This window comes from Dickeya zeae NCPPB 2538 (assembly GCF_000406165.1).
GTDB lineage: Bacteria > Pseudomonadota > Gammaproteobacteria > Enterobacterales > Enterobacteriaceae > Dickeya > Dickeya zeae.
In genome coordinates this window covers 173,015-230,685 of the sequence record NZ_CM001977.1, presented here as the reverse complement: position 1 = coordinate 230,685, position 57,671 = coordinate 173,015, and the positions used below count along the sequence as shown (strand labels likewise).

56 protein-coding genes (2 of these 56 running past the window's edge) are annotated in these 57,671 nt (G+C 56.0%); 29 read left to right on the top strand and 27 right to left on the bottom strand.

All coding sequences use genetic code 11. From position 1 onward, the window contains the following. From ubiB to argC, 7 genes are all read right to left on the bottom strand, one after another. On the bottom strand, nt 1–701 hold the start of the coding sequence (gene ubiB, locus DZE2538_RS01060; RefSeq protein WP_038912869.1) for a ubiquinone biosynthesis regulatory protein kinase UbiB. It extends 937 nt beyond the left edge of the window; the window shows 701 of its 1,638 coding nt (coding positions 1–701); it begins with the start codon at nt 699–701; the stop codon falls past the left edge of the window. Then, nucleotides 698–1,306, bottom strand: a complete 609-nt coding sequence (ubiJ, locus tag DZE2538_RS01055; RefSeq protein WP_038915374.1) for a ubiquinone biosynthesis protein UbiJ — start codon at nt 1,304–1,306, stop codon at nt 698–700. Before ubiJ ends, ubiB begins: the two co-directional genes overlap by 4 nt. A gap of 13 nt (nt 1,307–1,319) precedes the next feature. Then, complete coding sequence (gene ubiE, locus DZE2538_RS01050) at nt 1,320–2,075, bottom strand: bifunctional demethylmenaquinone methyltransferase/2-methoxy-6-polyprenyl-1,4-benzoquinol methylase UbiE (protein WP_026357851.1); 756 nt, start codon at nt 2,073–2,075, stop codon at nt 1,320–1,322. Between the two features lie 134 nt (nt 2,076–2,209). Further along, on the bottom strand, nt 2,210–3,751 hold the full coding sequence (gene rmuC / locus DZE2538_RS01045; protein WP_038915373.1) for a DNA recombination protein RmuC: 1,542 nt from the start codon (nt 3,749–3,751) through the stop codon (nt 2,210–2,212). Between the two features lie 224 nt (nt 3,752–3,975). Continuing rightward, nucleotides 3,976–5,349, bottom strand: a complete 1,374-nt coding sequence (gene argH, locus DZE2538_RS01040) for an argininosuccinate lyase (RefSeq protein WP_038915372.1) — start codon at nt 5,347–5,349, stop codon at nt 3,976–3,978. A 116-nt stretch (nt 5,350–5,465) separates the two neighbouring features. Then, on the bottom strand, nt 5,466–6,239 hold the full coding sequence (gene argB / locus DZE2538_RS01035) for an acetylglutamate kinase (RefSeq protein WP_019844088.1): 774 nt from the start codon (nt 6,237–6,239) through the stop codon (nt 5,466–5,468). Between the two features lie 24 nt (nt 6,240–6,263). Then, nucleotides 6,264–7,268 (bottom strand): N-acetyl-gamma-glutamyl-phosphate reductase, encoded by a 1,005-nt coding sequence (gene argC, locus DZE2538_RS01030; protein ID WP_016943435.1) that lies wholly within the window; start codon nt 7,266–7,268, stop codon nt 6,264–6,266. Between the two features lie 214 nt (nt 7,269–7,482). Here argC and argE point away from each other — a divergent pair, with 214 nt between their 5' ends. Both argE and ppc read left to right on the top strand, forming a co-directional pair. Further along, nucleotides 7,483–8,634 (top strand): acetylornithine deacetylase, encoded by a 1,152-nt coding sequence (argE, locus tag DZE2538_RS01025; RefSeq protein WP_019844089.1) that lies wholly within the window; start codon nt 7,483–7,485, stop codon nt 8,632–8,634. A 390-nt stretch (nt 8,635–9,024) separates the two neighbouring features. Further along, nucleotides 9,025–11,664 carry a phosphoenolpyruvate carboxylase gene (gene ppc, locus DZE2538_RS01020; protein WP_038915371.1) on the top strand — a complete coding sequence of 880 codons (2,640 nt, stop codon included), beginning with the start codon at nt 9,025–9,027 and terminating at the stop codon, nt 11,662–11,664. A gap of 63 nt (nt 11,665–11,727) precedes the next feature. On the opposite strand, the gene DZE2538_RS01015 is transcribed toward ppc, so the two are convergent. After that, nucleotides 11,728–12,510 carry a tyrosine-protein phosphatase gene (locus DZE2538_RS01015; RefSeq protein WP_038915370.1) on the bottom strand — a complete coding sequence of 261 codons (783 nt, stop codon included), beginning with the start codon at nt 12,508–12,510 and terminating at the stop codon, nt 11,728–11,730. Nucleotides 12,511–12,771: 261 nt separating this feature from the next. Beyond that, nucleotides 12,772–13,533, bottom strand: a complete 762-nt coding sequence (udp, locus tag DZE2538_RS01010; RefSeq protein WP_038915369.1) for a uridine phosphorylase — start codon at nt 13,531–13,533, stop codon at nt 12,772–12,774. A 300-nt stretch (nt 13,534–13,833) separates the two neighbouring features. On the opposite strand from udp, the gene DZE2538_RS01005 reads away from it, so the two are divergent. Further along, complete coding sequence (locus tag DZE2538_RS01005; protein ID WP_016943442.1) at nt 13,834–14,661, top strand: dienelactone hydrolase family protein; 828 nt, start codon at nt 13,834–13,836, stop codon at nt 14,659–14,661. 215 nt (nt 14,662–14,876) lie between these two features. Beyond that, entirely contained in the window at nt 14,877–15,680 is an 804-nt protein-coding gene (locus DZE2538_RS01000; protein ID WP_152486110.1) for a hypothetical protein, read from the top strand. Nucleotides 15,681–15,828: 148 nt separating this feature from the next. Here DZE2538_RS01000 and metE read toward each other — a convergent pair whose 3' ends face one another. Next, the gene (metE, locus tag DZE2538_RS00995; protein WP_038915367.1) at nt 15,829–18,096 is read right to left on the bottom strand and encodes a 5-methyltetrahydropteroyltriglutamate--homocysteine S-methyltransferase; all 2,268 of its coding nucleotides are present in this window, start codon (nt 18,094–18,096) and stop codon (nt 15,829–15,831) included. Nucleotides 18,097–18,200: 104 nt separating this feature from the next. Between metE and metR the strand changes: the two genes are divergently transcribed. Further along, a complete protein-coding gene (metR, locus tag DZE2538_RS00990; protein ID WP_019844095.1) occupies nt 18,201–19,139 on the top strand; it encodes an HTH-type transcriptional regulator MetR in 939 nt (312 codons plus the stop codon). Here the strand turns inward: metR and DZE2538_RS00985 are convergent. The 6 genes from DZE2538_RS00985 to DZE2538_RS00960 all read right to left on the bottom strand — a co-directional run bounded on the left by DZE2538_RS00985 (nt 19,042) and on the right by DZE2538_RS00960 (nt 23,926). Then, nucleotides 19,042–19,941 (bottom strand): carboxylate/amino acid/amine transporter, encoded by a 900-nt coding sequence (locus DZE2538_RS00985; protein WP_023638654.1) that lies wholly within the window; start codon nt 19,939–19,941, stop codon nt 19,042–19,044. The two genes, metR and DZE2538_RS00985, sit on opposite strands and share 98 nt — an antisense overlap. A 110-nt stretch (nt 19,942–20,051) precedes the next feature. Then, nucleotides 20,052–20,693: a lipid IV(A) palmitoyltransferase PagP gene (gene pagP / locus DZE2538_RS00980; protein ID WP_080638932.1), complete on the bottom strand. Its 642-nt coding sequence runs from the start codon at nt 20,691–20,693 to the stop codon at nt 20,052–20,054. 258 nt (nt 20,694–20,951) lie between these two features. Next, complete coding sequence (gene cysE / locus DZE2538_RS00975; RefSeq protein WP_012882922.1) at nt 20,952–21,773, bottom strand: serine O-acetyltransferase; 822 nt, start codon at nt 21,771–21,773, stop codon at nt 20,952–20,954. A gap of 130 nt (nt 21,774–21,903) precedes the next feature. After that, complete coding sequence (gpsA, locus tag DZE2538_RS00970) at nt 21,904–22,923, bottom strand: NAD(P)H-dependent glycerol-3-phosphate dehydrogenase (protein ID WP_038915366.1); 1,020 nt, start codon at nt 22,921–22,923, stop codon at nt 21,904–21,906. Beyond that, entirely contained in the window at nt 22,923–23,396 is a 474-nt protein-coding gene (gene secB, locus DZE2538_RS00965) for a protein-export chaperone SecB (RefSeq protein ID WP_019844099.1), read from the bottom strand. The genes gpsA and secB overlap by 1 nt, the downstream gene beginning before the upstream one ends. Nucleotides 23,397–23,494: 98 nt before the next feature. Beyond that, nucleotides 23,495–23,926: a rhodanese-like domain-containing protein gene (locus DZE2538_RS00960; protein ID WP_012882919.1), complete on the bottom strand. Its 432-nt coding sequence runs from the start codon at nt 23,924–23,926 to the stop codon at nt 23,495–23,497. A 237-nt stretch (nt 23,927–24,163) separates the two neighbouring features. On the opposite strand from DZE2538_RS00960, the gene envC reads away from it, so the two are divergent. After that, nucleotides 24,164–25,438: a murein hydrolase activator EnvC gene (gene envC, locus DZE2538_RS00955; RefSeq protein ID WP_023638651.1), complete on the top strand. Its 1,275-nt coding sequence runs from the start codon at nt 24,164–24,166 to the stop codon at nt 25,436–25,438. A 2-nt stretch (nt 25,439–25,440) separates the two neighbouring features. Beyond that, entirely contained in the window at nt 25,441–26,370 is a 930-nt protein-coding gene (locus tag DZE2538_RS00950) for a divergent polysaccharide deacetylase family protein (protein WP_038912853.1), read from the top strand. Between the two features lie 37 nt (nt 26,371–26,407). On the opposite strand, the gene tdh is transcribed toward DZE2538_RS00950, so the two are convergent. Beyond that, nucleotides 26,408–27,436, bottom strand: a complete 1,029-nt coding sequence (gene tdh, locus DZE2538_RS00945; protein ID WP_038915365.1) for an L-threonine 3-dehydrogenase — start codon at nt 27,434–27,436, stop codon at nt 26,408–26,410. Nucleotides 27,437–27,446: 10 nt separating this feature from the next. After that, nucleotides 27,447–28,643 (bottom strand): glycine C-acetyltransferase, encoded by a 1,197-nt coding sequence (locus DZE2538_RS00940; RefSeq protein WP_038915363.1) that lies wholly within the window; start codon nt 28,641–28,643, stop codon nt 27,447–27,449. 288 nt (nt 28,644–28,931) lie between these two features. Here DZE2538_RS00940 and rfaD point away from each other — a divergent pair, with 288 nt between their 5' ends. The 5 genes from rfaD to DZE2538_RS00915 are packed head-to-tail and all read left to right on the top strand — an operon-like array spanning nt 28,932 to nt 34,128. Beyond that, nucleotides 28,932–29,864 carry an ADP-glyceromanno-heptose 6-epimerase gene (gene rfaD, locus DZE2538_RS00935; RefSeq protein ID WP_019844104.1) on the top strand — a complete coding sequence of 311 codons (933 nt, stop codon included), beginning with the start codon at nt 28,932–28,934 and terminating at the stop codon, nt 29,862–29,864. A gap of 30 nt (nt 29,865–29,894) precedes the next feature. Beyond that, entirely contained in the window at nt 29,895–30,947 is a 1,053-nt protein-coding gene (rfaF, locus tag DZE2538_RS00930; RefSeq protein WP_038915361.1) for an ADP-heptose--LPS heptosyltransferase RfaF, read from the top strand. Beyond that, nucleotides 30,944–31,915 (top strand): lipopolysaccharide heptosyltransferase RfaC, encoded by a 972-nt coding sequence (gene rfaC, locus DZE2538_RS00925; protein ID WP_023638646.1) that lies wholly within the window; start codon nt 30,944–30,946, stop codon nt 31,913–31,915. Before rfaF ends, rfaC begins: the two co-directional genes overlap by 4 nt. A gap of 12 nt (nt 31,916–31,927) precedes the next feature. Next, entirely contained in the window at nt 31,928–33,013 is a 1,086-nt protein-coding gene (rfaQ, locus tag DZE2538_RS00920; RefSeq protein ID WP_019844107.1) for a putative lipopolysaccharide heptosyltransferase III, read from the top strand. Continuing rightward, nucleotides 33,010–34,128 carry a glycosyltransferase family 4 protein gene (locus DZE2538_RS00915; RefSeq protein WP_038915360.1) on the top strand — a complete coding sequence of 373 codons (1,119 nt, stop codon included), beginning with the start codon at nt 33,010–33,012 and terminating at the stop codon, nt 34,126–34,128. The genes rfaQ and DZE2538_RS00915 overlap by 4 nt, the downstream gene beginning before the upstream one ends. Before the next feature lie 45 nt (nt 34,129–34,173). Here DZE2538_RS00915 and DZE2538_RS00910 read toward each other — a convergent pair whose 3' ends face one another. Genes DZE2538_RS00910 through DZE2538_RS00900 form a run of 3 tightly spaced genes read right to left on the bottom strand, consistent with a single transcriptional unit; the run spans nt 34,174 to nt 37,612 of the window. Further along, on the bottom strand, nt 34,174–35,385 hold the full coding sequence (locus DZE2538_RS00910) for an O-antigen ligase family protein (protein ID WP_038915359.1): 1,212 nt from the start codon (nt 35,383–35,385) through the stop codon (nt 34,174–34,176). Next, nucleotides 35,382–36,491 carry a glycosyltransferase family 9 protein gene (locus DZE2538_RS00905; protein WP_038915358.1) on the bottom strand — a complete coding sequence of 370 codons (1,110 nt, stop codon included), beginning with the start codon at nt 36,489–36,491 and terminating at the stop codon, nt 35,382–35,384. The genes DZE2538_RS00910 and DZE2538_RS00905 overlap by 4 nt, the downstream gene beginning before the upstream one ends. Then, nucleotides 36,488–37,612, bottom strand: coding sequence for a glycosyltransferase family 4 protein (locus tag DZE2538_RS00900; protein WP_038912845.1), 1,125 nt, complete (start codon nt 37,610–37,612; stop codon nt 36,488–36,490). Before DZE2538_RS00900 ends, DZE2538_RS00905 begins: the two co-directional genes overlap by 4 nt. A gap of 545 nt (nt 37,613–38,157) precedes the next feature. Between DZE2538_RS00900 and waaA the strand changes: the two genes are divergently transcribed. The 3 genes from waaA to coaD are packed head-to-tail and all read left to right on the top strand — an operon-like array spanning nt 38,158 to nt 40,695. Then, on the top strand, nt 38,158–39,435 hold the full coding sequence (gene waaA / locus DZE2538_RS00895) for a lipid IV(A) 3-deoxy-D-manno-octulosonic acid transferase (protein ID WP_023638641.1): 1,278 nt from the start codon (nt 38,158–38,160) through the stop codon (nt 39,433–39,435). Beyond that, entirely contained in the window at nt 39,435–40,226 is a 792-nt protein-coding gene (locus tag DZE2538_RS00890) for a glycosyltransferase family 2 protein (protein ID WP_023638640.1), read from the top strand. Before waaA ends, DZE2538_RS00890 begins: the two co-directional genes overlap by 1 nt. Beyond that, nucleotides 40,216–40,695 carry a pantetheine-phosphate adenylyltransferase gene (gene coaD, locus DZE2538_RS00885; protein WP_019844114.1) on the top strand — a complete coding sequence of 160 codons (480 nt, stop codon included), beginning with the start codon at nt 40,216–40,218 and terminating at the stop codon, nt 40,693–40,695. Before DZE2538_RS00890 ends, coaD begins: the two co-directional genes overlap by 11 nt. A 57-nt stretch (nt 40,696–40,752) precedes the next feature. Here the strand turns inward: coaD and mutM are convergent, their stop codons facing one another. The 4 genes from mutM to radC form a co-directional block, all read right to left on the bottom strand. Beyond that, nucleotides 40,753–41,562, bottom strand: a complete 810-nt coding sequence (gene mutM, locus DZE2538_RS00880) for a bifunctional DNA-formamidopyrimidine glycosylase/DNA-(apurinic or apyrimidinic site) lyase (RefSeq protein ID WP_012882903.1) — start codon at nt 41,560–41,562, stop codon at nt 40,753–40,755. A gap of 139 nt (nt 41,563–41,701) precedes the next feature. Further along, on the bottom strand, nt 41,702–41,869 hold the full coding sequence (gene rpmG / locus DZE2538_RS00875; protein WP_012882902.1) for a 50S ribosomal protein L33: 168 nt from the start codon (nt 41,867–41,869) through the stop codon (nt 41,702–41,704). 11 nt (nt 41,870–41,880) lie between these two features. Continuing rightward, on the bottom strand, nt 41,881–42,117 hold the full coding sequence (gene rpmB, locus DZE2538_RS00870) for a 50S ribosomal protein L28 (protein WP_012763801.1): 237 nt from the start codon (nt 42,115–42,117) through the stop codon (nt 41,881–41,883). A gap of 238 nt (nt 42,118–42,355) precedes the next feature. Next, nucleotides 42,356–43,021 (bottom strand): RadC family protein, encoded by a 666-nt coding sequence (radC, locus tag DZE2538_RS00865; protein WP_023638639.1) that lies wholly within the window; start codon nt 43,019–43,021, stop codon nt 42,356–42,358. 210 nt (nt 43,022–43,231) lie between these two features. Here radC and DZE2538_RS00860 point away from each other — a divergent pair, with 210 nt between their 5' ends. From DZE2538_RS00860 to slmA, 4 genes are all read left to right on the top strand, one after another. Then, a complete protein-coding gene (locus DZE2538_RS00860; protein ID WP_019844116.1) occupies nt 43,232–43,717 on the top strand; it encodes a ferritin-like domain-containing protein in 486 nt (161 codons plus the stop codon). Nucleotides 43,718–43,870: 153 nt separating this feature from the next. Beyond that, nucleotides 43,871–45,127 (top strand): bifunctional phosphopantothenoylcysteine decarboxylase/phosphopantothenate--cysteine ligase CoaBC, encoded by a 1,257-nt coding sequence (gene coaBC, locus DZE2538_RS00855; RefSeq protein ID WP_050568647.1) that lies wholly within the window; start codon nt 43,871–43,873, stop codon nt 45,125–45,127. Next, complete coding sequence (dut, locus tag DZE2538_RS00850) at nt 45,096–45,554, top strand: dUTP diphosphatase (protein WP_012882898.1); 459 nt, start codon at nt 45,096–45,098, stop codon at nt 45,552–45,554. Before coaBC ends, dut begins: the two co-directional genes overlap by 32 nt. 108 nt (nt 45,555–45,662) lie before the next feature. Then, complete coding sequence (slmA, locus tag DZE2538_RS00845) at nt 45,663–46,259, top strand: nucleoid occlusion factor SlmA (RefSeq protein WP_012882897.1); 597 nt, start codon at nt 45,663–45,665, stop codon at nt 46,257–46,259. A gap of 48 nt (nt 46,260–46,307) precedes the next feature. Here slmA and pyrE read toward each other — a convergent pair whose 3' ends face one another. Together pyrE and rph are read right to left on the bottom strand one after the other, a co-directional pair. Further along, a complete protein-coding gene (gene pyrE / locus DZE2538_RS00840; RefSeq protein ID WP_038902976.1) occupies nt 46,308–46,949 on the bottom strand; it encodes an orotate phosphoribosyltransferase in 642 nt (213 codons plus the stop codon). A 99-nt stretch (nt 46,950–47,048) separates the two neighbouring features. Continuing rightward, nucleotides 47,049–47,765 carry a ribonuclease PH gene (rph, locus tag DZE2538_RS00835; RefSeq protein WP_019844119.1) on the bottom strand — a complete coding sequence of 239 codons (717 nt, stop codon included), beginning with the start codon at nt 47,763–47,765 and terminating at the stop codon, nt 47,049–47,051. 178 nt (nt 47,766–47,943) lie between these two features. On the opposite strand from rph, the gene DZE2538_RS00830 reads away from it, so the two are divergent. The 10 genes from DZE2538_RS00830 to DZE2538_RS00785 form a co-directional block, all read left to right on the top strand. Continuing rightward, nucleotides 47,944–48,345 (top strand): YidH family protein, encoded by a 402-nt coding sequence (locus DZE2538_RS00830; RefSeq protein WP_019844120.1) that lies wholly within the window; start codon nt 47,944–47,946, stop codon nt 48,343–48,345. A 5-nt stretch (nt 48,346–48,350) separates the two neighbouring features. Beyond that, nucleotides 48,351–48,683 (top strand): DUF202 domain-containing protein, encoded by a 333-nt coding sequence (locus DZE2538_RS00825; RefSeq protein WP_038915357.1) that lies wholly within the window; start codon nt 48,351–48,353, stop codon nt 48,681–48,683. A 251-nt stretch (nt 48,684–48,934) separates the two neighbouring features. Continuing rightward, a complete protein-coding gene (gene dgcN / locus DZE2538_RS00820; RefSeq protein WP_038915356.1) occupies nt 48,935–49,942 on the top strand; it encodes an N-acetyltransferase DgcN in 1,008 nt (335 codons plus the stop codon). A 4-nt stretch (nt 49,943–49,946) separates the two neighbouring features. Continuing rightward, the gene (gene dgcA / locus DZE2538_RS00815) at nt 49,947–50,912 is read left to right on the top strand and encodes an N-acetyl-D-Glu racemase DgcA (RefSeq protein WP_038912841.1); all 966 of its coding nucleotides are present in this window, start codon (nt 49,947–49,949) and stop codon (nt 50,910–50,912) included. Between the two features lie 20 nt (nt 50,913–50,932). Further along, nucleotides 50,933–52,825 carry an ABC transporter ATP-binding protein gene (locus DZE2538_RS00810; RefSeq protein ID WP_019844123.1) on the top strand — a complete coding sequence of 631 codons (1,893 nt, stop codon included), beginning with the start codon at nt 50,933–50,935 and terminating at the stop codon, nt 52,823–52,825. 215 nt (nt 52,826–53,040) lie between these two features. Further along, complete coding sequence (locus tag DZE2538_RS00805; protein WP_023638633.1) at nt 53,041–54,600, top strand: glutathione ABC transporter substrate-binding protein; 1,560 nt, start codon at nt 53,041–53,043, stop codon at nt 54,598–54,600. Nucleotides 54,601–54,617: 17 nt separating this feature from the next. Continuing rightward, the gene (locus DZE2538_RS00800; protein WP_019844125.1) at nt 54,618–55,538 is read left to right on the top strand and encodes an ABC transporter permease; all 921 of its coding nucleotides are present in this window, start codon (nt 54,618–54,620) and stop codon (nt 55,536–55,538) included. Nucleotides 55,539–55,546: 8 nt separating this feature from the next. Further along, a complete protein-coding gene (locus tag DZE2538_RS00795; RefSeq protein WP_012882887.1) occupies nt 55,547–56,449 on the top strand; it encodes an ABC transporter permease subunit in 903 nt (300 codons plus the stop codon). 11 nt (nt 56,450–56,460) lie between these two features. Continuing rightward, entirely contained in the window at nt 56,461–57,516 is a 1,056-nt protein-coding gene (locus tag DZE2538_RS00790) for a DmpA family aminopeptidase (RefSeq protein ID WP_038915354.1), read from the top strand. A gap of 31 nt (nt 57,517–57,547) precedes the next feature. Beyond that, nucleotides 57,548–57,671, top strand: partial view of a M55 family metallopeptidase gene (locus DZE2538_RS00785; protein WP_012882885.1) — the beginning only. The gene runs 698 nt beyond the window's last position; the window shows 124 of its 822 coding nt (coding positions 1–124); the start codon lies at nt 57,548–57,550; the stop codon falls past the right edge of the window.

The following is a 57,671-nucleotide window of genomic DNA, read 5'->3' as shown; positions in this document are numbered from 1 at the left end:
TAATCGGAGTACACCTCTGGGACGTACAACATCGGGCTGTTTTCAAAGTTTCGCCGCAACTGGATGGCGTTGGCCGCTTCACGCAGCAGGTTCAGCTCATCCAACAGCGTTTTTTCGTAATCGCGTACCACTTCACGTGGTCGCAAGCGACGGCCATCCGGCAGCAATAGCGGTAACCAGCCAGCCAACCGATTCATCAGGCGCATGTCAGCCTTGATGACCGGCAATATATCCGGGCGAATGACTTTGATGACGATCGCTTTACCCGTCGTTTTCAGTCTGGCGGTATGCACCTGAGCTATCGACGCCGATGCCAGCGGCTTAGCATCAAAATCATCAAACCAGGTTTCCAGCTTGCCGCCCATCGACGTTTCAATCTGGTGACGAGCCAGTTCACCATCAAACGGCTCAACCTGGTCTTGCAGCATCGCCAGTTGATCGGCAATGGCCGGAGGAAAGAGATCACGGCGTGTGGACATCATCTGACCGAACTTGATCCACACCGGCCCCAGCTCCTGTAACGCCAGTCGCAGACGCTCGCCCAGTGGCTGACCTTTGTGACGATTCGGTAACCAGAACAATAAACAACGCCAAAGGCGTAGCGGCATGGTGAGAGGAATACGCGGGATCAACTCATCCAGTCCGTAGCTCAGCAACACCCGGATAATCCGGTACAACCGCAATAATTCTCCCGGTGTCATGGCGCTCCCTCCAGTTTTGCCAGCCTGACGGACAGCGCCTCCACCGATTGCGCCAACGCTTCCACCTCGTCAGCAAACCAGAGCGCCTCCAGCTTGCCGGGTGCCAGACGCCACTCCTCAGTTACGGTTTCCGACAGCGCCTGCTGCTGGCGGCATGCTGAACGCATCAACGTCCCCGCAACCTTACCCGCCGCCTGACTCAGCCCTTCGGCCACCACATCACCCAGCCAGGGCGACAGCCATTCTGCCGGGTCAAACTCCGCCAGATCCAGCAAGGTGACAAACTGCTGCGCCACCTGAATATCCCCTTCCAGCACCAATTCACCACTGCGCATCAGCGCAGACAATTGCTGCCGGTCGCGCAATTTCATCAATGCCGGTAAGCGGGTTTGCAGCCAACAGTCTGGCTGCTCTGCCCACTGACTCACCACATCCAGGCGATATTCGGAAAAAACCAATACCAACGGGGTGCCCAGTTCCGCCACATCCACTCGCAACGTTTTTCCGTGCAAACGCTGACGGGCGGCTTTCAGACTCCGGTCACGGAACAAAAGCTGGTTGAGCGCTGTTTCCAGTGCCGCCGTCAACACAGGCATTATCAACATGGGTGTATCCAACTCAGAATTTAAATCCGCGATGCAGCGCCACGATACCGCTGGTCAGATTGAAGTAATCCACACTGTCAAAACCGGCATCGACCATCATCCCTTTCAATGTCTCCTGGTCGGGATGCATACGAATGGATTCCGCCAGATAGCGGTAACTACCGGCATCACTGGCAACCATTTCGCCAATACGGGGCAACACGTGGAAAGAGTAGGCATCGTAGACTTTGCTCAACGCCTTCACGGTAGGTTTCGAGAACTCAAGCACCAGCAAGCGACCACCGGGTTTCAGCACCCGATACATAGAGCGCAGTGCTCGCTCTTTTTCGGTGACGTTACGCAAGCCGAACGAGATAGTAATACAGTCGAAAAAATTCTCCGGAAACGGCAGCGCTTCCGCATTGGCCTGGACATAACTGACATTGCCCACCACACCGTTATTGCGCAGCTTCTCGCGCCCTACTTTCAGCATTGACGCATTGATATCCGCCAATACCACTTCACCTTCATCTCCCACCAGACGGGAGAATTTGGCGGTAAGATCACCAGTGCCGCCCGCTAAGTCCAGCACGCGCTGGCCACGGCGCACACCGCTGCATTCAATGGTAAACCGTTTCCAGACACGGTGAATGCCAAATGACATCAGATCATTCATCAGGTCATATTTGGCAGCCACAGAATGAAAAACATCCGCCACCATGGCTTCCTTATCATCTTTCGCTACCGTGCGAAAACCAAAATGTGTCGTCTTATCCGAATCGTCTACCATGTTATCCACCTGCTTCTTCAACTTCAGGATCGCATTACCCATTAATGGGTAGCATTAATGGATAGAGAGTGTACCAGACCCCGCTCAAAAGCGACCGCCCTTCTTTCCACCCTGTGCGCTGAACCTGATCAACATCATACCGCTGTGCCATTCGGCACATCATCCATGCCATCTACACTGTGTTCAGTCTCATCATCATGCGCGTTTTGTGACAATGCGAGCAACGCATCCGGCGTCAAAGGCTCATCTTGCATCATGGGGACATTGACTGGCCGCTTGATCTCCACCCCCAACGCCCGAAACCCTTCGGCTTGACCTATCAGATTGCCGCGCCCGGAGGCCAGCTTCTTCATCGCCTGACGGTAACCTGCCTGCGCTTTATCCAGCCCTTGCCCCAGCGACGCCATATCATCAACGAACAAACGCAGTTTGTCGTACAACCGTGACGCGCGTTCGGCGATTAACTGCGCATTGCGGCTTTGCTGCTCATAACGCCAGAGATTGTTAATCGTCCGTAACGCTACCAGTAAAGTCGTGGGGCTGACCAGCATAATATTGTGGCGTAATGCCTCGGTGATCAGATCCGGCTGACGATCGATAGCCACCAGAAACGCCGGTTCGACGGGAATAAACATCAACACATAGTCGAGAGAACGCAATCCCGGCAGTTGCTGGTAATCCTTGCTGCCCAGCAACCGCATATGATTACGGATAGATAACAGGTGCTCATTCAGTGCCGCCGCTCGTTCGGCTTCATTATCGCTGTTGAAATAGCGCTCATAAGCCACCAGCGACATTTTGGCATCGATAATCACATCTTTGCCATGCGGCAGTCGCACAATCACATCGGGTTGCAGGCGGCTATTGCTCGCGGTCTGGACGCTGACCTGAGTCTCATATTCATGTCCTTCACGCAATCCGGAACTTTCCAGCACCCGGCTCAGCACCACTTCCCCCCAGTTCCCCTGGGTTTTGTTGTCACCTTTTAACGCATTGGTGAGGTTAATTGCTTCCTGCGCCATTTGGGCGTTGAGTTGTTGCAGATTACGGATTTCATGCGCCAGCGTGTGTCGTTCTCGGGATTCCGCCCCGAAGCTCTCTTGCACCTGACGACGGAAACCATCCAACTGCTCGCGTAATGGCGTCAACAGCTTCTCCATGCTCTGCTGATTTTGCTGGTCCACCTTATGCCCGGTCTGCTCAAAGATACGGTTGGCGAGATTTTCAAACTGGGTGGATAAACGCTGCTCGCTATTCATCAATAACCGCTGCTTCTCTTCCGCCGCCAGTCGTGTCTCTTCAAGACGAATGGTGACTTCACGCAGCTCGGCTTCCTGCGCACCGTTGGCCTCACGCAACGCACGCAATTCCTGATTGAGTTGGGCGCACTCTTCCCGTAGCTCTGCCAGTTGCCGCAGTTTTTCCTCACCCGCCGCCAGTTGTGCGTGTAGCGAACGTAACTCCTGCGATTGTTGATCCAACCGCTGCTGGTCTTGCTGCCGCGCTTGCTGGTTTTCGCTCAGTTGCTGGCGCGTCTGCTCCAGCGCCTGCTGCTGTAACCGAAACTCGGTATCATGCCGCGCCTGACGCTGCTGTTGCAGCAAGCTGGCCGCCAGCCAGCCCAGCAACAGCCCCACAACGCCACCGCCGATGCCATAAAACAAGGAGATATCCACACCGCCTCCAGGTTATCAGTACCACTGCCCGCCAAGGTAAAGTGAGGCTGTATATCTGTCCAGAGGTTATGTGCGAAATGGGCTGGAAAAACACTCGAACGGCGAGAAAATGCGAGCTGAGATCAGAAAGCAGAAGATCGAAGGCAGAACATGGGAAGGAAGATAGAAAAAACAAAACCGGCCCGCAGGCCGGTTCTGATATCGATAACTATCGATAAACGGGATTACGCCAGACGTTGCTTCGCGTCGGCAATCGCACGTGCGACTTGCTGCGGCGACACCCCGCCTTGTGCGGCACGCTTATCCAGACAGGATTGCAACGACAGCGCCGGATAGACATCGTCTTCGATGACTGCGCTGAACTGTTTAAGATCCGACAGTGACAGCGCTTCCAGCGCTTTACCTTGACGAATCGCTTCCACCACCGCTTCACCGACGATATGGTGCGCTTCACGGAATGGCACACCTTTGGCGACCAGATAATCGGCCAGTTCGGTCGCGTTGGCGTAACCCTGCTGTGCCGCTTCCTGACAGCGAGGACGTTTCACCTGAATGCCTTCCAGCACCAGTGACGCCATCAACAGGCAGTCGTGCCAGGTATCCAGCGCATCGAACAGCCCTTCCTTGTCTTCCTGCATATCTTTGTTATAGGCCAGCGGCAGTCCTTTCAGCGTCACTAGCATACCGGCCAGCGCGCCCTGAACACGGCCGCATTTACCGCGGATAAGCTCCAGTGCATCCGGGTTTTTCTTCTGCGGCATCAGGGAAGAGCCGGAAGTCACACGGTCAGACAATTCGACAAACGCCGCTTCACCGCTGTTGAAGAAAATCAAATCTTCGGCAAAGCGCGACAAATGCACCATACCGATAGACGCATCGGACAGCAGTTCCAGTACGTGATCACGGTCAGAGACCGTATCCAGACTGTTGCGGGTAGCAGAGGCAAAGCCCAGCCAGCCAGCCAGTTGCTCGCGGTCGATAGGATAAGCAGTACCCGCCAGCGCGCCGCAGCCCAGTGGGCTGACGTCCAGACGCTTGAGCGTATCTTCAAGACGGCTCTCATCACGTGCGAGCATTTCATGGTAAGCCAGACACCAGTGAGCGAAGGTCACCGGCTGTGCGCGTTGCAGGTGAGTATAGCCCGGCATCACCGCATCCTGATTCGCTTCGGCGGTAGCAACCAACGCCGCTCGCAGATGACGAATCGCCTGCGCCAGCTCGCTCACCTGCGCCTTGCACCACAGTTTCAGGTCCGTCGCCACCTGGTCATTACGGCTGCGCCCGGTATGCAGTTTCTTACCCAGCGCGCCGACTTTCTCGATCAGTTTCTGCTCTACCCAGCTGTGAATGTCTTCCGCATCGCTTTGCAGGATAGCTTCCGGGTCTGCCTGCACCTCGGTTAGCAACGCATTGAGTGCCTGCTCCAGTTGCTGCTGTTCCTGAGCGCTCAGTACATTTACCGTCACCAGGGCTTTAGACCAGCCGATGGACCCGATAATGTCCTGCTCCGCCAGACGGTAATCAAACCGCAGTGAATCGTTGAATTGTTTAAAACGCGTATCTGCCGCCTGCGTGAACCGTCCGCCCCACAAAGCCATAACTACACTCCCGGTCTCTCTGATAAAAGCGGGCCGACTCCCGTTCAGCCCGTGATTGAACTGCCGTGTTCTTCCGGCGACTAACGCGGGAAGAACACGTACGACATGCTGACGGATTACGCCAGAATGCGGGTACCGATAGACACGCCGTTGAACAGCATGGGTAACTGCTCGGCGTGGCGCCAGCTGGCGATATCGACCGGACGCCCCAGCGCACGCGCCGCGTCCAGTGCCGCATTCACTTTAACGATCATACCGTCGGTAATAATGCCCTGAGCGATCAGCTCTTCCGCTTTACCGGCGGTCATTTCCGCAATGCGCTGACCTTTACCGTCCAGAATGCCGCTCACGTCGGACAGCAGGATCAAATCCGCGCCCAGCGTCTGTGCCAGCGCGGTGGCAGCCTGATCAGCGTTAACGTTCATCAGTTCACCGCCAACGGTAATACCGATGGAGCTGATAACCGGCAGATAACCGGCGCTCAGCAGGGTGTTGAGCAGTGCCGGGGAACCCGCTTCCGCTTTGCCCACATGGCCCAGCTCATCATTCAACTGTGTCACCACGGTGCTGCCGCCATCTGCCAGACTCAGGCCCACCGCGTTGATGCCGTGACGAATCGCCCAGGCCAGCAAGGTTTTATTGGCAGAACCGGCCAACGCGCCGGTAATAATGTCGATTTGATCGGCTGGCGTCACACGCAGGCCGTTTTTCTTGACCACCGGCAGCGACAGTTTCTTCATCAGGTCATCGACCAGACAACCGCCACCATGAACGATCACCAGCGGGCGCTGATGCTGTTGACGGTAAGCGACCAGCGCGGTGAACAGGCGCTCCAGCGCCTCTTCGCTATCCAGTAATACGCCACCTAATTTGATAATTAACGGATTCATCGGTCTTTGCGCCTCAGGGTGTCATCAGAGTAAGGATTGGGTTTCAGGGAAACCGAAGCGAATGTTCATGCACTGCACCGCCTGCGCCGCCGCACCTTTGAGCAGGTTATCTTCGGTAGCGACCACGATCAGGTGCTCGTCTTGTACCACGAAGCCGATATCGCAGAACGGCAGTCCGACTACCGATTTCAGTGCCGGTACGCCTTTTTCATACAACCGCACCAGCGGTTTGTCGTGATAAGCGTTGTGGTAGGCTTCCGCCACGTCCTGTGCGGTGACGCCCGGCTGCAAACGACAGGTAATCGTCGCCAGAATACCACGCGGGAAATTGCCCAGATGCGGGGTGAAAATCACCGGAATGCCGAGATGGGTGGCGATTTCCGGGTGATGGCGATGATTGAAGATGCCGTACGGCTGCAGGCTGACTTCACAGAAACTGTTGGTCATGCTCGCCTTACGACCCGCACCGCTAACGCCGCTGGTGGCATCAATCACCGGCCACTGGTTCGGGTTCAGCAAACCGCCTTCCACCAGCGGTTTCAGTGCCAGTTGAGACGCGGTGGGGTAACACCCCGGCACAGCGATAAGCCGCGCTTGCTTGATAGACTCGGCCTGCCATTCCGCCAGGCCATACACCGCCTGCGCCAGCCAGTCGGTGTGCTGGTGCTCGAAGCCGTAGTAACGGGTATAAAATTCAGGATCCTGCACGCGAAATGCGCCAGACAGGTCGAACACGGTACAACCGGCGTTCAGGAATTGCGGTGCAAGATCGTGGCTCACCTTGTGGTCAGTGGCCAGAAACACGACATCGACGCCTTTGGCGGCCTCGGCCACATCGGTCAGTGGCTGCACCGGTAAGTCGATAATGCCTTTAAGCTGAGGGTGCAGGTCAGAAATGCGTTTTCCCGCATCAACGCTTTGCGCAGAGACCGCTAAAGCGGTTATGTTCATCTGTGGGTGACGGTTCAGGTACAAGGCCAGTTCAGCGCCAGTATAGCCACTTGCACCAACGATCAACGTGTTCAGCATGAGTTCGGTATACCTTTATTGCCAGATAGGTGGAACAGTAAGCAGGCTCATCAGCGCGGCCACGCCGTTCACCCACAACAGCCAGAAGAAACGATTATGCGACAATCTCGCCTCGCCGCACAGCTTGTGATTTCATTTTGCCTGGCATTATTGTATTTTTATTCACAATAAATGCATGAATATTGATACTATCCTAACCCAGAGGCTGTCAACAGTGAAGATGAATTTACCCCCTTTTATGGAGCTCTACCGGGCATTGATCGCCACTCCGTCCATCAGCGCCACCGAGCGCGCACTGGATCAAAGCAATGAGACCTTAATCAATCTGTTGGCGGGATGGTTTAGCGATCTGGGTTTTCATGTCGATGTGCAGCCGGTTCCCGGTACGTTTAATAAATTCAATTTGTTGGCCCGTCTGGGTGAAGGTAACGGCGGGCTGCTGCTGGCCGGTCACACCGACACGGTGCCGTTCGACGACGGACGCTGGACGCGCGACCCTTTTACCCTCACTGAGCACGACAATAAGCTCTACGGGCTCGGCACCGCCGACATGAAAGGCTTTTTCGCTTTTATTCTTGATGCGCTGCGCGATGTGGATGCCAGTAAGCTGACCAAGCCGCTGTACATTCTGGCCACCGCAGATGAAGAAACGACGATGGCGGGTGCCAAATACTTCTCCGAGTCGACCGGTATCCGCCCGGATTGCGCGATTATCGGCGAACCGACCTCGCTGCAACCGGTACGCGCCCACAAAGGCCACATGTCGAATGTCGTTCGCATTCAAGGCCAGTCCGGTCATTCCAGCGACCCGTCACGTGGCGTCAATGCCATCGAACTGATGCACGAGGCTATCTCTGAACTGATGGGGCTGCGCAACACGCTCAAAGATCGCTATCACAACCCGGCATTCCACATTCCTTACCCGACCATGAATTTCGGCCATATTCATGGCGGCGACGCCGCTAACCGTATTTGCGCCTGCTGTGATCTGCACATGGATATCCGCCCGTTACCGGGTATGACGCTCAGCGATCTCAACGGCTTGTTGAGCGAAGCCCTGGCACCGGTCAGTGAGCGCTGGCCGGGCCGACTGACCATCAGCGAACTGCACCCGCCGATTCCCGGCTATGAATGCCCGGCGGACCATCAACTGGCACAGGTGGTGGAAAAACTGGTGGGGCAACCGACCGATGTGGTGAATTACTGTACCGAAGCGCCATTCATTCAGGAGCTGTGCCCGACGCTGGTGCTTGGCCCCGGCTCTATCAATCAGGCACATCAGCCAGATGAATTTATCGATATGTCGTTCATCAAACCCACTCGCACCCTGATTACCCAGTTAGTGCACCACTTCTGCCAGCACTGATTTCGCCAGCCGATTTCACGTACTGCGTATTTTCATCACTTGCCCGGCCTTGAGTGCCGGGCAATCTCCTGACAGCAACGGACAGACAGCCAAACCGTTAGTCTCAGCACCGCAGTCCCTCGTCGTTTCTGCCTTGTTATTGCCGTTTTATCGTCCAATGACTCGCCGCCTGCTTGCTTTCTCCAGCGCCATAAGATAAGTGTCACTTATCAGCAAGCTTTTGTAATTAAATTTCACAAATTGCCTTTGTACCGGTTAAACGGGTACAACTGTAGTGATTAAAAGACGTTCATTGACGAACAATCGCGAACATGGCTAGATAAAAGACAGTAACCACACAATCATTGTGTGTAATAAATTTACAAAATCATGAGGTGGGTCAGGGTAACTATGAATGAACAATATTCCGCCATGCGGAGCAATGTCAGCATGCTGGGTAAATTGCTCGGCGATACCATCAAGGATGCGCTGGGTGCCAATATCCTTGAGCGGGTTGAAACCATCCGCAAGCTATCCAAAGCGTCGCGGGCGGGGAGTGAAACACACCGTCAGGAGCTGTTAACCACGCTGCAAAACCTGTCCAACGAGGAACTGTTGCCGGTCGCCCGTGCGTTCAGCCAGTTCCTTAACCTGACCAACACCGCCGAGCAGTACCACAGTATTTCTCCGCACGGCGAAGCGGCCAGTAACCCGGAAGCACTGGCGACGGTGTTTCGCAACCTGAAAAGCCGCGACAACCTGAGCGACAAAGACATCCGCAATGCGGTGGAATCGCTCTCTATCGAGCTGGTTCTGACCGCACACCCAACGGAAATTACCCGCCGCACGCTGATCCACAAGCTGGTAGAGGTCAATACCTGTCTCAAGCAGCTCGATCATAACGACCTGGCCGACTACGAACGCCATCAGATCATGCGCCGTCTGCGCCAGCTGATTGCCCAGTACTGGCATACCGATGAAATCCGTAAAATCCGCCCGACGCCGGTAGACGAGGCCAAGTGGGGCTTTGCGGTGGTGGAAAACAGCCTGTGGGAAGGGGTGCCTGCGTTCCTGCGTGAACTCGACGAACAGATGGACAAGGAGCTGGGCTACCGCCTGCCGGTAGATTCGGTGCCGGTGCGCTTTACGTCCTGGATGGGTGGCGACCGCGATGGCAACCCGAACGTGACCTCTGAAATCACCCGTCGTGTGCTGCTGTTAAGCCGCTGGAAAGCCGCCGACCTGTTCCTGCGGGATGTGCAGGTGCTGGTATCTGAACTGTCGATGACGACGTGCACGCCCAAACTGCAACAACTGGCTGGCGGCGACGAGGTGCAGGAACCTTATCGCGAATTGATGAAAAACTTGCGTGCGCAGTTAACCACCACGCTGGACTATCTGGACGCGCGCCTGAAGGGCGAACAACGGGTGCCGCCCAATGATCTGCTGGTCACCAACGACCAGCTATGGGAACCGCTTTACGCCTGTTACCAGTCGCTGCACGCCTGCGGCATGGGGATCATCGCCGATGGGCAATTGCTGGATACGCTGCGCCGGGTGCGCTGCTTTGGTGTGCCGCTGGTGCGCATCGACGTGCGTCAGGAAAGTACCCGTCACACCGACGCGCTGGCGGAAATCACCCGCTATCTGGGGCTGGGGGATTATGAAAGCTGGTCTGAATCCGACAAGCAGGCGTTCCTGATCCGCGAGCTGAACTCCAAGCGTCCGTTGCTGCCGCGGCAGTGGGAACCGAGTGCTGACACGCAAGAAGTGCTGGAAACCTGCCGAGTGATTGCCGAAACCCCACGCGACTCCATTGCCGCGTATGTTATCTCAATGGCGCGTACCCCGTCCGACGTGCTGGCGGTACATCTGTTGTTAAAAGAAGCCGGTTGCCCGTACTCATTGCCGGTCGCCCCGCTGTTCGAAACCCTGGACGACCTGAATAACGCCGACAGCGTGATGATCCAGTTGCTCAATATCGACTGGTATCGCGGCTTCATTCAGGGCAAACAGATGGTGATGATTGGTTATTCCGACTCAGCCAAAGACGCCGGGGTGATGGCGGCCTCCTGGGCGCAGTACCGCGCACAGGACGCACTGATCAAAACCTGCGAAAAATACGGTATCGCGCTGACCTTGTTCCACGGTCGCGGCGGCTCCATTGGCCGTGGCGGTGCACCGGCTCACGCCGCACTGCTCTCCCAACCGCCGGGCAGCCTGAAAGGTGGCCTGCGTGTGACCGAACAAGGCGAGATGATCCGCTTCAAGTTCGGTCTGCCGGAAGTCACCATCAGCAGTCTGTCGCTTTATACTTCCGCCATTCTGGAAGCCAACCTGCTGCCGCCACCGGAACCGAAGCCAGAGTGGCATCACATCATGGATGAGCTGTCGCGTATCTCCTGCGACATGTACCGTGGTTACGTGCGGGAAAATCCGGACTTCGTGCCCTACTTCCGCGCCGCCACGCCGGAACTTGAACTGGGCAAACTGCCGCTGGGGTCACGCCCGGCCAAACGTCGGCCGAACGGCGGTGTAGAAAGCCTGCGCGCTATTCCGTGGATTTTCGCCTGGACCCAGAACCGTTTGATGCTGCCCGCCTGGCTGGGTGCCGGTGCGGCGTTGCAAGATGTGATCGAAAAAGGGCATCAGAGCCAGTTGGAAACCATGTGCCGCGACTGGCCATTCTTCTCCACCCGTATCGGCATGCTGGAGATGGTATTTGCCAAGGCCGATCTGTGGCTGGCGGAATACTACGACCAGCGGCTGGTGGACGAAAAACTGTGGTCGTTGGGCAAACAGCTGCGTGAACAGTTGGAAAAAGACATCCAGGCGGTACTGACTATCTCCAACGACGACCATCTGATGGCCGACCTGCCGTGGATTGCCGAATCCATCGCGTTGCGTAACGTCTATACCGACCCACTCAACGTATTGCAGGCGGAATTGCTGCACCGTTCTCGCCAGCAAGACATGACGGACCCACAGGTAGAACAAGCGCTGATGGTCACCATCGCGGGCGTCGCAGCCGGGATGCGCAATACCGGCTAGTCGCCCCACACCAACACAAACCGGGAGCCATGCCTCCCGGTTTTGCACGAATAGTTGACCCATTCACGCCAGATATTTATCCCGCAGCGCATCACGCGCTGAGGCATCCAGACCGTAATCCTGCGCCAGCCAGTTATCCACTGACCCATGCTTCTCACGGATGGTGTGCAGCGCCGTCACCAGAAATTCTTCGCGGGCGGAAAGGACGAAATCAAACCGCTTTAGCGCTTTCTCACTCAGGCTGGACGCCAGGTCTTCCAACAACTGACGGCGAAACGGAATCAGCGTGGATTCGGTGACCAGATAATCTTCCATCACCGTTGGCTCATCCGCCCCCAGTGCGAACAGCACCAGCGCAGAACCAATACCGGTACGATCTTTGCCTACCGCACAATGTTGCACCAAGGCACCGTCATCCGGCTGGCGCAACAACGCTACCAGATGCTGATACGCCGGATTGCCAAACGGTAAACGGCGATACAGTTCCATCATGAACGCACGGGAATCGAACGCCTCGAGTTTTTCCGAGCCTAGCGTTTCCAGGCTGGCGGTGACCTCATGACGCAACGGATTAGCCGGTACCGGATGGTAACGCGCGCCAGACCACAAACGATCAGGCCGCAACGCCGCTTCGTCCTGATCACGGTAATCCACCACATGAGCCACCGGCACGCTGGCGAGATGGTCGATATCCCGCTCGCTCAGCATATCCAGCGCACCGGAACGAAACAGCCTGCCACGCTTGATCTGCCGCCCATCCGCCACGCGGATACCGCCCAAATCACGAAAATTGACGCCGCCATCAAGCGGCAGCAACGAGGGATGTAACAATGAGGATGAAGTCATACCTTTCCCTGTCGTTATCAAAAATGAATTATCAAGGGTTAGCTATCAAGGATCCGTTATCTGTGCTGAATGATTACGGTTACACCATCGTCGAACGACGGCGACTGACGGGTATTATCCGGCCTGACAATTAAATTAGCATGAAGGCCGACAAACCGATGAACAGCTCGTGGGGTCGGTGTGCAGAAAAACAAAAGGCGGTACGGGGACACGCTCGTACCGCCCTGCCGGGCTAGCGACCCGGTAATAACATCACAACGCTCAGGCGCTCAGCAATTTGCGAGCCGCCGACAACACCACACTGACGGACGCGTGTTCCGCTTTTTGCATCGTAGCGGTATCGGGGATTTCCTGCTGGGTGCGGTTGACGATCACTCCCGCGACCATCCCAGCACGCAGCCCTTGACTGGCACACATCGTCAGCAGCGTAGCGGATTCCATTTCATAGTTCAGCACGCCCATGCTCTGCCATTCCGCCATAGAACCTTGAAAACGCCGCACGACCCGACCGGAATAGGTATCGTAGCGTTCCTGGCCCGGATAGAAGGTATCTGAAGAGGCGGTAATGCCGACATGCAGTGTCGCCCCCGCTTCACGCGCCGATTCTGCCAGTGCACAGGTACAGGCAAAATCCGCCGCCGCCGGGAACTCCAGCGGTGCAAAGTGCAGGCTGGCACCGTCCAGACGCACCGCGGCGGTGGTGACCAACACATCACCCACAGCGATATGCGGCTGGATAGCGCCGGTCGTGCCGACACGCAGGAAGGTACGCACACCCAGTTGCGCCAGTTCTTCTACCGCAATCGAAGTAGAGGGGCCGCCAATACCGGTGGAGCAAACAATCACCGGTTTGCCTGCCAGTTCCGCACGCCAGGAGGTGAACTCCCGGTGTGACGCCAGAAAGACCGGGTTCTCCATCAAGCGGGCAATCTTTTCCACGCGAGCCGGGTCGCCGGGCACTATCGCCAGCGTGGCTCCTTGCAAATCCTGTCTTGTTAAACCGAGATGAAATACATCGGACATAAACGCCTCCCAGGCAAGCCGTCAGGTACAACACCATCTTAGCGCACAGATTGTCGCCGTTAAGTGAAGCACGTCGCTCATTGGAAAGTAACGAACATCTATTTACATTAATAACGTGATTTTAATCACAATTTAGACTGTAATCACCCGCTATTGCGCCACACAATGTGGCACAGCGTGTGGCACCGATTGCCCTATCTGGTTGCCGAAATTCGCAATACACTACAAAGTTCCTACACTTGCTTAACGCGGGTGCGACATGTCCCGCTGGCAGATTCCAGTCTTGATAAAGGAAAGGCAATGAAAACCGATGAGCTACTGACACTCAGAGAGACCACACGGGCATTTTCGCCAGCTGTCATGCCGCTGGCTTCTTCCGCCATTACCACCGATGCCGTCGGGCTGGTGGCCGGTGAAACCACGATACCTTCACAGGGTGATAATCTGCCGGCCTATCTTGCCAAACCCGAACAGGCCGACGGCCCCTTACCGATTGTACTGGTCGTGCAGGAAATCTTCGGTGTACATGAGCATATTCGTGATGTCTGTCGGCGGCTGGCTAAACAGGGCTATCTGGCCATCGCACCGGAACTCTATTTCCGGCAGGGCGACCCGCAGCAATACAGCGATATCCCTACATTACTGAGTGAACTGGTCAGCAAGGTGCCAGACAATCAGGTCTTATCTGACCTTGACCATACAGCACACTGGGCGGTACGCCAGGGTGGCGATGCCAAACGTCTGGCAATTACCGGTTTCTGCTGGGGTGGACGCATCAGTTGGTTGTACGCCGCACACAATCCGCAGTTAAAAGCCGCGGTTGCCTGGTACGGCAAGCTGGTGGCCGAAAAAACACTGACCTCGCCCCAACATCCGGTCGATGTCGCCAAAGATCTGAGCGCCCCGGTGCTTGGGCTATACGGCGGGCAGGATAAAGGTATTCCGCTAACACAGGTGGAAACCATGCGTCAGGCACTACGGGCAGTCAATGCAGATGCGGAAATCGTGGTTTATCCCGATGCCGATCACGCCTTCCATGCCGACTACCGTGCGACATACCATGAAGCCTCCGCCAAAGACGGCTGGCAACGTATGCTGGCGTGGTTCGCCCGCTACGGCGTGGTGTAAGCGCCAGATGGGCCGTAAAGCAGTGACACCTGCTTTACGGTTTACAACACGAGTCTTAATCTCACCGCTTTACCCTACAACCAACCACGAACAACGCACAGGAAAAACGGCGTATTCCATTAATCCCACCGCGCCATAAAACTGCTGGATTCGTATCTTTTTTCTACATGACGTACGACGTCTACGCCCTGTCAAATCCCAGAAAAGAGGTTACGATGATTGAGCTAAACGGCACACAGCTAAAGAAAATGTCAGGAGCCACCAACCGCTATGCTTTTGATAAAAAGATTACCGACGGCATGCCAGTAGGATACGGGCAGGCACGCTGTCACACCATCTCTTACGACACCATCGCCAATGCCATTGTGGATACCATCAATGAAATAAAACAACCCACGGTCAATAGAATGCTTGATGGCCTGCTCCTGGCAATATTCCCGCTGGCGAATCCGAATAATCATATCTACACAGGAATCTGGTCAAATAATTTGGAACTAGCCAAGGCCGCCTACGAAAACTATACCGCAGCACAAGTAGCGCTCGCAGCTATCAAAGCATTACTTTCCAGTCAGCCTGTTGACCTGCAAAAGGTAAAACAGCATGCAAATGAGCTGCTAAAAGCGCTCAACAACTCACCAGACAATTTACGCCTTGGGTATCAGACGACTAACGCATCCATTGGTAATGCAGTGGATATTGACACAAAATGGATTATGCCCAACACGCAACTTCAAAATGTCAAAATCCACTACATGGAAAATAACACTTGGAAATGGGAAATAGTTAAGAATCTTACCTGTACTTATATTTCCGGTATTGCCGGTTATCAATTAGGAAGATTGTTGTCGGATACCTACTCATGTAAAGGAATATCTCTTTATTCCAATGGCAATACACTGCAAACATCCAACAATCAAGGCCAGACTTCCGGCGTTATGGGCTCGTTACAGCAGGTCGTTCCTATTGTTGTTTCCAGTATCTACACCGCCAATGAATATGTCATTTTTCAAAGGTTTTGAATATCCTGAACAATTGTTCTGAGTAATAAAGCAATGTGTTCCACTTTTAAGCTGTGAAATCAAACACGGTGACGGTGATGATGAACCGGCTTCCTGCCTGTAGCACATCCTTACTTATCCGCTACTCATCATCACCGCTTTCGCTCACTTACTCGGCGGTTTCGCGCAGGCGCTTGGCTGCCTGCACCATGTTCGCCAGTGACTGACGGGTTTCCGGCCAGCCACGCGTTTTCAGGCCGCAGTCCGGGTTCACCCACAGGCGTTCTGCCGGAATACGCTGAGCCGCTTTACGCAGCAGGGCTTCAATCCATTCGACGCTCGGTACGTTCGGTGAATGAATGTCGTACACGCCTGGGCCGATTTCATTCGGGTACTCGAACTCTTCGAACGATTCCAGCAGTTCCATATCAGAACGCGAGGTTTCGATGGTGATCACGTCCGCATCCAGTGCCGCGATGGAATCCATAATGTCGTTGAATTCGCAGTAGCACATGTGGGTGTGAATCTGGGTATCGTCTTTCGCGACCGCCGCATTCAGGCGGAACGCATCGACAGCCCACTCCAGATACGCCGCCCAGTCGGAGCGATGCAACGGCAAGCCTTCACGCAGCGCCGGTTCGTCAATCTGGATGATGCCGATACCGGCCTGTTCCAGATCCGCCACCTCGTCGCGCAACGCCAGCGCAATCTGCTTAGCGATAGTTTCACGGCTGACGTCTTCACGCGGGAAGGACCAGCACAGAATCGTGACCGGGCCGGTCAGCATGCCTTTTACCGGCTTGCTGGTGAGCGATTGAGCGTACTTCGCCCACTCAACCGTGATCGGCTCAGGACGGCTGATGTCGCCAATCACCACCGGTGGTTTAACGCAACGGGAACCGTAACTCTGCACCCAGCCGTTCTGGGTGAACACGAAGCCATCCAGATGCTCGCCGAAGTACTCCACCATGTCGTTACGTTCAGCTTCGCCGTGCACCAGTACGTCCAGTTCCAGACGTTCCTGTTCCACAATCGCCTGTTTGATGTGCTCGGCAATGCCGATGCGGTAGTTCTGACTATCCAGACGACCCTGTTTGAAATCCAGACGCAGGCCACGGATTTCGGTGGTTTGCGGGAACGAACCGATGGTAGTGGTCGGCCAGTCTGGTAGCTGGAAACGCGCACGTTGCGCTTGTGCACGAACCGGATACGGGTTCTGACGCTGGCTGTCTTGTGCCGTGATCGCAGCCAGACGCTTCGCCACGTCTGGGTTATTCACACGGGTTGATGTCTGGCGGGCGCGGATCGGTGCACTATATGCCACCAGTTCGTCGCCATTGCCGCTGTTGAGCGCCCTGGTCAGCAACGCCAGTTCCTGACACTTCTGAATGGCAAAGGCGAACCAGCTCTTCACTTCCTCGTCCAGACGCGTTTCGACGCTGAGATCAATCGGGCTGTGCAACAAAGAGCAGGAACTACCCAGCCACAATGTACGCTTGCCCAGCAACGGTTGCAGACGCTCGAACCAGCTCGCCAGATCGGCACGCCACACATTACGACCGTTGATGACCCCCAGCGACAGTACCCAGTCGGCAGGCAACTGTGCATTGAGTGCGGCAGCATCGTCTTTGCCGTGAACCAGGTCGACATGCAGCCCCTGCACCGGCAGTGCCTTGATCACGTCCAGATTCTGGCCGATGCTGTCAAAATAGGTGGTCAGCAGTAACTTCACCTGACCTTGCAGCGCATCGTAAGCCGGTTTACATGCCGCTTTCCATTCAGCATCCAGTTCCAGCGCCAACACCGGCTCATCAATCTGCACCCATTCGATGTCGCGTTTAGCCAGCTCAGCCAGCACCTGCTGGTACACCGGCAATACCGCGCTCAACAGATCCAGACGATCGAAGGCTTCCCCTTTGACTTTCCCCAGCCACAGGTAAGTTACCGGACCCAGCAGCACGGGTTTCACCTTGTGGCCCAACGCTAATGCCTCGTCGACTTCATCCAGCAGTTGGGTCCAGGTCAGTTTGAACTGCTGGCCTTTGGTAAATTCCGGCACCATATAGTGATAGTTGGTGTTAAACCACTTGGTCATTTCGGCCGCCGCGGCCGGATTACCGGTCGGCGCACGGCCACGGCCGATACGGAACAGAGTATCCAGATTCACGGTGCCATCCGCATTCTGGTGACGGGCAGGTACGTTCCCCAGCAACAAACTGGTGGTCAGCACATGGTCGTACCAGGCAAAATCGCCCACTGGCAGCAATTCAACGCCAGCGTCTTTCTGTTGTTGCCAGTGACGGGCACGCAACTCACGGCCCACATTCAGCAGTTCTTCCTGCGTGCTGTTCCCTGCCCAATAGCTTTCCTGCGCTTTTTTCAGTTCACGACGCAGCCCGACACGCGGAAAACCGAGAGTGTGATTTAGAATTGCCATGCTTGAATCCCCATTTAGCCGTCCAGATGTTTACACATCCATAATCCGCAGGTAGTGTAGTCAGTACAAGCGCAATTTATTCACCGTCACTGTGAAGGACTCTCATGATCGAACTCAAACACTTACGGACACTACAGGCACTGCGCACCACGGGCTCGTTAGCTGCCGCTGCTGCACAGCTCCATCAGACGCAATCGGCCTTGTCGCATCAATTCAGCGATCTGGAACAACGGTTGGGGTTCCGTTTGTTCGTCCGTAAGAGCCAGCCGCTACGCTTTACGCCGCAGGGGGAAATTCTGCTGCAGCTGGCTGAGCAGATCCTGCCGCAGATTCAACAAGCGCTTCAGGCCTGCAACGAACCGCATCAAACCACCCTGCGACTGGCTATCGAATGCCACAGTTGTATCCAGTGGCTAACACCGGCGCTGGAACGCTTTCACCAGAGCTGGCCGCAAGTGGCCATGGACTTCAAATCCGGCGTCACCTTTGACCCACAACCCGCCCTGCAGCAAGGCGAGCTGGATTTGGTGATGACCTCTGACATTCTGCCGCGTAGCGGCCTGCACTATTCGCCGATGTTTGATTTTGAGGTACGACTGGTGCTATCGCCAGATCATCCGCTGGCGGCCAAGGCTGTCATCGTGCCTGATGATTTGGCGCAGGAAACGCTCATGATCTACCCGGTTCAACGCCAACGACTGGATGTGTGGCGTCACTTCCTGCAACCTGCCGGGGTCAGCCCGTCACTAAAAAGTGTGGACAATACCCTGCTGTTGATCCAAATGGTGGCGGCACGCATGGGTATCGCCGCACTACCGCACTGGGTGGTGGAGAGTTTTGAACGCCAGGGTCTGGTGGTCACCAAAACCCTGGGGGACGGCTTATGGAGCCGGCTCTACGCCGCCGTTCGCGATGGCGAGCAGCGTCAGCCGGTTATCGAAGCGTTTATTCGTTCTGCGCGCCAGCATGCTTGTGAACATCTGCCGTTTGTGCGGGACGCTTCACGACCCAACGCCGGTGCACCCACAAGGCCAGCGCAATAATCGCTGACCCGATAGCAAAGCTGGTCCAGTTCGGCGTTTTCTGCCAGAACGCGAAATTGACCAGCAACCCGGCCGGGACGTGAAAGTTATTCATAATACTCAACGTACCGGCATCCACCTGCGTTGCACCATAGTTCCACATAAAATAGCCCAGGCCCGACACCACCACGCCGAGAAACACCAATACCTCCCACTGTACCGGCGCGGTGGGCAGTTTGGTCACATTGCCAAACAACGCCCAGGCCACCAGTGTCACCAGCGCCGCACCAAGATAGAACCAGGAAAAGGCGCTGTGCTGCGGCATCGGATAAACTTCCATCAGCCGCTTATACCCCACTTGCCCCAAGGCAAAACAGATATTTGCCGCCTGAACCAGCAACAATCCCCACCAAAAATGCTCGCTGACGCCGTGGTAGTGGATCACCGCCGCGCCCAGTACCGCCAGCAACGCACTGAAGGCATACCCCCAACGCAAGCGGTGCCCGCTCAGCAAGTCGTAAATCAGCGTGACATACAGCGGCGTCATGACCGAAAACAGCAGAATCGTCGGTACATTCAGGTAAAGGTAACTACGGAACAGGAACAGGTACATGACGCCAAGCTGGAAAACCCCCACCAGCAAATACAACCCCAGGGCTTTAGCGGAATAACCGCGCCAACGCAGGAAAGGCAGGAAGACTAACGCCGCCAGCACCAGTCGGAACATGGCGGAAAACCAGCTATCAACCTGACCGGCCAGGTATTCGCCTATCAGGCTGAACGAAAACGACCAGATAATGGTGGTAATGATTAATAACGGCACGGCGTGACTCGCTCTATAACACGAAACAGATAACGCATTGTAGTCGAGTCAGGCGACTGAATTTCCCTCAATATGGTTTACATCAGAATAAAATATAACCATTCAACTACTCAGAATTGCCACCGTAGCCAGGCGAAAAATACGTTGCCGTTGTTATAGGTGCCGGGAATATAGGTAGCCTGAAAAGACAGCCGTTGATAGCTGACCGACGCCAGCGGCAAGAGCACTGGGATTGGAATATAGTGCCAGTTATCCCGCATGGTGGCACCTGCGGTAAACCCCAGCCCAAACTGAACATCCTGATTTTCCAGCGGCCGCCAGCGTTTTTCATATCCATAACCGCCAATCGGCTCCCACTTATTGAACGAGTCTTTAAACGCCATGACATACAAGGCATGCCAGTCGCCGTCGCTATCCAACCGCGATACGCCGTACCCTGCTCCCCAGGGGCGCTCGTTGTACTTATCAGTTTTCGCCCTGTCGTAAGTCCAGCGGTTATGCCAGGTGATGGCTGGTACATACAAGTCCTGAGACTGCGGGTGTTGCCAGGTCTCCGACAGGTTATTACTGGCGCGTTGCCAGAAGCTCGGGGTCGGATCATCCTGGGTAGTACTATCACTCTGAGGAGCACGATCGATCAGGCTCGTGCTATCGGTCAGGGTATTTTCAGCGGACAGAGCGTCAAACGTCGGAATCAAGAACAGAGCAGACAACGCGAAGAGGCGGCTGTGTGATATCAGTATTAATCGCATAAACAACATTCCCAAAAGTAAATCACCCACAACCCGCTCGGGTTGTGTGGCGCTGGCTTTCCACCGCACACCGTGGGCCAGACACTGATATACAATGATTCTTACCGGGTTAAATACCCCTAAAACGGAAATGCCCCGTTAATACAGGGTTTTTGAGAAGTTTCTTAGCGAAAACAGAGGGTAAACGGCAGTAAGGCGAGGAAAACGATGATGGTCATAGGTGGGGTTTCGGCTTGCCGTGCGGCAAACCGAAAAATATTAAATACCGTCGCCGTCCTCAAAACCACGCAGCGAGCCGTTGAAATACTGGTCCATATCCAGTGAGGGTTTATCGGTTTCCGGGCGGCCAACAATCCGCGCCGGTACGCCTGCCGCAGTGGTGTGCGGCGGTACTGGCTGCAATACTACCGAGCCTGCACCAATCTTGGCACCACAGCCCACTTCGATGTTACCCAGTATCTTGGCACCAGCGCCTATCATCACCCCCTCACGGATTTTAGGGTGACGATCGCCATTGGTTTTACCGGTTCCCCCCAGGGTCACCGACTGCAAAATCGACACGTCATTTTCTACCACCGCCGTTTCACCGATCACGATACCGGTGGCATGGTCGAGCATGATGCCACAACCGATGCGCGCCGCCGGGTGGATATCGACCCCAAACGACACGGAAATCTGGTTTTGCAGATAAATAGCCAGCGCCTGACGGTCCTGGCGCCACAACCAGTGTCCAATACGATAGGCCTGCAACGCATGAAACCCTTTCAGGTAAAGCAACGGTGTCGAATATTTATCCACCGCCGGGTCGCGCAGTCGCACCGCCATAATGTCACGTGCCGCAGACGCAATCATCTGAGGCTCAGCACGGTAAGCCTCTTCCACCACTTCACGGATAGCAATGGCTGGCATAATGGCATTAGCCAGTTTATTCGCCAGCATATAGCTCAACGCGCTGCCCAGATTTTCATGTTTTAGCAGCGTCGCATGAAAGAAGCTGGCCAACATCGGTTCACACTCCGCCAGACTGCGCGCTTCTTCCTTAATGTGTTTCCAAACCAGCTCCAGCTCATCATTCGACATCGCGACACCTCTTTGAAAAACTGCCAATCTACCGCGTTAATGCTGACTATTACCGACTACTTTCACCATGCACTATCAGAATAAAACAACAACGGGCCTCCCGTGGGAAGGCCCGAACAATCACTCACCGTCACAGGCTGGTACTTTCGTCTTTACGTGCACGACCAAGCAGGCTTAACGCCGCCTCGCGGGCGTCTTTCGCGCAATACAACACCTGCCAGAGTTGCTCGGTGATGGGCATCTCCACACCGTAACGCTGCGCCAGCGCCATCACTTCCTTGGTATTCCGATACCCTTCAACCACCTGACCTATTTGATTCTGGGCGCTGACCACATCCATCCCTTGCCCCAGCATCATGCCAAAACGGCGGTTACGTGACTGGTTGTCGGTACACGTCAGCACCAGGTCGCCCAGGCCTGCCATGCCCATAAATGTGGTGGGATCCGCACCAAGTGCGACACCCAGCCGCGTCATTTCCGCCAGACCACGGGTTATCAGCGCAGTACGCGCGTTGGCGCCAAACCCCATACCGTCAGACATACCGGCACCGATGGCAATCACGTTTTTTACTGCGCCACCCAGCTGCACGCCGATAAAATCGGGGTTGCTGTAGACGCGAAAACTTTTGCCGCAATGCAGCAGATGTTGCAAATCGTCGGAAAACGACGGTTCAGTGGAGGCCAGCGCAATCGCGGTAGGTAACCCGGCCGCCAGCTCTTTGGCAAACGTCGGCCCGGAAAGTACCGCCAGCGGGATGCTATCACCCAACGCTTCGCGGGCGACATCTTGTAACAGACGCCCGGTCTCCGCTTCCAGCCCTTTGGTCGCCCATACCAGACGCGCATCTGAACGCAGGTAAGGCTTAAGCTGGCGCAGCACATCGCCAAACACATGGCTTGGCACCACCACCAGAATGTTGCGGCTGGCCGCCAGTGCCTGAGACAGGTCGGTTTCCAGTTGCAACGTGTCCGGGAACGGCACATCAGGCAAAAACGCCTGATTGCAACGTGCCGCCTGTAACGCCTGAATATGCGCTGGGTCATGCCCCCAGAGCACTACGCGGTGGCCGTTGCGGGCCACCGTGATTGCCAGTGCGGTGCCGTAAGAACCGGCACCGATCACCGTCATTGCAGCGTCAGACTGGCTCATCAGGCATTCAGCGTCTGTGCTGCGGCGCCGTCCTGACCGGCCTGCTGTTCCAGATAATTCATGAACAGCGCGTCAAAGTTAACCGGAGCCAGGTTCAACTGCGGGAAGGTACCGCGAGAAACCAGGCTGGTGATGCACTCACGCGCATACGGGAACAGCACGTTCGGGCAGTAAGCGCCCAGGCAGTGAGCCAACTGGTTTCCTTCAATGCCTGCGACGGTGAAGATACCCGCCTGCTGTACTTCGCACAGGAACGCCGTTTCTTCACCCAGGGTGGATGTCACGGTGACACGCAGCACCACTTCGTACACATCATCAGCCAACTGGGTGGAGGCGGTATCCAGATCCAGTTTCACTTCCGGGTTCCATTCCTGCTGAAACACCTGAGGCGCATTCGGCGCTTCAAAAGAGATATCCTTGGTGTAAATACGCTGGATCTGGAAAGTCAGTTCGACGTTGTTTTGTTCAGACATGTGAATAATACCCTTTCGTTAGATTTCCTTGCGCGCTTCCTTTCGCCAGGAAGGACACGCCATAAAACACACTAGCACCCCTTATCAGGGACGCCACATTACTTACCGCGCACCAGCGGGAGATTTTCGCCGCTCCAGCCAGCCAGCCCGTCTTTCAGCACCATAACGCGCTCAAACCCTGCTTTGAACAGGTGTTCGGCTGACTCGCGCGCCGACATACCGTTAGCGCACACCACGATCACCGGCTGTGCTTTATGTTTTTCCAGCTCGCCCACGCTGCCGTTCTTGATGTCATTCGGCAACAAGTTTATGGCACCAGCGATATGACCACGGCGATAATCGTCACGATTACGGGTGTCGACCACTACCGCATCTTCTTTATTAATCAGTTGGATCGCTTCACCACGAGCCACTTCTTTTACTTTGGACAGTTTACTCTTCACCGTAAGCACAATGACCGCGACCAGCAGGGCAATCCAGGCCAGGCTCAGAATCGGGTGTCGGCTGATGAATGGCATAATCTCTTGCATGGGGTGTAACGACTCCGAAATCAGTTAAGCAATTCAAATACAGGGTGTCTGAGTATACCTGTGCGATACTGCAATTACAGCCTGTAAGCCAATATCGCATCATGATTCTGCGCGGCGGCTTGCATTTATCCGCGTGATCCGCCGGTGCCGGTGTGGGCGCGGTTGTCATGGATGGAAATAGAAATCCCTGACCATACAACTGGTAAGGCGCTGTTCATCGTGGAATAATCTTTCGCCATGAGCAGAAAAGCGTTCTCTGTACCGTTGCGAACGGGTCGTGACAAACTGTTAATCCGGTGCGCCAGTGTGCTTTGTGTTGGCGTGCTGCTATTGCCATGCTCCGCCTGGAGCGACGACAGCCAACAGCAGTTGAAATCACTGCAACAAGACATCGCCGAGAAAGAAAAAAGCGTTCGTGATCAGCAACAACGCCGCAGTACCCTGCTCGAACAACTGAAGAAGCAGGAACAGTCAATCGCCCAGTCGACCCGCCAGTTACGAGAAACCCGCACGACGCTTGAACGGCTAAATCAGGATATCAGCGGTCTGAACAGCTCAATCGCGACACTGCAAGCCCGGCAGAAAAAACAGGAAACCCTGCTGGCGCAGCAGCTTGATGCGGCCTTCCGTCAGGGCCAGCACGGTGCGCTGCAATTGATCCTCAGCGGTGAAGAAAGCCAGCGTCGTGAACGCATCCTCGCCTACTTTAACTACCTGAATAAAGCCCGCGAAAAATCCATCACCGAGCTTCAGCAAACCCGCACCCAGCTCGCTACTCAGAAACAGCAACTGGAACAAAAGCAGACACAACAAAAACGCCTGCTTGGTGATCAACAGCAACAACAAAATGCACTGGAGCAGGCCCAAAGCGAGCGCCATAAGACCCTGGGTGCGCTGGAAAACGCACTGGAAAAAGACCAGCAACAGTTGACGGAGCTACGCCAGAACGAAACCCGTCTGCGCGATCAGATTGCTCGGGCCGAGCGCGAAGCCAAAGCCCGCGCCGAACGTGAAGCCCGTGAAGCCGCCCGGTTGCGTGAAAAAGAAGAACAGGCCAAACGCAGTGGATCGAGTTATAAACCCAGCGAACAAGAGCGCTCATTAATGGCGCGGACGGGTGGTCTGGGTCAGCCAGCCGGTCAATATGTCTGGCCGGTACGTGGTCGCACGTTACACCGGTTTGGCGAGACGTTGCAGGGCGAGCTGCATTGGAAGGGGCTGGTCATCGGTGCCGCCGAAGGAACCGAAGTACACGCCATCGCCGACGGTACCGTGCTGATGGCCGACTGGTTACAGGGGTACGGTCAGGTTGTCGTGCTGGAGCACGGCAAAGGCGACATGAGTCTTTATGGCTATAACCAGAGCGCGCTGGTGTCAGTGGGTGCACAGGTGAAAGCCGGTCAGCCGATAGCGTTAGTCGGCACCAGCGGCGGGCAGAATCAGCCTGCTCTCTATTTTGAAATTCGGCGTCAGGGACAGGCGGTCAACCCCTTACCCTGGCTAGGAAGGTAGGTGTGCGTCCATTACTCCCTCGTCTGTTGACTCTCACTGGCGTATTGCTGGCACTTCCCGTGTGGGCAGGCAAACTGGCGTTGGTGATCGATGATTTCGGTTACCGTCCGCATAACGAAAACCAGGTGCTGGCGATGCCGACGGCTATTTCCGTGGCGGTGTTGCCAAATGCGCCATACGCCCGGGAAATGGCCACAAAAGCCCATGCCCAGGGCCGGGAAGTGTTGATTCACTTGCCGATGGCCCCCATGAGTAAACAGCCACTGGAACGGGATACGTTACGCCCTGACATGAGCAGTGAGGAAATCGCGCGTATCCTGCGTGATGCGGTCAACAAAGTGCCTTATGCCGTTGGGCTCAACAACCATATGGGCAGCGCTATGACCGCCAGCCTGCCCGGCATGCAAAAGGTGATGCAGGCGATGAGCGCCTACCACCTCTACTTTCTCGACAGTATGACCATCGGCAGCAGTCAGGCCAGCCAGGCGGCGGCTGGTACCGGTATCAAGGTGCTCAAACGTAAGGTGTTTCTGGATGATACCCAGAACGTCGCCGATATCCGACGCCAGTTCAGCCGTGCTGTAGAGATAGCGCAACGCAGCGGTTACGCCATCGCCATCGGTCATCCGCATCCCACAACGATTCAGGTATTGCAGCAAATGCTGCCGACATTGCCTGCCGATATCGTGCTGGTACGCCCCAGTCAGTTGCTGAACGAACCGGAGCCACGCTATGCGCCGGTACCGACGTACCTTGCCTCACAGCCAACCGCCCCGGCACCCAAACGCCTGCGCCCGATTCAGGTCTGCGCCGTCAAACGTCCTTTACCGGCTATTTCTCAGCATGAACTGTGGCGGCAACTTGGACACAATATCGTGACCAGCCCGGCCGTCAGTTACCTGAAGCAACACTGGCAAACCTGGCTGGGATAACAAGACGCGCCGTTCTCCCCCCATGAACGGCGCATGACTACGACTCCCAGCTCAATACCACTTTGCCGGACTGGCCGGAGCGCATCACATCAAAACCTTGCTGAAAGTCATCAATCGCATAACGGTGGGTAATGATGGGTGACAGGTCCAGCCCTGACTGGATCAGGGCCGCCATTTTGTACCAGGTTTCGAACATCTCCCGGCCATAAATCCCCTTGATGACCAACCCCTTGAAAATGATCTCACTCCAGTCTACCGCGACCGCTTCCGGTTGGATCCCCAGCATGGCAATACGCCCGCCGTGGTTCATGACCGATAGCAAGGTGCGAAAAGCAGCGGGTGAGCCGGACATCTCCAGCGCCACGTCAAACCCTTCGGTCATCCCCAGCTCCCGCATTACATCTGTCAGCGACTCCCGCGATACATTTACCGTGCGGGTTACCCCCATCTGCTTTGCCAGCGCCAACCGGTAATCGTTAACATCGGTAATCACCACGTGGCGAGCACCGACATGGCGGCACACCGCCGCTGCCATCACACCAATCGGTCCGGCACCGCTCACCAGTACGTCTTCTCCCACCAAATCAAACGCCAGCGCGGTATGCACGGCATTGCCGAACGGATCGAAAATAGCGGCTATCTCATCTGGGATCGCCGCCGGAAGACGAAAGGCGTTATACGCCGGGATCACCAGATACTCGGCGAATGCCCCCGGCCGGTTCACGCCGACCCCCGAGGAATTACGACACAAATGGCGACGCCCGGCCCGGCAGTTACGGCAATAACCGCAGGTAATATGTCCTTCGCCCGATACCCGATCGCCGATCCTGAACCCTTCCACTTCCTGCCCAATCGCGACGATTTCACCAACATACTCATGACCCACCACCATCGGCACCGGAATGGTTTTTTGCGACCACGCATCCCAGTTGTAAATATGCACGTCGGTGCCGCAAATCGCGGTTTTGCGAATTTTAATCATCACGTCGTTGTGGCCCGGTTCCGGTACCGGAACATCCGTCAGCCAGATGCCCGGCTCCGGGCGTAGTTTCGCCAGTGCTTTCATCGTCGCGTCCTCACTTCACCACATTCAGACGGCGTCCCACTCGGACAAACGCCGTCACGGCCTGTTCAATCTGCGCTATCGTGTGCGCTGCCGACATCTGGGTACGAATGCGCGCCTGCCCGTGTGGCACCACCGGATAGCAAAAGCCGGTAACGTAAATCCCTTCCTGCCGTAACTCGGCAGCAAAGGTCTGTGCCAGTCGGGCATCGCCCAGCATCACCGGGATAATGGCGTGATCCGCACCGGCGAGCGTAAAACCGGCTTCGGTCATTCGCTGGCGAAACAGGCTGGCGTTCTGCCACAATCGCCGCCGTAGCGCCTGACCGTCACGCAGCAAGTCCAGCACGCGGATCGACGCGCTGACAATCGACGGCGCTAACGAATTGGAAAACAGATAGGGCCGGGATCGCTGGCGCAGCCAGGCCACCACCTCACGCCGTGCGGCGGTATAACCACCGGACGCGCCGCCCAGCGCTTTTCCCAGCGTACCGGTAATAATGTCGACCCGCCCCATCACCTGACAGTACTCATGAGTGCCACGCCCATTCTCACCGACAAACCCCACGGCATGAGAGTCGTCCACCATCACCAGCGCGTCGTAGCGCTCGGCCAGATCGCAAATCCCTCTCAGATTGGCAATCACGCCATCCATCGAAAATACGCCATCGGTAGCGACCATCAGATTGCGCGCCCCTTCTGCCCGTGCCAGTTGTAGTTGTGCCTCTAACTGAGACATATCGTTGTTGGCATAGCGATAACGGCGTGCTTTTGACAGGCGAATACCATCGATAATCGACGCATGGTTGAGTGCGTCCGACACAATCGCGTCCTCCTCGCCCATCAGGGTTTCAAACAGCCCGCCGTTAGCATCAAAGCAGGAGGAGTACAGTATCGCGTCCTCCATACCGAGAAACGCGGCCAACTGCCGCTCCAGCGTCTGGTGGATATCCTGAGTACCACAGATAAAACGCACCGAGGCCATACCAAAACCGTGGCTATCCAGCCCGGCCTTCGCCGCGTCTATCAGCGCCGGATGGTTGGCGAGCCCCAGATAGTTATTCGCGCAGAAATTAATCAGTTCGCCGTCATCCGCCACTGTCACCAGCGCCTGCTGCGCCGAGGTGATCAGCCGTTCGTCCTTAAACAGTCCGTCGTCGCGTAGCGCAGCAAGCTGAGTGGTCAGTTGTTGATAAAATGCGTCAGGCATGGCACGGATCTCCTTTTTGTCCGTCACGGGCATTACCGCCGGGTAACGGCAGATTGAATGGGGCAACACTCATCACACTCATGAAGCTAAAGGTAGTGGAGAAATGCGGACCGGGTTGGTGGGTTGCCCACAAAATGCCACCACGGTCACGTCGGAAATGCGAAGCGGTTGGCAAGAAAACGGTGGAAAAAGCAGCGTGGGATGTCTGTCGTGCGCCGAAATGTTATGATAGCGCTCAACAGGTGTGGGGCGCGGTGCCCCACCAGCACGTTTAGCAAGGTAACTCCCATGATTATCGTAACTGGCGGTGCCGGTTTCATCGGCAGCAACATCGTAAAGGCGCTGAATGATAACGGACACCGGGATATCCTGGTGGTCGACAACCTGAAGGATGGCACCAAGTTCGTCAATCTGGTCGATCTGGACATCGCCGACTACATGGATAAAGAAGATTTCATTGCCAGTATCGTTGCCGGTGACGATTTGGGTGATATCGACGCCATCTTCCATGAAGGAGCCTGCTCATCCACTACCGAGTGGGACGGCAAGTACATGATGGATAACAACTATCAGTACTCCAAAGAAGTGCTGCACTACTGTCTGGAACGCGGTATCCCGTTCCTGTACGCCTCTTCCGCCGCCACCTACGGCGGTCGCACCGATAATTTTGTGGAAGACCGCCAGTACGAGCAACCGCTCAACGTCTACGGTTACTCCAAATTCCTGTTCGACCAGTATGTGCGTGATATTTTGCCGCAGGCTGATTCGCAGATTTGCGGCTTCCGCTACTTTAACGTCTACGGGCCACGCGAAAGCCACAAAGGCAGCATGGCAAGCGTCGCGTTCCACCTGAACAACCAAATCAATCAGGGCGAAAACCCGAAATTGTTCGCTGGCAGTGAGAACTTCAAACGTGACTTCATCTACGTCGGTGACGTCGCCGCCGTCAATCTGTGGTTCTGGCAGCACAACGTTTCCGGCATTTTCAACTGCGGTACCGGCCACGCCGAATCCTTCCAGGCAGTAGCGGACGCCGTGTTGGCCTGGCACAACAAAGACCAGCTGGACTACATCCCCTTCCCGGAAAAACTGAAAGGTCGTTATCAGGCCTACACGCAAGCAGACCTGACCAACCTGCGCGCGGCGGGTTACGACAAACCGTTCAAAACCGTTGCGGAAGGGGTCGCCGACTATATGGCCTGGCTGAACCGTAAAGCCTGACTCACTTTGCCGTAAGGAAACACGAACGGTATGAAAATTCTGGTTATCGGTCCTTCCTGGGTGGGCGATATGATGATGTCGCACAGCCTTTACCGAACCCTGAAGGCCGAACACCCGGACGCCATCATTGACGTGATGGCACCGGCCTGGTGTCGTCCGTTGCTGGCACGTATGCCCGAAGTGCGTCAGGCACTGTCCATGCCACTCGGCCACGGCATGCTAGCGCTCGGCGAGCGGCGGCGACTGGGCGTTTCACTGCGTGAGCAGCAATACGATCGTGCCTATGTGCTGCCTAACTCCTTCAAATCAGCCTTGGTACCTTTTTTTGCCGCTATCCCACACCGCACCGGCTGGCGTGGTGAAATGCGCTACGGTTTGCTTAACGACCTGCGGGTGCTGGACAAAGCAGCGTACCCCTTAATGGTGCAACGTTATGTCGCACTGGCCTATGACCGGCAACGTATCCACAGCGCAGCTGATTTACCACAGCCTTTATTGTGGCCTCAGCTTACCGTGGACGACGCGGAAATCGCCGATATCGCCGCCGCATTTAATCTTACCGATGCCCGGCCGATTATCGGTTTCTGCCCGGGTGCCGAGTTCGGCCCGGCCAAACGCTGGCCGCATTACCATTACGGCTCACTGGCGCAATCGCTTATTGATCAGGGCTATCAGGTGGTGCTGTTCGGTTCGAAAAACGACCACCAGGCTGGGGACGATATCCGACAGACCCTCAGTGATGACGCGAAAGACCACTGCCTTAATCTGGCCGGACAGACCACGTTGGATCAAGCCGTCGTGCTCATCGCCGCCTGTCAGGCGGTTGTCAGTAACGACTCGGGTCTGATGCATGTGGCGGCAGCACTTAACCGGCCACTGGTCGCGCTCTACGGCCCCAGCAGCCCGGACTTTACCCCACCGTTATCTCATCAGGCTCATGTTATCCGGCTCATCACCGGTTATCACCGGGTCCGCAAAGGCGATGCCGAACAAGGGTATCACCAGAGTCTCATCGATATTCAGCCACAACAGGTACTGGATGCTCTGTCACGCTATCTGCCCGTCAAAGGGGAGCTCGCATGAGGGTATTGATCGTCAAAACGTCGTCGATGGGGGATGTGCTGCACACACTGCCTGCCCTGACCGACGCGATGCAGGTCATTCACGGCATCCAGTTTGACTGGGTAGTTGAAGAAGGGTTTACCCAAATTCCCAGTTGGCATCCGGCGGTTGATCGTGTTATTCCGGTAGCGCTTCGGCGCTGGCGCAAAAGCTGGTTCAGCCGGGAAACCCGCGCTGAACGCAAGGCGTTTAAAATGCGTCTACGGGAAAAACGCTACGATGCGGTTATCGATGCACAAGGATTACTAAAAAGCGCCGTGTTGGTGACCCGTCTGGCTTATGGCAACAAGCACGGCCTGGACTGGAAAAGCGCCCGCGAGCCGCTGGCCAGTTGGTTTTACCAATATCGGCACCCGATCGCCAGACAGCAACATGCGGTAGAGCGTATACGGGAGCTGTTTTCCGTCAGCCTGAACTACCGTAAACCGACAGAACAAGGTGATTATGCGATTGCCGCACGCTTCTTGTCGGCACAGCCTGCCGACAACCAACCGTATCTGGTTTTTCTGCATGCCACGACGCGAGACGAAAAACACTGGCCGGAGGCGCACTGGCGCGAACTGATAGCACTCGCAGAAACACGTGGATTACGCATTAAACTGCCCTGGGGAGCGGAACACGAACACCAGCGGGCACAACGGCTGGCGGCTGGATTTTCTCACGTCGAGGTTCTGCCGCGATTGAGTCTGGAACAGGTCGCAGGCGTGTTAGCGGGTGCGAAGGCCGTTGTCTCGGTCGATACCGGGCTCAGCCATCTTGCCGCTGCACTGGACCGGCCCAACATCACGCTCTATGGCCCAACCGATCCGGGATTGATTGGCGGCTACGGCCAAAACCAGCATGTCTGCCGTCCGGCGGATAGCCGCAATCTGGCCGATCTCCATGCGGCCGATGTGTGGCAACACTGTGCTTCTTTATTGACTGAATAAGGCGGTTTTACTGTGACCTCACCGCGCAAGGTTGAACTCCGGCGAATCCTGATTACCAAATTCCGCCATCATGGCGATGTTCTGCTGACATCACCGCTATTTTCCATTCTGCGCCAGCGTTACCCGGATGCCCAAATCGATGCGCTGGTGTTTGCTGATACGGCGGAAATGCTGTCGTTGCATCCGGCTATCGACCACCTTTATACCGTCGACAAGAAATGGAAAAAACTGGGTGTGTTCGGCCATCTGGCAAAAGAGTGGGCATTGCTGAAAACGCTACGAGCGCAACGTTATGACACCATCATCCACCTTACCGAAAGTATGCGTGGCTTATGGATAGCCCGTTTCGCAGGCATTCCACAGGGCGTTACCTTTCGCAACAGCGCACGCGATAAACTGTCATTTTGGAAAAAGACCTTCCAGCACCGCGTACCGCGAATTTCGCGCCGCCACACCGTCGAATCCCATCTGGACACACTGCGGATACTGGGGATTCAGCCAGAACTGGAAGAGCGACGGTTGCAACTGGTTGCCGGTGATGAAGCTGATCAGGCGGTAGACCAGAAACTACGGGATCAGCAGTGGCAGGGGCAGCCGTTTATCGTGGTGCACCCGACATCCCGTTGGCTGTTCAAATGCTGGAAAAGCAGCGCGATGGCGCAGGCTATCAATACCCTGTGCGAACGCGGGTATACTATCGTTCTCAGCGCTTCACCAGCGGAAAGCGAGATGGCGATGATTGCTGATATCAAGTCGCAACTGACCCACCCGGTACTGGATCTCGCCGGTCAGTTGACGCTCAAACAACTGTCGAGTCTTATCGGCAAAGCACAACTGTTGCTGGGTGTAGACTCCGTACCGATGCATATCGCGTCAGCGATGCAAACCCCCGTGGTGGCGCTGTTTGGCCCCAGTGGAGAAACCGAATGGGCACCCTGGATGACCATCAACCGGGTGATCGTGTCTGACCGCCACCCCTGCCGCCCTTGTGGTAAAGATGGGTGCGGTGGCAGCAAGGTGAGCGACTGTCTGCAACAGATCAGTGTCCAACAGGTTCTACTGGCGGTTGATTCTGCACTACTGGAGGCACAAGCATGAAACTGGCCATCGTACGGCAGAAATACCGTCCTGACGGTGGAGCAGAACGCTTCGTTTCCAGAGCGCTCGATGCGCTCAGCAATCATCGATCGTTGGATGTCAGCGTGATTACCCGTAGCTGGGAAGGCGCTGAGCAGGCCAACCGCAATGTCATCATCTGTAACCCACGTATTACCGGCCGGATTCAACGTGAAAGCGCCTTTGCACAAGCAGCTCAACAACATTTCGCCGGGTTCGATCTGGTGCAGAGCCACGAACGGATCCCTGGCTGCCATATTTATCGTGCGGGCGATGGCGTCCATCAAGTCTGGCTGACACAGCGTTCACGGGTGCTTAACCCGTTGCAACGGCGGCTGTTATGGTGGTCTGGTTTTCATCGTTACGTGATGGCGCAAGAACAGGCGATGTATCAGCATCCCTCGCTCAAGGCCGTGATCTGCAACTCGCAGATGGTTGCAGATGAAATTCGCCACCACTTTGGTGTGCCTGCCGACAAAATTCATCTGATTTATAACGGGGTGGATACCAGTACGTATACTCCCGAGCTGCGCAACACTTACCGGCAGACTCTGCGCCAGCAACTGGGTGTGGCAAACGATGCGCCAGTAATGCTATTTGTCGGTTCCGGTTTCGAACGCAAAGGGCTGGCAGGCGCTATCCATGCGATAAGCGAGGTTCCCCAACATCCGCACCTGATTGTAGTGGGGAAAGATAAGCACAGTCGCCGTTACCAGAAACTGGCGCACCGGCTAGGTGTCGCCGGGCAGGTGCATTTCGTCGGTATGCAGCCGGATACCCGTCCTTATTATGGCGCAGCGGACATGTTGCTGTTGCCCACGCTGTATGATCCGTTCCCCAACGTGGTGCTGGAAGCCATGGCCAGTGGATTGGGTGTGATTACATCACAACAGTGTGGCGGCAAAGAATTTATCCAGTCAGGCGTGAATGGGTTTGTCTGCGATTCGCTGGATTACGAGGGGTTACGTCAGTCGGTACGGTTGGCTTGTGAAACGGGATTTGATGGTTTCGGCGAGCAGGCCAGAGCGAAAGTGGAACGCTATGATCTGCGCTTTCTGAGCGACAACATGCTCAGCCTTTATGAACAGTTGATTTAATGGCAGTGTGGCAGGCGCACCAGCGCCTGCCACACGTTGTCAGTTTTAGATAAAACGCTGATTATCGTAACGATACTGACTAAGCCATAGTGCAAAACAGAACATACTCAGGTTGGCGTGTTCATGGTGGAACGTGGTATTCACCAGACCCACCACCAGCGTCACCACCAATGCTGAGCACGCAGTACCCCATGTCAACCAGGAGACTGGCGACGCATGTCTCTTCGGTACATAGCGCACCAGCGTCACCCCCATGGCACCAAACAGACCAAAGATCCAGAAGGCTCCCCAAATACCGTTCTCTGTCAATACGTTGATAAAGATATTATGGGCGTGGGAAACGTGCGTGAACAGCGGCTTATTATCCGGCCATTTGTTGATATCGATTTTCTTGAAGTTTTCCTTCCCGATGCCAAACAAAGGGTGCTGCTTGATGACATCAAACGCTGAACTCCAGATAACGTCGCGATAACTCAGTACGTTATCAGTAGCCTCATTTTGCTCCTGCTTCACCACCACTCGCGCGTTACTGAGAACGGCAACGGCAATTAACCCGGCAATAAAAACCGCAGGCAACAGCAGGAATTTTTTACTTTTTCTGGCAAACCCCACACCCAATATCAGCACCACGACAAGCACTGCACCGAATGTGGCGCGGCTCTCACCGAATGCCACATAAACCAGAGACAATGCCAGCATCGCGATCCACATCAATCGCTTACCCGCAGTCAGCGTCGACCAGTAGCTGAACAAAAACGCCAGCGCCATCCCACAAATAATGGCGTTATAGATAGCGGCATGGTTGACGTGGCCGACCGAGTTGAGCGTCCAGTACTGCTCGCTACCGGTATAAAAGTGCGCCCACGCCCCATAAATCAATCCCACAAACGTGCCCATCATGGCCCAGAACACCAGACCGACTTTCTGTTTCTCGTTAAAACTGGCACGATAAATTACCCAGCCAAACAAACTGTAACGGGCAACATCAGTCAGCGAGCCGATATCCGTGTGGTAGGCAGCGAAGGGCAGCCCCACCAGGAACGAGAGCATGTAGAGAGCAAAAAACAGATCCCATCCTGACCATGTGCGCGTTTGCTTATTCATCACCGCCTGGATAATTACCCACAGCAACAACAACGCCATGGCGATATTCTTGGGCGCTTCAGCCAACGGGTTAACAAAGATAGCCAGCGCGCTGAGAAAATACAGGCCTTGATTATCGGTACGTCGGGTGCTAAACGATAACTGAGTTGTCATTGAATCTTTCTCAACAAATGGATAAAAGCCGTCTGAATTTCAGAAAGGGTAATGTGTTGCATACACGCTGACTGTCCATTACGAAACTGCTGACAGCGCGCTTCATTCCTATTACACCGTTCAAGCCAGGGTAATTCGCGACCAAACAGGGTGTGTTGATCACGACAGGCAATGGGGTGAAAACCGACGTTGATAATCGGGTGATTGCGCCAGAAATGGCCTGGGCCAAAGGCAACCGGATTACCTGGGCCATAGAGTGTCATCGTCGGGGTATCGACCCATTTCGCCAGATGTGCCACCCCCGTGTCAGCACAGATAAGCGCCTTCGCCCCTGCCAGCAACGCCAGTAACTGCGACAACGATAACTCGCCGGCGAAACTACGATAACGCCGGGTTGGGTCAATCGAATCAACGATATGTCGCTCGTTAGCACCACCACTCCATACCGGGGTATAGCCTTGCGTCACCAGCCAGTCAGCCAGCGCCAGCCACTGTTCCGGTGACCAGAAACGCACCGGATTACTGGCCCCGACATGCAACACAACAAAAGGCGAGGCAGGTGGCGGGAAATCATATGCGGGAGCGGCCCAACGCTGAGGAGAAGGCAATTCGCCGTCCGTCAGCGTCGCCACCGCATCACCCCACGCCATCGGTTCGTCTGGATAGTCGCGGTACTCATTGACCGGCCAGCTCTTAGCGTTATGCAGAGCGGGACGATGGGCTATTATCCAACGACTCCCCGCAGCCAAAGCTAACCAGCTGTAGCGGTTATCACCTGGGATCAACGCCAGATCATAAGGCCCGCTGTTAACAATCGCCGCGACCGAGGCTGCCGACGTGGGTTGATATGGCATGGGTACCACACCATAGGGGTTCAGGCGATAAACCTCGACAAACGCCGGTTTGCACAACAGCACAATCTCTGCCTGTGGATAATGACGACGTAGTTTGGCCAGCAACGGCGTCAGCATCACCGTATCGCCCAGTAACAGATTATGGGCGATCAGGATACGCTTCACCGTCGACGGTGGTCGTCGCCAGGGCTTTTTCAACAACCGCAACAAGGCTCGCGGAAAAATCCGCAACCGGGCAGAGAATTTACTCATGGACGTGCCGAGCGCAAACTATTGCGAAAAATCGTCGTCATTTTGTCGAGCATAATGTCTGCGCCGAACTGCTCGGATGCACGCTTGAGCGCCGCGTCGCTAAACCGGGCGCGCAATACGTCGTCGCCCATCAGCTGTCGCAGTTTTTGCTCCAGCAGTGCGGTGTTTTTCGGCTCGATCAGGTACCCGGTCTGCTCGTTCACTACCGCTTCGTCAATCGCGCCAACGTTGGTCGAAACCACCGGCAAACCACACGCCATCGCCTGCATGATACTTTGCGGTACACCCTCATTACCGTAAGAGGGCAGCACAAACAGGTTCATGCTGTTCAGACAATCCGGTACATCGTCACGGTTACCCAGGAAAATAACGCTGTCAGCCAGCCCCATCGCCACAACCTGCTGTTCCAGAGCCTGACGCTGCGGCCCATCGCCCACCATCAGCAATTGCCAGTCGGGGAAATCCTTCGTCAACGTCTGCCAGGCTTCCAGCAGATAGGTATGCCCTTTCCAGGAACGCATGGTCGCCAGAATCCCCAGCGTCGGCCGGTCCGGTACCGCAATGGTCTTACGGGCAGTCTGCCGGTCAGATTGACGATAAAAACCCAGGTCGATACCGGTCGGTACCGACGTCATATGCGACAACGGGTAACGGTTATCCCGGTGCAGTTGCTGACGCAACCGCTCACCGGTGGTGGCGATATGGCGGGTAGCCGTCATATACAACCAGCGGGTAGTCAGCGAACGGTTGATGTCGGTAGAAACATGGCGGGTACGCACCATCGGCGGTACCCGTTTTCTCAGTATCACGCTTGCCGCCGCCACCAGCCAGGCATCGGTGGAGCTGTGGGTATTGATAATATCAAACGCGCCACCATACTGACGCAACCAGCCCACCAGCGCCATCAACGACGATAGCCGTTTTTTCTCAATCGGTAGCCCGACAACCGCAATGCCGCGCGCTTGCGCTTCGCGATAAATAGTCGAGTGCGGGCAACACAGAATGGTGACCTTGTGGCCACGCTTCATCATTCCCTGAGATTCCGTAAGAATACGAATTTCCTGCCCGCCCCAGCCACAAGAGGACTCGGTATGTAATATATTTAAAGATGTGTCTAACATCTTTTATACCTATATCAGATAAGCCTTAAATCATAAACCGCCTATAATACATGAAGGTTAGCGAAGAATCCTGTACAAAATGCCTTCTTTATAGCGTACAGAGAGGATTTATTTAAGATAGAAACCACGAAACGGAATGCCGCCAGGCTGTTCAACTTCTTGCCATTTTTCGATAACGACGCGTCGTTTATCCATACTAGACGCACATAAATGGAAATAAACCATCACAATAAAAATATTATTTTTCGCGCTCCTAAATCAACGTAAAAATACATAAAATTGCAAAATAAAAATCAGAAATAATATTTATTCACTCCGCTTTTATATTTTATTTTTTATCGTATTTACTCGGTCTTACCCCTCTCACCTAATGAATAATCTTTTTTATCATCAAGCAGTAACCCAGTCCGTAACGATACAAATTCCAACGCTAATTCCTGATTTTCTGGCACAAAGGAGTACACCGACCATGCCCGGTTAAAATGATAGATTTAGCCGCTATAAATATATAGAATTCGCTATCGCCGACTCTAATACCGATGATTATGTTACAAACGCTGTACACCTTTTTGTTTTACATGATCCAGCCGCTTATCTGGCTGCGTCTATGGCTCCGGGGTCGCAAAATCCCCGCTTACCGCAAACGCTGGGGGGAACGCTACGGCTTCTACCAGAGTCAGGTAAAACCCGAAGGCATACTGTTGCACTCCGTTTCTGTCGGAGAAACCTTAGCAGCAGTACCGTTGGTTCGCGCTTTACGCCATCGCTATCCGTCATTACCGATTACTGTCACCACCATGACGCCGACGGGTTCCGAGCGCGCATTGTCCGCATTCGGCAAAGATGTTTACCACGTTTACCTGCCTTACGACCTGCCCGGTGCGATGTCGCGCTTTCTGGATCATGTCAAACCGCGCCTGGTCATCATCATGGAAACCGAGCTGTGGCCGAACATGATAACCGCGCTTCACCAGCGTGAGATCCCGCTTATCATCGCCAACGCGCGCCTGTCAGAACGCTCCGCTAACGGTTATCGCAAACTCGGCCGCTTTATGCGCACACTACTGCGCCGTATTACCCTCATTGCGGTACAAAATGAGGAAGACGGCGAGCGCTTTATCAATCTGGGTCTGAAGCGTTCACAGTTGAATGTGACCGGTAGCCTGAAATTCGATATCTCTGTCACACCGGAACTGGCTGCCCGCGCCGTCACGTTACGCCGTCAGTGGGCACCGCAGCGCCCGGTATGGATTGCCGCCAGTACTCACGAAGGCGAAGAAAAGATCATCGTCGATGCCCATACCGAATTGCTGAAAGCGTTTCCCACGCTGTTGCTGATTTTGGTACCGCGCCACCCTGACCGCTTTGACGATGCCAAAGCCATCGTCCGTAAGGCCGGGCTGGAATATACTCTGCGTAGCGCTGGCACCGTTCCCCCGGCGTCATCACACGTGGTGATTGGCGATACCATGGGTGAGTTGATGCTACTGTACGGTATCGCCGATCTGGCGTTTGTCGGTGGCAGCCTGATTGAACGAGGTGGGCATAACCCGCTGGAGCCTGCCGCACACGCTATACCGGTACTGATGGGGCCGCATACGTTCAACTTCAAGGATATCTGTGCCCGCTTACAGCAATCCGATGGGTTGATCACCGTGCGAGATACCGCTTCACTGGTGGAACAGGTCACCACTCTGCTGTCGGATGACGACTATCGCCGTTACCACGGCCACCACGCGGTAGACGTACTGCATAAAAATCAGGGCGCTCTGCAAAGCCTGTTGACCCTGCTGGAGCCCTATCTGCCGCCCCGGAGCCAGTAATGAGCCGAAAACGTCTGTCCGTCGTTCTGATAAGCCATAACGCAGCGGAACTGCTGCCTGACTGTCTGGCGTCGGTGGCCTGGGCTGATGAAATCGTTGTGCTGGACTCCGGTAGCAGTGACGACACGCTGGATATCGCCCGTCGCCACGGCGCGCAGGTCTATCAGAACACTGACTGGCCCGGCTTTGGCAAACAGCGCCAACTGGCGCAGCAGTATGCCAGCGGCGATTACATCTTCATGATTGATACCGACGAACGGGTCACACCCGCGCTACGGCATTCCATCGAAGCGGTGCTCGAATCTCCTGAGAGTGATGTCGTCTACCGTTGCGCCCGTCGAAACCTGTTTCTGGGGCGTTTCATGCGTCACAGCGGCTGGTATCCCGATGAGGTCATCCGTCTCTATCCCAAGCACTACCACTACAACAACAATGCCGTGCATGAATCCCTTGATCATGGCACAGCCCGGGTGGTATCGCTGGATGGGGATCTGAAGCACCTCACCTGCCGCGACTTGTTCAGCTTTCAGAAAAAACAGCTCGCTTACGCGCAAAGCTGGGCCAACGAGCGTTTCCTTCAGGGCAAGCGCTGCGGTTTCACCGCGATCGTATTACACACCCTTGGCGCTTTCATCAAAACCTGGCTATTGCGCGCCGGTTTCCTCGACGGAAAACAAGGGTGGCTGCTGGCTATCGTGAATGCACAGTACACGTTTAACAAATATACTGGATTATGGGCTTTGAATAACCGGCGGGAGACTCGCCAGGAGCACCTGCACCATGAAGACTAGAGCTATCTACCCCGGTACATTTGACCCGATGACCAACGGCCATCTGGATCTCCTGACGCGTGCGACCAGCATGTTTGATCACCTGATTCTGGCAATTGCCGCCAGTCCCAGCAAAAACGCGCTATTTACACTGGAAGAACGGGTCGCGCTGGCGAAAGAAGCCACACGACATCTGCCAAACGTCGAGGTCGAGGGGTTTACCGACCTGATGGCAACGTTCGCCCGACAGCGGAAAGCGACGATTCTGGTCAGGGGGCTACGCGCCGTTTCCGACTTCGAATACGAACTACAATTAGCCAAAATGAACCACCACCTGATGCCGACCCTGGAAAGCGTATTCCTGATGCCATCAGAGCAGTGGTCTTTCATTTCATCATCGCTGGTTAAAGAAGTCGCGCGTCACGGCGGCGATGTATCGCACTTTTTACCACCCCCTATCGCTGCCGCTTTGCAGGAAAAATTAGCCTAAAGGGATATACATCCTGGCTGCAGAAAGCCGCCGACATCAACTGTTAGACATCGGCTCCTAACGCTGGCACCGCTTGCAAAAGAAGGTGCTACGCTGTCCCTGCTTAATGCTGTCGATCAATGTGCCGCAGTGATGGCAAGGTTTGCCATTGCGGCCATAGACCTGCAACTCCTGCGCGAAGTAACCCGGTTTGCCATCAGACTGCAGGAAATCACGCAGCGTGGTCCCGCCCTGTTCAATGGATCGCTGCAATACCTGCTTGATGGACTGCACCAACTGATGCGCTTCTTGCTGCGACAGGGAACCGGCAGGCCGCTCCGGCAGAATACCGGCATTAAACAGCGACTCACTGGCATAGATGTTGCCAACCCCCACCACCAGTTTGTTATCCATAATCCACAGCTTGATTGGCGTTTTACGGCCATGGCAGCGGCTAAACAGATAATCACCTGAAAAGTCATCGCTCAATGGTTCCGGCCCCAAATGCGCCAGCACAGAACTGTTTGCCAGATCGTCACACCATAACCAGGCACCGAAACGGCGTGGATCGGTATAACGCAGCACTTTGCCGCTATCCATCACCAAATCGACATGGTCATGCTTATCCGGCTCACTGTATTCGGGCAGCACGCGTAGACTACCGGACATACCCAAATGGATGATGATCCAGCCCGTCGGTAGCTCAAGCAGCAGATATTTGGCCCGGCGCTGCACACTCAGCACCGGCGTATCGCTCAGCGACAGAATTTCAGGGGATACAGGCCAGCGCAGACGTGCGTTGCGCACCTCAGCATACAAAATGGTACGGCCGACCAGCCAGGGCGAAATGCCCCGACGACTGGTTTCCACCTCGGGTAATTCAGGCATGCGTCCTCCTGCGAAATGACTGACGGGAAATGGCGTACACTATAAGAAATGACGGATGGAAGTAAGATGCTACTTCAGCCCTGTTTTGCTCAAGCGAAAAAAAACCCGGCCGAAGCCGGGTTTTTCAGATCCACTAAAATTACTTGATTTTAGCTTCTTTGTAGAGAACGTGCTGACGGACAACTGGATCGAACTTTTTCAGTTCCAGTTTTTCCGGCTTAGTACGCTTGTTCTTCGTAGTGGTATAGTAGTGACCAGTACCAGCAGAAGAAACCAGCTTGATCTTCTCGCGAACACCTTTAGCCATGATTCAGTTCCTTAATACTTTTCACCACGGGCACGCAGATCGGCCAGAACCGCTTCGATACCCTTTTTATCGATAACACGCATACCTTTAGCAGATACGCGCAGCGTTACAAAACGCTTCTCACCTTCAACCCAAAAACGATGGGAATGCAGGTTTGGCAGAAAACGGCGTTTAGTCGCATTCATTGCGTGGGAACGGTTATTACCGGTCACCGGACGCTTGCCAGTAACTTGGCAGACTCGGGACATGTCTATTCTCCAAAAATCAAATCAGCTCGAGCTTCGTATAGGGTGTTGGCCGCCTCGTCAGGCTCTAGAGCCCATCTCAGCAACTTCACTGAAAAGACTCTGTCATCAGGGTAAACCTGCTGAGATAGGCTCTTAACGCCACACCCAAGATTCTCAAAGGTGGCGTAGTATACGCTCTGAAGCGTATGCGCTCAAGTCCCGAACAACTAAAGATCCCCCAGGATCGCGGAAATATCGCTTAAAGCCACCCGCGCTCAGCAAAAGAAACGTACTCGCCACGCCCGATTACCAGGTGATCAAGCACCCGAATCTCCATTAACTGACAGGCTTGTACGATTTTTTCGGTAATGGAACGATCGGCCTGACTGGGCTCCGCCTGCCCTGAGGGATGATTGTGCGCCAGAATCAGCGCGGCGGCATTCACTTTGAGCGCTTCGCGCACGATTTCACGCGGATGCACTTCCACACGGCTTATCGTGCCCGCGAACATCTCCTGGTGACAAATCACCCGATGCTGATTATCCAGAAACATGACCAAAAAAACTTCCCGCTCCTGATGAGCCAGCAGCAATTGCAGATACTGTTGCGTGACGTCCGGATTCAGCATGGCATCCTCTCGCGCCAGATGCGAAGAAAACAACCGGCGGGCCAGTTCCGCCACCGCCTGCAATTGGGCATATTTGGAAATGCCGACCCCTCGCACCGCATTAAACGCCGCCCAATCAGCCGTCATCAACCGATACAACGAACCAAACTGCGCTAACAGATTCTGCGCCAGTTCCATCACGTGTATCCCTTCCACTCCCGTGCGCAAAAAAATCGCCAGCAGTTCAGCATCACTGAGCGCCTCTACGCCAAGGGACATCAATTTCTCACGTGGGGCGCCGCCGTCATTCCATGTCATAGCCACTCCTTTTCAGAATGGCCCCATCATCCCACGCGGGAAATCGGTTCTCGATAACCGTATTGCGCCAGTGCGGCAACGCTCGCAATGATTTCTGCAAGCAGAAGAAAACCTCACAAACCAGATACCGCTCACGCTATTGCGTCACACGGCAGTGATAAAAGTGACTAACGCATCATCGTGACACCTCACACAGGAGTATCTTTTTTGATGAAGAGCCCATTGCTTAGCAAAGCCTGTTTATTACTCGTCACCTTATCCATCACCCCGCTTTATGCGCAGCAGCCGTTGGATAACGCGGCAAAAACCGCACTCCAGACAGCGCTGTATGATGAATACCACGCCGAAGCATTTTATGCTGCGGTCATCGAGAAGTTTGGTCAGGTGGCCCCTTTTAATAACATCATGCGGGCTGAGCAGAACCACGCCCATGCGTTAGCACAGTTGATGCAAAATCATGGTATGTCCGTGCCGCCCAACACATTATCCGGCAGTACAGAAATGAAGAACACGCTGCCAGCGACATTGAAGGAAGCCTGCAAAATGGGGGTTGATGCAGAAATCGCTAATCAGGCGTTATATGACAAAACACTACTACCTGCCGTCAGCTCTCATCAGGACATCACGTTAGTTTTCCAGCGGCTGCGCGACGCTTCCCAACAGAATCACCTGCCCGCGTTTAAACAGTGCCAATAATGCCTGTTCGTCTGTGCCACGCCCCTCTTTGTGAGCGTGGCGGTAACATCGCATCACGAAAACCGTGCCGCCGGGCATACCATCATCACCACGATGGATTGCCAACACTATGATAAAATGCTGGCTCTTTTGGGCTGAAAAACGGATATAACGATGACAGATTCTTCCAGTCTGCACGGGCTTTCCGGCGCATCGCTTGCGGGAAAACATATCGTACTGGGTATCAGCGGCGGCATCGCTGCCTACAAAGGCCCGGAACTGGTGCGGCGTCTGCGCGAGAGGGGCGCTGAGGTGCGAGTGGTGATGACACCCGCCGCTGGCGCGTTTATCACGCCACTGACGCTGCAGGCGGTCTCCGGCCACCCGGTGTCGGACGATCTGCTGGATCCCGCTGCCGAGGCGGCGATGGGCCACATTGAGCTGGGGAAATGGGCAGACCTGGTGATTCTGGCACCGGCATCGGCGGATTTGATCGCCCGGCTGGCGGCGGGTATGGCCAATGACCTGCTCAGTACCGTCTGTCTGGCGACCGCCGCGCCCATCGCCATCGCGCCCGCCATGAATCAGCAGATGTTCCGCGCTGCGGCCACACAGCACAATCTGGGCGTGCTGGCAGCACGTGGCATGCTGATCTGGGGGCCGGATAGCGGCAGCCAGGCGTGCGGTGATGTCGGCCCGGGCCGCATGATTGACCCGCTAACCATTGTGGCGCACGCCGACGCACACTTTTCCCGTGTCAATGATCTGCAACACCTGAATGTTATGGTTACGGCAGGGCCGACGCGCGAAGCACTGGACCCGGTACGGTTCATCAGCAATCACAGCTCAGGGAAGATGGGTTTTGCGATTGCCGCCGCTGCCGCCGCGCGCGGGGCGCAGGTCACGCTGATAGCAGGCCCGGTAAATTTACCGACACCAGACCATGTCACCCGTGTCGATGTTATCAGTGCTCAGGATATGCATCAGGCAGTGATGTCGCGCGCCGCTCAGCAGCATATCGTTATCGGGTGCGCTGCTGTGGCGGATTACCGGGCACACACCGTCGCTGATGAAAAGATCAAAAAGCAGGGTGATGAAATCAGTGTCACTCTGGTCAAAAATCCGGATATTATCGCCGATGTGGCGGCAATGAGCGAAAACAGGCCTTACGTCATCGGGTTTGCTGCCGAAACCAGTAATGTGGAAGAATACGCGCGCCAGAAGCTGGCCCGCAAACAGCTGGATCTGATTTGCGCGAATGATGTATCCCTTTCCGATCAGGGGTTTAACTCGGAAAATAATGCATTACACCTTTTCTGGCCGGGTGGGGACAAACGCCTGCCGCACAGCAGCAAACACCTGTTGGGCCAACAGTTAATTGACGAGATTGTCAGCCGTTATGATGAAAAAAATCGACGTAAAAATTCTTGATGCGCGTATCGGGCAACAGTTCCCGCTGCCAACCTATGCGACCCCAGGCTCTGCCGGGCTGGATTTACGCGCCTGTCTGGACAGCGCTATCGTGCTGGCCGCAGGCGAAACCACGCTGGTACCGACCGGTTTGGCTATCCATATCGCCGACCCGTCATTAGCGGCGGTGATCCTGCCTCGCTCCGGCCTCGGTCACAAACACGGTGTGGTGCTGGGTAATCTGGTGGGGCTTATCGATTCCGACTATCAGGGGCAGTTGATGGTGTCGGTATGGAACCGTGGCAGTCAGTCTTTCACCATCGAACCCGGCGAGCGCATCGCCCAGATGGTGTTCGTACCGGTAGTGCAGGCCGAATTCAATCTGGTTAACGATTTCGTCGACAGCGAGCGGGGAGAAGGTGGTTTCGGCCATTCCGGTCGCCACTGATACGCGTTATCCCTGCCTCCCAGGAAAATTATAAAGCCACAGCGTTGATGCGACTGTGGCGCTATCTGGTGTTTGTCCGTCACATTTTTATCAAGGGTCTTTTCTGACATGGCAGAGAAAGAAAATACGAAAAGGAACCGTCGCGAGGAAATTCTGCAGGCACTGGCGCAGATGCTGGAATCCAGCGATGGCAGTCAACGTATCACCACCGCTAAGCTGGCCGCCACCGTTGGCGTTTCAGAAGCCGCTCTTTATCGGCATTTTCCCAGCAAAACACGCATGTTTGACAGCCTGATCGAATTTATTGAAGACAGCCTGACTACCCGTATCAACCTGATCCTGCAGGATGAAAAAGACACCTTTAATCGGCTGCGGCTCATTTTGTTGCTGATCCTCGGCTTTGCCGAGAAAAACCCCGGTTTGACGCGCATTCTCACCGGCCATGCGCTGATGTTCGAACAGGACCGGTTGCAGGGTCGCATCAACCAGCTGTTTGACCGCATTGAATCGCAATTGCGTCAGGTACTGCGCGAACACAAACTACGCGGCGGCGAAGCGTTTCGCCATGACGAAACGTTGCTGGCGAGCCAGTTACTGGCGTTCTGCGAAGGGATGCTCTCCCGCTTTACCCGTTCCGAGTTCCGTACCCTGCCCACGCAGGATTTCGAAACCCGCTGGCCCTTGCTGGCCGCCCAGCTTCAGTAAACGTACAGCGTGGCGCACCGCCACGCCGCTTATTTCATCCCAGCCGGGTTATACGCCGAATTGCGCACGGTAAGCGTTCACCGCGTCCAGATGCGCAGCCATTTCCGGTTTTTCCGCCAGCCAGCTAATCAGGTCGCCCAGCGTGATGATGGACGTCACGTTGCACTGATAATCGCGTTCCACTTCCTGAATCGCGGACAGTTCGCCACGACCACGCTCTTGCCGGTCGAGCGCAATCAGTACACCAGCCAGCGTCGCCCCTTGTGCGGCGATGATATCCATCGATTCGCGGATAGCCGTACCGGCGGTAATCACATCGTCCACCAGCATGATGCGGCCTTTCAGCGGGCTACCGACCAGATTGCCGCCTTCGCCGTGATCCTTGGCTTCTTTACGGTTAAAGCAGTAGGGCACATCACGGTCATGGTGTTCCGCCAGCGCCACCGCCGTCGTGGTGGCAATCGGAATCCCCTTGTAAGCCGGACCGAACAGCACGTCGAATTCAACATTGGCATCCACCAGCGCCTCGGCGTAAAAGCGTCCCAGCAACGCCAGATCACGCCCGGTATTAAATAACCCGGCATTAAAGAAATAGGGGCTGATACGCCCGGATTTCAGGGTAAATTCGCCGAATTTCAGAACCTGCTTGCTCAGTGCGAATTCGATAAACTGACGCTGATAGGCTTTCATGACTCCCTCTCCTGTTACGACGGTAGTTTCCCACCGTTCTGACTGCATAGCATAAAAATGGATGGCATAAAAAAGCGACCACCTGGGTCGCTTTAACAATCAATCGGCCAATGCGGCCTTCTGCGCTCTGACAATATCTTCGATGCCCTGACGCGCCAGCGCCAGTAACGACAACAATTCGTCGTGGCTGAACGGCTCACCTTCCGCGGTGCCCTGCACCTCTATCATGCGGCCATCTTCGGTCATCACGACGTTCATGTCAGTTTCTGCGGCGGAATCTTCCACATATTCCAGGTCACACACCGCTTCACCATTAACAATCCCGACCGATACCGCCGCCACCATGCCTTTCAACGGGCTGGCTTTCAGCTTACCGCTGGCCACCATACCGTTTAGCGCATCCGCCAGCGCCACGCAGGCACCGGTGATAGAGGCAGTACGGGTGCCACCATCGGCCTGCAATACGTCGCAGTCCAGCGTAATGGTGAATTCACCCAATTTGTTCAGGTCTACGGCGGCACGCAGCGAGCGGGCGATCAGACGCTGAATTTCCAGTGTGCGGCCGCCTTGCTTGCCTTTTGCCGCTTCACGGGCGTTACGGCTATGGGTGGATCGCGGCAGCATGCCGTATTCAGCGGTAATCCAGCCTTGTCCCTGACCTTTCAGGAAACGCGGAACCCCTTCTTCTACCGTGGCATTGCACAGCACTTTGGTATCGCCAAACTCCACCAATACCGATCCTTCAGCATGTTTGGTGTAATGACGGGTGAATGTAAGAGGGCGAATTTGCTGGGCACTTCGGCCTGTTGGGCGCATGGCTCGTCTCCGGGCAGGTTCATTAAACTGGCGCGCATTATACGGTCTTCCCCCTGCCCTGCCTACCGCCAGTCACGATTAAAATTTCATCAATTTTTCCGGTGCCATCCGTGCCATCGGCTGGAGAGCCATCAGTAAGCCATGTAGAATACCGGCATTATTTATCCGCAGGCTGCTGATGTTCATGAGTGACTCCGTCTCTTCACCACCTTCACCCACGCCGTCAGGCAAGAAAATTCCCTGGCAGCAACAGGGAACCACGCCGGATTATCGCTTTTCGCTGGCTAACGAGCGCACCTTTCTGGCCTGGATTCGTACCGCGCTGGCGTTTCTGGCCGGTGCCATCGCCATTGACCAGTTTGCCCCCACGCTGGGGTCACCCACCATCCGAGCCGGTATGTCAGCCTTTCTGGCGCTGGCAGCGGCGCTGCTGGCGTGGATGGCTTACCAACGCTGGGCCGATAACGAGCGGGCGATGCGTGCCGGGCAAGCGCTGCCGTATACCCGTCTGCTCGTCGTCGTCGCCAGCGTCGTGAGCCTGACGTCGGTTGCACTGGCGCTGATTATCCTGCTGATGTAACCGCCATGACCACACCTGCCGATACCCCGCCGCGCGACCCTGGCCTGCAACCGGAACGCACGCGGCTTGCCTGGTCGCGTACCGCCTTTGTGCTGCTGATCAACAGCCTTTTACTGCTCAAAGCCGGTTCGATCACCACCCAGCCGCTGATGCTCGCTACCGGGTTGTTCCTGCTGGTGATGGCGTTGGTCACGTATATCTGGTCGCGTCTGCGATTGCGCGCGCTACAGCGCTATAGTCACCCTTGTACCCGGCAATCCATGCGAATGATGCAACTGCTGGTACTTATGGTGCTGGTCACGGCATTGAGCCTGTTGGTGGGGTTCACGACCAGCTAAACACAATCCCTCAACGGGTTTATCGTCAATACAAAAGATTTTGATCTGCCTGTTTTGGCATAACCCGTCGGTATACCCTGCGAGTATTTGCAATAAAAAATCATTAAATAACAAATAACTAATTAAAAACAACTCCATAACATCAGGTTATACCCTACCCATAAACAAGCATTCGTCAGAAAAAAAGCATCGTGGAATAGTCTTAGACATCTTCTCTCATGTCATCACTATGCAACCACGGATAAGACATCATGCTGATTCCACAACCTTACCTGCTTTTTCTTGGCGATGTGACCGACCCGCTGGCGGTGAAAACGGCACGCGGTATTCACACCTGGCGCCCCGAACAGTGTGTAGGCCAGTTACGCCTGCCGGGCAGCACGGTGTCACTGGGGCTCGATGATCTGGATATCCCCACCGCGGTGGCGCGTGGCGCTAAAACGCTGGTACTGGGTACCGCCAACGCCGGTGGCTTTCTGCCGCCATACTGGCTGGACACCGTGCGTACCGCCATCGAGGCCGGTATGAATGTTGCCAATGGCCTGCATCAACGGCTGATTGATGTCCCTGGTTTACAGGCGCTGGCAGAGCAGCATCAGGTAGCGCTGTTCGATATTCGTCACATGCGCCCGGAATTAACCGTCGGCAGTGGTAAGAAACGCAGCGGTAAACGCGTACTGACCGTCGGTACCGACTGCTCGGTTGGCAAAATGTACACCTCGCTGGCGCTGGAAGCCGCCATGCGTGCACAGGGGATGAAGGCGGATTTCCGTGCCACCGGTCAAACCGGGGTGCTGGTAGCTGGCGACGGTATCGCCATTGACGCTGTGATCGCCGATTTTATCGCTGGTGCAGCAGAAGCGTTGTCTCCTGCCAATGACGATGACCACTGGGATATCGTTGAAGGCCAGGGGTCGCTGTTTCATCCGTCCTACGCTGGAGTGACCACCGGTCTTATCCACGGTGCCCAGCCGCACTGGCTGGTGATGTGCCACGAAATGGGTCGCCCGCACATGCGCCACCTGCCGCATCAACCGATGGTGGAACTGGATGAGTGTGTGGATGCCTGCCTGCGCGCTGCCCGTGTGACCAACCCGGAGGTGCAGTTAGCGGGTTTCGCCATCAACACCTCCAACTATGGCGAACAGGAAGCGCGTGAGTACTGCCGCGGCCTGAGCGAACGCTTCGGTGTTCCTGCCACCGACCCGATCCGTTTCGGTATTGATGACATTGCGACGCTGCTGAAAACCCAGGGATAACCCGATGCGACAGATGCAAATTGAAACCGTAGAGCTGCCGCTGGCCCGCCCGTTCGCCATCTCGCGCGGTACCCGTACCGCCGTTACCGTGGTGCGGGTCACGCTGGAAGAGCGCGGCTTCATCGGCCGGGGGGAATGCACGCCCACCGCGCACTATCAGGAAACGGCTGACAGCGTCACCCGCCAGTTGGAAACCGTGCGTCAGGCAGTGGAAAACGGTATCAGTCTGGAAGCACTGCAACAGTCGTTGCCGCCGGGATCGGCGCGCAACGCCCTGGACTGCGCCCTGTGGCGACTGAACGCCGCGCTTGCCCGACAAACGCTGTGGCAGCACCTCGCCATCGCGCCGCCGCAGTCGATCATTACCGCTGAGACCCTGAGCCTCGACACGCTGGAAAACATGGCGAACGCCGCCAAAGACGCGGTGTCGCGCGGCGCGTTGCTATTGAAGATCAAGCTCGACCGGGATCAGATTCTGGAAAAAGTGGCGGCAATCCGCCAGGCGGCTCCCAATGTCACGTTGATTGTCGATGCCAATGAAGCCTGGAGCGGGTTGGATTTGGAATCATTGCTGCGCCAGTTAGCCGCACATCGCATCGCGATGGTCGAGCAACCGTTACCTGCCGGGCAGGACAGCGCGCTGGCGACGTTTAAACACGCGATCGCGGTATGCGCCGATGAAAGCTGCCACCACCGGGGCGACATCGCCGCGCTGTGCGACCGCTACGAGATGATCAACATCAAGCTGGACAAATGCGGCGGGCTGACCGAAGCACTGGCGATGGTGGCACAAGCTCGTCAGCACGACCTGCGCATCATGGTTGGCTGCATGCTCGGCTCCTCGCTGGCGATGGAAGCCGCTCTGCCAGTGGCGCTGGCGGCCGAACACGTGGATCTGGATGGCCCGATTTGGCTGGCCGCCGACAGCTCGCCTTACCTGACGTATAACCTTGGCCGCATCTGGCTGTGACAGAACCTACCGGAGTGACGATGACGGATACCACCCTAACCGCAATCCCTGCTGCGACGGCGTCTGCCCCGACACCGCAGCCGGTGCTGGAGATAGACGACCTGAGCGTTAGCTTCAGCGGCCGCTCCGGCACGCATTTGGCGCTCAAGGGCGTATCCTTCAGCCTCAACAAAGGGGAAGTGGTCGCCGTGGTCGGCGAAAGCGGCTCCGGCAAATCCGTCACCTCGCTGACGGTCATGGGGCTGCTGGCCGCGTCCGCCCGTATTGAACGTGGCGGCATTCGCTTTACCGATAGCACCGGTCGCCGCCATGACCTGCTGACCCTGAAGGACGATGCCCGTCGCCGCCTGCGCGGTCGTGATATGGCGATGATCTTTCAGGAGCCGATGACCTCCCTCAACCCGGTGCTGAAAGTGGGTGATCAACTCACCGAGGCCTTGCTGGACCACAACATGTGCGACGCGGCCAGCGCCGATAGCAAAGCACGCGAACTGCTGCGCAAAGTGCGGATCGCGGATATCGACCGAGTGATGAACAGCTATCCGCATTCGCTGTCCGGCGGGATGCGCCAGCGGGTGATGATAGCCCAGGCACTGGTCTGCGACCCGCAGTTACTGATCGCCGACGAGCCCACTACAGCGCTGGATGTGACGGTACAGGCACGCATCCTGCAAATCCTGCGCAACCTGCAACGCCAGAGCAACATGTCGGTGTTGTTCATTACCCACGACATGGGCGTGGTGGCGGAAATCGCGGACCGCGTAGTAGTCATGTATCGCGGTGAGGTGGTGGAACAAGGTCGGGTCGAGGATATTTTCAATCGTCCGCAGCACGACTACACCAAAGCACTGCTGGCAGCGGTGCCACGGCTGGGCGATATGCGCGACAGCGCCTGGCCCAGGCGCTTCCCGCTGCTAGGGCAGCAAAACGCGACAGCGGAACCGGATCACATGACCGCGCGTTATGACGCTCCGCCGTTGCTCGATATTCGTGGCCTGAAAGTGTACTACCCCATCCGCAGCGGCATTTTCTCTTCCGTCACCCACCGGGTACATGCGGTAGAGCAAATTGATTTCGCCGTCTGGCCGGGGGAAACGCTGGCGATTGTCGGCGAGTCTGGCTGTGGCAAATCCACCACCGGGCGGGCGCTGCTACGTCTGGTGGAAAGCCAGACAGATAGCCTGTTGTTCGACGGTCAGGAGATTGCCGGTTTACGCGACCGCGACTTCCAGCCGCTGCGCCGCAAAATGCAGATGGTGTTTCAGGATCCTTACGCCTCGCTCAACCCCCGTCTGACGGTAGGTTTCACCATTGCCGAGCCGCTGCTGCTGCACGGACTGGTGAAGTCGCTGGAAGAGGCTACCCCGCAGGTGCAGGCGCTACTGAAAAGCGTCGGCCTGCAACCGGAACACGCACAGCGCTATCCGCACGAATTTTCCGGCGGCCAGCGTCAACGTATTGCTATCGCCCGAGCGATGGCGCTGCACCCTCAGGTGATCATTGCTGACGAGGCCGTGTCGGCGCTCGATGTGTCGATTCAGGCACAGGTGGTCAACCTGATGATGGACTTACAGCAGAAGACCGGCGTGTCATGGATTTTCATCTCCCATGACATGGCGGTGGTGGAACGCATCGCCAACCGCGTGGCCGTGATGTACCTCGGTCAAATAGTGGAAATCGGCCCGCGTCAGTCGGTGTTCAACAACCCGCAGCATCCGTATACCCGGCGTCTGCTGGCCTCGGTACCGATCGCCGACCCTGACCGTCGCTATACCCGTGAACTGGACGACAGCGAAATTCCCTCGCCGTTGCGTAAGGCAAACGAGGTGGTGGAAAAAGCCCGCTACCGCGAAGTCGCCCCGCACCATTGGGTCAGCGAAGCCGGGTTCGGGTCGCCATCAACAGGGGCCTGACGTTATTGACCGTAAGACGTTATTGACCGTAAGACATTATGGCTCGTCAGTAGTAAACCGTAGCACCGTCCAACACCAGGGACACCCTAACTGCCCAAGGGCAGTCACCGCGTCGGCAACGTACTGACCACGGTGAAAATTAAACAGTAATAAAAACAAACAATAATAGAAAGCAGCACAACAACCAGCAACTCACACCATTTACAGGAGACACCATGAAATCGTTACTACCCGCAGTAACTTCACGTCGTTCCGCTGTCGCACTGGGGCTGTCATTGTGTTTAGCCGCCGCTGCCGCCCAGGCTCAGGATCTGCGCATTTCCATGTACGCTGACATCACCGGGCTGGATCCGCACGACACCTCGGATACGCTGAGCTACTCCATCCAGAGCGGGATCTTTGAACGTCTGTTCCAGTTCGACGACCAGATGAAACTGGTGCCGCAGCTGGCAACCAGTTACACCGGCAACGCCGATGCGACCGAATACACCATCACGCTGCGCGAAGGCGTCACCTTCCAGGACGGCACGCCGTTCAACGCCGATGCAGTAAAAGCCAACCTTGACCGTCTGGCCGACCAGAGCAAAGGGCTCAAGCGCAACAGCCTGTTTAATATGATCAAGAGCGTGACGGTCGTATCGCCGACACAGGTCAAAATCGAGCTGAATAAATCCTTCGGTGCGTTTATCAACACCCTGGCGCACCCGTCTGCGGTGATGCACAGCCCGGCCGCGTTACAACAGTACCCGGATGAAACCCAGTTGCGCGTACACCCGGTCGGTACCGGTCCGTTCAAGTTTGTCGAATGGCAGCAGGGCAAAGACGTCAAACTGACCAAGTACGACAACTACTGGCAGAAAGGCTGGCCGAAAGTGGATAACGTGACTTTCTACCCGTCGCCGGAAGACGCCACCCGCGTCGCCGCCTTGAAATCCGGCCAGTCTGACGCTATCTACCCGCTGCCGTCCGACCTGGTGAAAACCGTTGAAGATGACACCAAGCTGGCTATCCAGCGTGACCCCAGCATCTATCTGTACTACATGGCCATCAATACCCAACACGGGCCGTTGAGTGACGTGCGGGTACGCCAGGCGCTGAACTTTGCCATCAACCGGACTATGTGGCTGAGAGTGGGTTTCGCCGGTATGGGCCTGCCTGCTGCCTCTGCCATGGCACCGCGCGTGCAGTTCTTCTCCAGCCAGAGCGAGCCGAACTATACCTACAGCCCCGCGAAAGCCAAGGAGCTGTTGAAAGAAGCCGGTTACGAAAACGGGCTGGAACTGAAACTGTGGGTCAGCAACGCCACCTCCGCTGTGCGCAGTGCGCAGTTCTTCAAACAGCAGCTTGAGCAGGTCGGTATCAAAGTCACCGTGACCCCGATGGACTCCGGTACCCGCAACGAAAAACTGTTCGGCGTGAAAGACCCGAAACAGGCTGAATTCGACTTGTACTACGGTGGCTGGTCACCGTCTACCGGCGATGCCGACTGGGCGCTGCGTCCGCTGTTCGCGACAGAATCCTGGGTACCGAAAGCCTATAACGTGTCTTACTACAGTAACCCGGATGTGGACAAAGCGATCGTCGCCGGTCTGGCTACCTCAGATAACAGCAAACGTGCTGCCGCGTATGCCGATGCCCAGAAACTGATCTGGAAAGACGCGCCGGTGGTGTTCCTGGGTGTACCGGACAACCTGGTCGGTAAAGTGAAAAATCTGTCTGGCGTTTACATGCTGGCGGACGGTTCTCTGATTTTCGATCAGGCTGAGTTCAAGTAATCGCACAGGGGATCACCATGTTTGCTTATATCGTCCGACGTTTGCTGGAAATGATCCCGGTTTTGCTGGTGATCTCCCTGTTGGTGTTCGGTTTCATCAAGCTGTTACCGGGTGACCCGGCACGGATCTATGCCGGCCCCGACGCGCCCATTGAGGCGGTGGAAGCCGCCCGTGAGCATTTGGGGTTGAACGATCCGCTGCCGCAGCAGTATCTCCACTGGCTGACCGGGTTGGTACACGGTGACCTTGGCGTCACCTACCGTACCCAGCAGCCGGTGCTGAGTGTCATCAAGAAAAGTTTTCTGCCGACGCTATGGCTGGCGCTGGCCGGTTTCGCCTGGTCGGTGATCCTTGGCCTGCTGATCGGCGTATTTGCCGCGCTTAAACGCGGCAAATGGCAGGACTGGTCACTGATGAGTCTGGCCGTAGGTGGCATTTCGATGCCGCCGTTCTGGCTCGGCCTGTTGTTAATTCAGTTTGTCGCTATGCCGTTCGGCCTTTTCTCGGTCAGCGGTTTCAACAAACCGACCGACATTATTCTGCCCGCGCTGACGCTGGGCGCGTCGGTCGCAGCGGTGATGGCGCGCTTTACCCGCTCGGCGTTTCTGGAAGTCATGCAGGAAGACTACGTGCGCACCGCCCGCGCCAAAGGGCTGCGCCAGCGATTGATTGTCTGGAAACACGTGATGCGTAACGCGCTGATCCCGGTTATCACCATGCTCGGGTTGCAGTTCGGCTTTCTGCTGGGTGGTTCGATTGTGGTGGAAAGCGTGTTCAACTGGCCGGGGCTCGGCTGGCTGTTGATTGAATCCATCAAGAGCCAGGATCAGCCGGTGATTCAGGCACTGGTGATGCTGTTCGTATTTGAATTTATCCTGATCAACCTGCTGGTCGACCTGCTGTACGCAGTGGTGAACCCAGCCATTCGTCTGCGTTAGGAGCTGCGATGAACACCTCTCAAGAACCGATCGTGGCACCCTCCTCCGCCCTGAACGACAGTACGATTCGTTCACCGTGGCGCGATTTTCTGCATGCGTTCATCCGCAACCCGATGGCGCTGGCCTCCGGCGGTTTTGTGTTACTGCTGGTGCTGGTGGCGGTGTTCGCCCCCTGGCTGGCGCCCTGGAACCCGATGGAGCCAGACTGGATGGCGCTCGGCGCATCGCCTTCCGCCAGCCACTGGATGGGCACCGACGATCTGGGCCGCGATGTGATGAGCCGCATCATATACGGCGCACGCATTTCGCTGTACATCGGCATCGTCTCCGTCACGCTGGGTATGGTGGTAGGCATCGCCCTCGGCTTGCTGGCGGGCTACTATGGCCGCACTATCGACATGCTGATCATGCGCGGCTGCGACGTATTATTCGCGTTCCCCGGCATGTTGCTGGCGATTGCCGTGGTGGCAATCCTCGGCCCTGGCCTGAATAACGTGATTATCGCGGTAGCGGTATTCAGCGTACCGGTGTTCGCCCGCATTGTGCGCGCCTCCACGCTCTCACTCAAACAGGCGGCCTACGTTGAAGCCGTCCGCTGCGCTGGTGCGCCGGACCGAGTCATCCTGTTACGCCATATTCTGCCGGGTACCTTGCCGAACGTGATTGTCTATTTCACCATGCGTATCGGCACCAGTATTCTGACCGCTGCCGGGCTGAGTTTCATCGGCCTGGGGCCGGAACCGGACGTGCCTGAATGGGGCAACATTCTGGCGATGAGCCGCAGCATGATGATGGCAGGCCAGTGGCACGTCAGCGTCTTCCCCGGTTTAGCGATTTTCTGCACCGTGCTGGCCTTTAACCTGCTGGGCGATGCGCTGCGCGATACGCTGGACCCGAAACTGAAAAGCTGAGCAAACCGATCATGACACCTTATCAACAGGCGCAACTGTTACCGCTGCTGCAACGCTGGCGGACAGAGCGACAACTCGGCACACCGCGCCTGCCCTGCGGCCCGCATAATCGCCTGAGCGACGTGCCCGGCGTGCGGGTCGGCCATGCTACGCTGGCCGAAGGCGAGATTCAGACCGGCGTGACCGCCATTGTGCCAAACAGCGATAACCTGTTTATACAGCCGCTGCCCTGCGGGGCGGCTGTGCTCAACGGTTTCGCCAAACCGGTAGGGCTGGTGCAGATTGAAGAACTGGGGCAATTACAAACCCCCATCCTGCTCAGCAACACCCTGTCAGTCGGCACACTCTTCACGACGCTGGTACGCGACGCGATTGCCCGTAATCCCGAACTGGGCCGCCGTTTGCCGACCGTCAATCCACTGGCGCTAGAGTGCAACGACGGCTGGCTCAATGATATTCAGGCGCTGGCCGTCACCGAAGCGATGGCGCGCGCCGCGTTGGATAGCGCCACGGTGGATTTCGCTCGTGGCAGCGTGGGTGCCGGTCGCGGCATGAGCTGCTTCGCGCTCAAAGGCGGCATCGGCACCGCCTCGCGGCAGATTGCGGAACTGGACGCCACCCTCGGGGTACTGGTGCTGGCCAATTTCGGCACACTGCCCGCCCTGACGCTGGGCGGCGTGCAGGTCGGCGACGCCATTGCGCCGTTGCTGCCAGAGCTGACGCCGCAGCAGGATGCCGGTTCCATCATCATTATTATGGCGACTGACGCCGCACTTGATGCCCGTCAGTTGACCCGCATCGCCCGCCGTGCGGGGGCCGGGCTCGGCCGCCTCGGCAGCTATTGGGGGCATGGCTCCGGCGATATCGCGGTGGCCTTTTCCACCCAACCCACACCGCGACCACCGGAAGACGCGCAACTGGAGCCGTTACTGAATGCCGCGGCCGACGCCACCGAACACGCGGTGCTGGATGCATTGTTACACGCCGAAGCCGTCACCGGTTTTCGCGGCCACCATCGCCCGGCCCTGACACAGGTACTGGACCGTCTGGCACAAGATTTCGCATAACCGCCTGAGCACAGGCGATAAGGACGCTGACATGAAAGTATTTATTTCTGCGGATATCGAAGGCATCGCGGGTGTGATGCGACCGGAACAGTGTAGCCCCGGCACACCGGAACACCAGATAGCACGCGGGTTGATGGAACAGGAAGTGAACGCCG

Coding starts and splice junctions, on each gene's coding strand:
- ubiJ (WP_038915374.1), bottom strand. CDS start 1,306: ATGTTGATAATGCCTGTGTTGACGGCGGCACTGGAAACAGCGCTCAAC.
- ubiE (WP_026357851.1), bottom strand. CDS start 2,075: ATGGTAGACGATTCGGATAAGACGACACATTTTGGTTTTCGCACGGTA.
- argH (WP_038915372.1), bottom strand. CDS start 5,349: ATGGCTTTGTGGGGCGGACGGTTCACGCAGGCGGCAGATACGCGTTTT.
- argB (WP_019844088.1), bottom strand. CDS start 6,239: ATGAATCCGTTAATTATCAAATTAGGTGGCGTATTACTGGATAGCGAA.
- argC (WP_016943435.1), bottom strand. CDS start 7,268: ATGCTGAACACGTTGATCGTTGGTGCAAGTGGCTATACTGGCGCTGAA.
- ppc (WP_038915371.1), top strand. CDS start 9,025: ATGAATGAACAATATTCCGCCATGCGGAGCAATGTCAGCATGCTGGGT.
- DZE2538_RS01015 (WP_038915370.1), bottom strand. CDS start 12,510: ATGACTTCATCCTCATTGTTACATCCCTCGTTGCTGCCGCTTGATGGC.
- udp (WP_038915369.1), bottom strand. CDS start 13,533: ATGTCCGATGTATTTCATCTCGGTTTAACAAGACAGGATTTGCAAGGA.
- DZE2538_RS01005 (WP_016943442.1), top strand. CDS start 13,834: ATGAAAACCGATGAGCTACTGACACTCAGAGAGACCACACGGGCATTT.
- DZE2538_RS01000 (WP_152486110.1), top strand. CDS start 14,877: ATGATTGAGCTAAACGGCACACAGCTAAAGAAAATGTCAGGAGCCACC.
- metE (WP_038915367.1), bottom strand. CDS start 18,096: ATGGCAATTCTAAATCACACTCTCGGTTTTCCGCGTGTCGGGCTGCGT.
- metR (WP_019844095.1), top strand. CDS start 18,201: ATGATCGAACTCAAACACTTACGGACACTACAGGCACTGCGCACCACG.
- pagP (WP_080638932.1), bottom strand. CDS start 20,693: ATGCGATTAATACTGATATCACACAGCCGCCTCTTCGCGTTGTCTGCT.
- cysE (WP_012882922.1), bottom strand. CDS start 21,773: ATGTCGAATGATGAGCTGGAGCTGGTTTGGAAACACATTAAGGAAGAA.
- gpsA (WP_038915366.1), bottom strand. CDS start 22,923: ATGAGCCAGTCTGACGCTGCAATGACGGTGATCGGTGCCGGTTCTTAC.
- secB (WP_019844099.1), bottom strand. CDS start 23,396: ATGTCTGAACAAAACAACGTCGAACTGACTTTCCAGATCCAGCGTATT.
- DZE2538_RS00960 (WP_012882919.1), bottom strand. CDS start 23,926: ATGCAAGAGATTATGCCATTCATCAGCCGACACCCGATTCTGAGCCTG.
- envC (WP_023638651.1), top strand. CDS start 24,164: ATGAGCAGAAAAGCGTTCTCTGTACCGTTGCGAACGGGTCGTGACAAA.
- tdh (WP_038915365.1), bottom strand. CDS start 27,436: ATGAAAGCACTGGCGAAACTACGCCCGGAGCCGGGCATCTGGCTGACG.
- DZE2538_RS00940 (WP_038915363.1), bottom strand. CDS start 28,643: ATGCCTGACGCATTTTATCAACAACTGACCACTCAGCTTGCTGCGCTA.
- rfaD (WP_019844104.1), top strand. CDS start 28,932: ATGATTATCGTAACTGGCGGTGCCGGTTTCATCGGCAGCAACATCGTA.
- rfaF (WP_038915361.1), top strand. CDS start 29,895: ATGAAAATTCTGGTTATCGGTCCTTCCTGGGTGGGCGATATGATGATG.
- rfaC (WP_023638646.1), top strand. CDS start 30,944: ATGAGGGTATTGATCGTCAAAACGTCGTCGATGGGGGATGTGCTGCAC.
- DZE2538_RS00915 (WP_038915360.1), top strand. CDS start 33,010: ATGAAACTGGCCATCGTACGGCAGAAATACCGTCCTGACGGTGGAGCA.
- DZE2538_RS00910 (WP_038915359.1), bottom strand. CDS start 35,385: ATGACAACTCAGTTATCGTTTAGCACCCGACGTACCGATAATCAAGGC.
- DZE2538_RS00905 (WP_038915358.1), bottom strand. CDS start 36,491: ATGAGTAAATTCTCTGCCCGGTTGCGGATTTTTCCGCGAGCCTTGTTG.
- DZE2538_RS00900 (WP_038912845.1), bottom strand. CDS start 37,612: ATGTTAGACACATCTTTAAATATATTACATACCGAGTCCTCTTGTGGC.
- waaA (WP_023638641.1), top strand. CDS start 38,158: ATGTTACAAACGCTGTACACCTTTTTGTTTTACATGATCCAGCCGCTT.
- DZE2538_RS00890 (WP_023638640.1), top strand. CDS start 39,435: ATGAGCCGAAAACGTCTGTCCGTCGTTCTGATAAGCCATAACGCAGCG.
- coaD (WP_019844114.1), top strand. CDS start 40,216: ATGAAGACTAGAGCTATCTACCCCGGTACATTTGACCCGATGACCAAC.
- mutM (WP_012882903.1), bottom strand. CDS start 41,562: ATGCCTGAATTACCCGAGGTGGAAACCAGTCGTCGGGGCATTTCGCCC.
- rpmG (WP_012882902.1), bottom strand. CDS start 41,869: ATGGCTAAAGGTGTTCGCGAGAAGATCAAGCTGGTTTCTTCTGCTGGT.
- rpmB (WP_012763801.1), bottom strand. CDS start 42,117: ATGTCCCGAGTCTGCCAAGTTACTGGCAAGCGTCCGGTGACCGGTAAT.
- radC (WP_023638639.1), bottom strand. CDS start 43,021: ATGACATGGAATGACGGCGGCGCCCCACGTGAGAAATTGATGTCCCTT.
- DZE2538_RS00860 (WP_019844116.1), top strand. CDS start 43,232: ATGAAGAGCCCATTGCTTAGCAAAGCCTGTTTATTACTCGTCACCTTA.
- coaBC (WP_050568647.1), top strand. CDS start 43,871: ATGACAGATTCTTCCAGTCTGCACGGGCTTTCCGGCGCATCGCTTGCG.
- dut (WP_012882898.1), top strand. CDS start 45,096: ATGATGAAAAAAATCGACGTAAAAATTCTTGATGCGCGTATCGGGCAA.
- slmA (WP_012882897.1), top strand. CDS start 45,663: ATGGCAGAGAAAGAAAATACGAAAAGGAACCGTCGCGAGGAAATTCTG.
- pyrE (WP_038902976.1), bottom strand. CDS start 46,949: ATGAAAGCCTATCAGCGTCAGTTTATCGAATTCGCACTGAGCAAGCAG.
- rph (WP_019844119.1), bottom strand. CDS start 47,765: ATGCGCCCAACAGGCCGAAGTGCCCAGCAAATTCGCCCTCTTACATTC.
- DZE2538_RS00830 (WP_019844120.1), top strand. CDS start 47,944: ATGTTCATGAGTGACTCCGTCTCTTCACCACCTTCACCCACGCCGTCA.
- DZE2538_RS00825 (WP_038915357.1), top strand. CDS start 48,351: ATGACCACACCTGCCGATACCCCGCCGCGCGACCCTGGCCTGCAACCG.
- dgcN (WP_038915356.1), top strand. CDS start 48,935: ATGCTGATTCCACAACCTTACCTGCTTTTTCTTGGCGATGTGACCGAC.
- dgcA (WP_038912841.1), top strand. CDS start 49,947: ATGCGACAGATGCAAATTGAAACCGTAGAGCTGCCGCTGGCCCGCCCG.
- DZE2538_RS00810 (WP_019844123.1), top strand. CDS start 50,933: ATGACGGATACCACCCTAACCGCAATCCCTGCTGCGACGGCGTCTGCC.
- DZE2538_RS00805 (WP_023638633.1), top strand. CDS start 53,041: ATGAAATCGTTACTACCCGCAGTAACTTCACGTCGTTCCGCTGTCGCA.
- DZE2538_RS00800 (WP_019844125.1), top strand. CDS start 54,618: ATGTTTGCTTATATCGTCCGACGTTTGCTGGAAATGATCCCGGTTTTG.
- DZE2538_RS00795 (WP_012882887.1), top strand. CDS start 55,547: ATGAACACCTCTCAAGAACCGATCGTGGCACCCTCCTCCGCCCTGAAC.
- DZE2538_RS00790 (WP_038915354.1), top strand. CDS start 56,461: ATGACACCTTATCAACAGGCGCAACTGTTACCGCTGCTGCAACGCTGG.